This window comes from Alkalibacillus salilacus (assembly GCF_030812915.1).
Lineage (GTDB): Bacteria > Bacillota > Bacilli > Bacillales > Alkalibacillaceae > Alkalibacillus > Alkalibacillus salilacus.
In genome coordinates this window covers 1-57,671 of sequence record NZ_JAUSTQ010000003.1, presented here as the reverse complement: position 1 = coordinate 57,671, position 57,671 = coordinate 1, and the positions used below count along the sequence as shown (strand labels likewise).

Annotated in this window: 57 protein-coding genes, 1 tRNA gene and 1 pseudogene (1 of these 59 running past the window's edge); 43 read left to right on the top strand and 16 right to left on the bottom strand. The window is 37.5% G+C overall.

Annotated elements, in window-relative coordinates:
* Positions 1-1,181, top strand: the 3' portion of a protein-coding gene (locus J2S77_RS04455) for a DNA polymerase IV (protein ID WP_306975044.1). The gene continues 76 nt to the left of window position 1, outside the view; only the last 1,181 of its 1,257 coding nucleotides appear in the window; its start codon lies off the left edge, out of view; it ends in the stop codon at positions 1,179-1,181.
* Positions 1,182-1,213: 32 nt separating this feature from the next.
* Here the strand turns inward: J2S77_RS04455 and lexA are convergent, their stop codons facing one another.
* Positions 1,214-1,834, bottom strand: a complete 621-nt coding sequence (gene lexA, locus J2S77_RS04450) for a transcriptional repressor LexA (RefSeq protein ID WP_306975043.1) — start codon at positions 1,832-1,834, stop codon at positions 1,214-1,216.
* 201 nt (positions 1,835-2,035) lie between these two features.
* Between lexA and J2S77_RS04445 the strand changes: the two genes are divergently transcribed.
* The 7 genes from J2S77_RS04445 to J2S77_RS04415 all read left to right on the top strand — a co-directional run bounded on the left by J2S77_RS04445 (position 2,036) and on the right by J2S77_RS04415 (position 7,111).
* Positions 2,036-2,269, top strand: coding sequence for a DUF896 domain-containing protein (locus J2S77_RS04445; RefSeq protein WP_306975042.1), 234 nt, complete (start codon positions 2,036-2,038; stop codon positions 2,267-2,269).
* Between the two features lie 89 nt (positions 2,270-2,358).
* Entirely contained in the window at positions 2,359-4,368 is a 2,010-nt protein-coding gene (gene tkt / locus J2S77_RS04440; protein ID WP_306975040.1) for a transketolase, read from the top strand.
* Between the two features lie 96 nt (positions 4,369-4,464).
* Complete coding sequence (gene sirA, locus J2S77_RS04435) at positions 4,465-4,896, top strand: sporulation inhibitor of replication protein SirA (RefSeq protein ID WP_306975037.1); 432 nt, start codon at positions 4,465-4,467, stop codon at positions 4,894-4,896.
* A gap of 119 nt (positions 4,897-5,015) precedes the next feature.
* Entirely contained in the window at positions 5,016-5,264 is a 249-nt protein-coding gene (locus tag J2S77_RS04430) for a YneF family protein (RefSeq protein ID WP_306975036.1), read from the top strand.
* 139 nt (positions 5,265-5,403) lie between these two features.
* Positions 5,404-6,108 (top strand): cytochrome c biogenesis CcdA family protein, encoded by a 705-nt coding sequence (locus J2S77_RS04425; RefSeq protein ID WP_306975034.1) that lies wholly within the window; start codon positions 5,404-5,406, stop codon positions 6,106-6,108.
* Between the two features lie 71 nt (positions 6,109-6,179).
* Positions 6,180-6,623: a Na(+)/H(+) antiporter subunit B gene (locus tag J2S77_RS04420; protein WP_306975032.1), complete on the top strand. Its 444-nt coding sequence runs from the start codon at positions 6,180-6,182 to the stop codon at positions 6,621-6,623.
* A 2-nt stretch (positions 6,624-6,625) separates the two neighbouring features.
* Entirely contained in the window at positions 6,626-7,111 is a 486-nt protein-coding gene (locus tag J2S77_RS04415; protein ID WP_306975030.1) for a CcdC family protein, read from the top strand.
* 18 nt (positions 7,112-7,129) lie between these two features.
* Here J2S77_RS04415 and J2S77_RS04410 read toward each other — a convergent pair whose 3' ends face one another.
* Positions 7,130-7,585 (bottom strand): DUF2621 family protein, encoded by a 456-nt coding sequence (locus J2S77_RS04410; RefSeq protein ID WP_306975028.1) that lies wholly within the window; start codon positions 7,583-7,585, stop codon positions 7,130-7,132.
* A 27-nt stretch (positions 7,586-7,612) separates the two neighbouring features.
* Positions 7,613-7,709 (bottom strand) — tRNA-Sec (locus J2S77_RS04405).
* 230 nt (positions 7,710-7,939) lie between these two features.
* On the opposite strand from J2S77_RS04405, the gene J2S77_RS04400 reads away from it, so the two are divergent.
* Together J2S77_RS04400 and selB are read left to right on the top strand one after the other, a co-directional pair.
* Positions 7,940-9,025 carry an ATP-binding protein gene (locus tag J2S77_RS04400; protein WP_306975026.1) on the top strand — a complete coding sequence of 362 codons (1,086 nt, stop codon included), beginning with the start codon at positions 7,940-7,942 and terminating at the stop codon, positions 9,023-9,025.
* A gap of 23 nt (positions 9,026-9,048) precedes the next feature.
* Positions 9,049-10,923, top strand: coding sequence for a selenocysteine-specific translation elongation factor (gene selB, locus J2S77_RS04395; protein ID WP_306975024.1), 1,875 nt, complete (start codon positions 9,049-9,051; stop codon positions 10,921-10,923).
* 62 nt (positions 10,924-10,985) lie between these two features.
* Here the strand turns inward: selB and selD are convergent, their stop codons facing one another.
* Positions 10,986-12,047, bottom strand: coding sequence for a selenide, water dikinase SelD (gene selD / locus J2S77_RS04390; protein WP_370871781.1), 1,062 nt, complete (start codon positions 12,045-12,047; stop codon positions 10,986-10,988).
* 176 nt (positions 12,048-12,223) lie between these two features.
* On the opposite strand from selD, the pseudogene J2S77_RS04385 reads away from it, so the two are divergent.
* The 5 genes and pseudogenes from J2S77_RS04385 to J2S77_RS04365 all read left to right on the top strand — a co-directional run.
* Positions 12,224-12,406 (top strand): annotated as a pseudogene (locus J2S77_RS04385) (Rdx family protein); the annotation flags it as partial.
* Between the two features lie 74 nt (positions 12,407-12,480).
* Positions 12,481-13,878, top strand: coding sequence for an L-seryl-tRNA(Sec) selenium transferase (gene selA / locus J2S77_RS04380; protein ID WP_306975022.1), 1,398 nt, complete (start codon positions 12,481-12,483; stop codon positions 13,876-13,878).
* 147 nt (positions 13,879-14,025) lie between these two features.
* Complete coding sequence (gene acnA, locus J2S77_RS04375; RefSeq protein WP_306975021.1) at positions 14,026-16,734, top strand: aconitate hydratase AcnA; 2,709 nt, start codon at positions 14,026-14,028, stop codon at positions 16,732-16,734.
* A 705-nt stretch (positions 16,735-17,439) separates the two neighbouring features.
* Positions 17,440-17,751: a Clp protease N-terminal domain-containing protein gene (locus tag J2S77_RS04370; protein WP_306975019.1), complete on the top strand. Its 312-nt coding sequence runs from the start codon at positions 17,440-17,442 to the stop codon at positions 17,749-17,751.
* Positions 17,752-17,864: 113 nt separating this feature from the next.
* Positions 17,865-18,299 carry a GNAT family N-acetyltransferase gene (locus J2S77_RS04365; RefSeq protein WP_306975017.1) on the top strand — a complete coding sequence of 145 codons (435 nt, stop codon included), beginning with the start codon at positions 17,865-17,867 and terminating at the stop codon, positions 18,297-18,299.
* A gap of 484 nt (positions 18,300-18,783) precedes the next feature.
* Here the strand turns inward: J2S77_RS04365 and J2S77_RS04360 are convergent, their stop codons facing one another.
* The gene (locus J2S77_RS04360) at positions 18,784-20,895 is read right to left on the bottom strand and encodes a catalase (protein ID WP_306975014.1); all 2,112 of its coding nucleotides are present in this window, start codon (positions 20,893-20,895) and stop codon (positions 18,784-18,786) included.
* A 144-nt stretch (positions 20,896-21,039) separates the two neighbouring features.
* On the opposite strand from J2S77_RS04360, the gene J2S77_RS04355 reads away from it, so the two are divergent.
* The 6 genes from J2S77_RS04355 (at position 21,040) to J2S77_RS04330 (ending at position 23,594) form a co-directional block, all read left to right on the top strand.
* Positions 21,040-21,717: a hypothetical protein gene (locus J2S77_RS04355; RefSeq protein WP_306975012.1), complete on the top strand. Its 678-nt coding sequence runs from the start codon at positions 21,040-21,042 to the stop codon at positions 21,715-21,717.
* On the top strand, positions 21,714-22,298 hold the full coding sequence (locus J2S77_RS04350) for a TlpA family protein disulfide reductase (RefSeq protein WP_306975010.1): 585 nt from the start codon (positions 21,714-21,716) through the stop codon (positions 22,296-22,298). Before J2S77_RS04355 ends, J2S77_RS04350 begins: the two co-directional genes overlap by 4 nt.
* Before the next feature lie 56 nt (positions 22,299-22,354).
* Positions 22,355-22,501, top strand: a complete 147-nt coding sequence (locus tag J2S77_RS04345; protein WP_306975008.1) for an FbpB family small basic protein — start codon at positions 22,355-22,357, stop codon at positions 22,499-22,501.
* Positions 22,502-22,555: 54 nt separating this feature from the next.
* The gene (tlp, locus tag J2S77_RS04340) at positions 22,556-22,792 is read left to right on the top strand and encodes a small acid-soluble spore protein Tlp (protein ID WP_306975006.1); all 237 of its coding nucleotides are present in this window, start codon (positions 22,556-22,558) and stop codon (positions 22,790-22,792) included.
* Between the two features lie 78 nt (positions 22,793-22,870).
* Positions 22,871-23,308: an acyl-CoA thioesterase gene (locus J2S77_RS04335; protein WP_306975004.1), complete on the top strand. Its 438-nt coding sequence runs from the start codon at positions 22,871-22,873 to the stop codon at positions 23,306-23,308.
* On the top strand, positions 23,292-23,594 hold the full coding sequence (locus J2S77_RS04330; RefSeq protein ID WP_306975002.1) for a hypothetical protein: 303 nt from the start codon (positions 23,292-23,294) through the stop codon (positions 23,592-23,594). Before J2S77_RS04335 ends, J2S77_RS04330 begins: the two co-directional genes overlap by 17 nt.
* 14 nt (positions 23,595-23,608) lie before the next feature.
* Here J2S77_RS04330 and yidD read toward each other — a convergent pair whose 3' ends face one another.
* From yidD to plsY, 4 genes are all read right to left on the bottom strand, one after another.
* A complete protein-coding gene (yidD, locus tag J2S77_RS04325) occupies positions 23,609-23,845 on the bottom strand; it encodes a membrane protein insertion efficiency factor YidD (RefSeq protein WP_306975001.1) in 237 nt (78 codons plus the stop codon).
* Positions 23,846-23,854: 9 nt separating this feature from the next.
* The gene (folE2, locus tag J2S77_RS04320) at positions 23,855-24,772 is read right to left on the bottom strand and encodes a GTP cyclohydrolase FolE2 (RefSeq protein WP_306975000.1); all 918 of its coding nucleotides are present in this window, start codon (positions 24,770-24,772) and stop codon (positions 23,855-23,857) included.
* Between the two features lie 78 nt (positions 24,773-24,850).
* The gene (locus tag J2S77_RS04315) at positions 24,851-26,020 is read right to left on the bottom strand and encodes a CapA family protein (protein ID WP_306974999.1); all 1,170 of its coding nucleotides are present in this window, start codon (positions 26,018-26,020) and stop codon (positions 24,851-24,853) included.
* Positions 26,021-26,033: 13 nt separating this feature from the next.
* On the bottom strand, positions 26,034-26,615 hold the full coding sequence (plsY, locus tag J2S77_RS04310; protein WP_306974997.1) for a glycerol-3-phosphate 1-O-acyltransferase PlsY: 582 nt from the start codon (positions 26,613-26,615) through the stop codon (positions 26,034-26,036).
* 159 nt (positions 26,616-26,774) lie between these two features.
* Here plsY and J2S77_RS04305 point away from each other — a divergent pair, with 159 nt between their 5' ends.
* The 14 genes from J2S77_RS04305 (at position 26,775) to J2S77_RS04240 (ending at position 42,527) form a co-directional block, all read left to right on the top strand.
* Positions 26,775-27,188, top strand: coding sequence for a CoA-binding protein (locus tag J2S77_RS04305; protein ID WP_306974995.1), 414 nt, complete (start codon positions 26,775-26,777; stop codon positions 27,186-27,188).
* A 102-nt stretch (positions 27,189-27,290) separates the two neighbouring features.
* Positions 27,291-29,243, top strand: coding sequence for a DNA topoisomerase IV subunit B (gene parE, locus J2S77_RS04300; RefSeq protein WP_306974993.1), 1,953 nt, complete (start codon positions 27,291-27,293; stop codon positions 29,241-29,243).
* 11 nt (positions 29,244-29,254) lie between these two features.
* On the top strand, positions 29,255-31,708 hold the full coding sequence (gene parC / locus J2S77_RS04295; RefSeq protein WP_306974991.1) for a DNA topoisomerase IV subunit A: 2,454 nt from the start codon (positions 29,255-29,257) through the stop codon (positions 31,706-31,708).
* A gap of 98 nt (positions 31,709-31,806) precedes the next feature.
* Positions 31,807-32,415, top strand: a complete 609-nt coding sequence (locus J2S77_RS04290; protein ID WP_306974989.1) for a TetR/AcrR family transcriptional regulator — start codon at positions 31,807-31,809, stop codon at positions 32,413-32,415.
* 75 nt (positions 32,416-32,490) lie between these two features.
* Positions 32,491-33,633 carry an acyl-CoA dehydrogenase gene (locus tag J2S77_RS04285; protein WP_306974987.1) on the top strand — a complete coding sequence of 381 codons (1,143 nt, stop codon included), beginning with the start codon at positions 32,491-32,493 and terminating at the stop codon, positions 33,631-33,633.
* A 28-nt stretch (positions 33,634-33,661) separates the two neighbouring features.
* Entirely contained in the window at positions 33,662-35,299 is a 1,638-nt protein-coding gene (locus tag J2S77_RS04280) for an AMP-binding protein (RefSeq protein WP_306974986.1), read from the top strand.
* A gap of 15 nt (positions 35,300-35,314) precedes the next feature.
* A complete protein-coding gene (locus J2S77_RS04275; protein ID WP_306974984.1) occupies positions 35,315-35,626 on the top strand; it encodes an AMP-binding enzyme in 312 nt (103 codons plus the stop codon).
* Between the two features lie 13 nt (positions 35,627-35,639).
* Positions 35,640-36,983: an acetyl-CoA carboxylase biotin carboxylase subunit gene (locus tag J2S77_RS04270; RefSeq protein ID WP_306974982.1), complete on the top strand. Its 1,344-nt coding sequence runs from the start codon at positions 35,640-35,642 to the stop codon at positions 36,981-36,983.
* A gap of 12 nt (positions 36,984-36,995) precedes the next feature.
* The gene (locus tag J2S77_RS04265; RefSeq protein ID WP_306974980.1) at positions 36,996-37,208 is read left to right on the top strand and encodes an acetyl-CoA carboxylase biotin carboxyl carrier protein subunit; all 213 of its coding nucleotides are present in this window, start codon (positions 36,996-36,998) and stop codon (positions 37,206-37,208) included.
* Positions 37,209-37,232: 24 nt separating this feature from the next.
* The gene (locus J2S77_RS04260; protein ID WP_306974977.1) at positions 37,233-38,135 is read left to right on the top strand and encodes a hydroxymethylglutaryl-CoA lyase; all 903 of its coding nucleotides are present in this window, start codon (positions 37,233-37,235) and stop codon (positions 38,133-38,135) included.
* Between the two features lie 4 nt (positions 38,136-38,139).
* Entirely contained in the window at positions 38,140-38,919 is a 780-nt protein-coding gene (locus J2S77_RS04255) for an enoyl-CoA hydratase-related protein (protein ID WP_306974975.1), read from the top strand.
* Between the two features lie 45 nt (positions 38,920-38,964).
* A complete protein-coding gene (locus J2S77_RS04250; protein ID WP_306975496.1) occupies positions 38,965-40,467 on the top strand; it encodes an acyl-CoA carboxylase subunit beta in 1,503 nt (500 codons plus the stop codon).
* A gap of 91 nt (positions 40,468-40,558) precedes the next feature.
* Positions 40,559-42,205: an FAD-binding dehydrogenase gene (locus tag J2S77_RS04245; RefSeq protein WP_306974974.1), complete on the top strand. Its 1,647-nt coding sequence runs from the start codon at positions 40,559-40,561 to the stop codon at positions 42,203-42,205.
* A 67-nt stretch (positions 42,206-42,272) separates the two neighbouring features.
* A complete protein-coding gene (locus J2S77_RS04240; protein WP_306974972.1) occupies positions 42,273-42,527 on the top strand; it encodes a hypothetical protein in 255 nt (84 codons plus the stop codon).
* 59 nt (positions 42,528-42,586) lie between these two features.
* Here the strand turns inward: J2S77_RS04240 and J2S77_RS04235 are convergent, their stop codons facing one another.
* The gene (locus J2S77_RS04235; protein ID WP_306974970.1) at positions 42,587-44,533 is read right to left on the bottom strand and encodes an AMP-binding protein; all 1,947 of its coding nucleotides are present in this window, start codon (positions 44,531-44,533) and stop codon (positions 42,587-42,589) included.
* Positions 44,534-44,738: 205 nt separating this feature from the next.
* Here J2S77_RS04235 and J2S77_RS04230 point away from each other — a divergent pair, with 205 nt between their 5' ends.
* Both J2S77_RS04230 and J2S77_RS04225 read left to right on the top strand, forming a co-directional pair.
* Entirely contained in the window at positions 44,739-45,293 is a 555-nt protein-coding gene (locus J2S77_RS04230; protein WP_306974968.1) for a TetR/AcrR family transcriptional regulator, read from the top strand.
* A 60-nt stretch (positions 45,294-45,353) separates the two neighbouring features.
* Positions 45,354-46,517, top strand: a complete 1,164-nt coding sequence (locus J2S77_RS04225; protein ID WP_306974966.1) for an MFS transporter — start codon at positions 45,354-45,356, stop codon at positions 46,515-46,517.
* Between the two features lie 231 nt (positions 46,518-46,748).
* On the opposite strand, the gene J2S77_RS04220 is transcribed toward J2S77_RS04225, so the two are convergent.
* Together J2S77_RS04220 and J2S77_RS04215 are read right to left on the bottom strand one after the other, a co-directional pair.
* Entirely contained in the window at positions 46,749-47,315 is a 567-nt protein-coding gene (locus J2S77_RS04220; protein ID WP_306974964.1) for an NADPH-dependent FMN reductase, read from the bottom strand.
* A gap of 15 nt (positions 47,316-47,330) precedes the next feature.
* Entirely contained in the window at positions 47,331-48,386 is a 1,056-nt protein-coding gene (locus J2S77_RS04215; RefSeq protein ID WP_306974962.1) for an LLM class flavin-dependent oxidoreductase, read from the bottom strand.
* Positions 48,387-48,545: 159 nt separating this feature from the next.
* Between J2S77_RS04215 and J2S77_RS04210 the strand changes: the two genes are divergently transcribed.
* Both J2S77_RS04210 and J2S77_RS04205 read left to right on the top strand, forming a co-directional pair.
* The gene (locus J2S77_RS04210; protein WP_306974960.1) at positions 48,546-48,761 is read left to right on the top strand and encodes a hypothetical protein; all 216 of its coding nucleotides are present in this window, start codon (positions 48,546-48,548) and stop codon (positions 48,759-48,761) included.
* A 108-nt stretch (positions 48,762-48,869) separates the two neighbouring features.
* A complete protein-coding gene (locus J2S77_RS04205; RefSeq protein WP_306974958.1) occupies positions 48,870-49,745 on the top strand; it encodes a hypothetical protein in 876 nt (291 codons plus the stop codon).
* Here J2S77_RS04205 and J2S77_RS04200 read toward each other — a convergent pair whose 3' ends face one another.
* Positions 49,746-50,750: an LLM class flavin-dependent oxidoreductase gene (locus J2S77_RS04200; RefSeq protein ID WP_306974956.1), complete on the bottom strand. Its 1,005-nt coding sequence runs from the start codon at positions 50,748-50,750 to the stop codon at positions 49,746-49,748.
* Between the two features lie 133 nt (positions 50,751-50,883).
* Positions 50,884-52,653 carry a methyl-accepting chemotaxis protein gene (locus tag J2S77_RS04195; protein ID WP_306974954.1) on the bottom strand — a complete coding sequence of 590 codons (1,770 nt, stop codon included), beginning with the start codon at positions 52,651-52,653 and terminating at the stop codon, positions 50,884-50,886.
* A 270-nt stretch (positions 52,654-52,923) separates the two neighbouring features.
* On the opposite strand from J2S77_RS04195, the gene J2S77_RS04190 reads away from it, so the two are divergent.
* Positions 52,924-53,283: a carboxymuconolactone decarboxylase family protein gene (locus J2S77_RS04190; protein ID WP_306974952.1), complete on the top strand. Its 360-nt coding sequence runs from the start codon at positions 52,924-52,926 to the stop codon at positions 53,281-53,283.
* A gap of 48 nt (positions 53,284-53,331) precedes the next feature.
* Here J2S77_RS04190 and J2S77_RS04185 read toward each other — a convergent pair whose 3' ends face one another.
* Positions 53,332-53,535, bottom strand: coding sequence for a CDGSH iron-sulfur domain-containing protein (locus J2S77_RS04185; protein ID WP_306974950.1), 204 nt, complete (start codon positions 53,533-53,535; stop codon positions 53,332-53,334).
* Between the two features lie 141 nt (positions 53,536-53,676).
* Here J2S77_RS04185 and J2S77_RS04180 point away from each other — a divergent pair, with 141 nt between their 5' ends.
* The gene (locus tag J2S77_RS04180) at positions 53,677-54,597 is read left to right on the top strand and encodes a glycerophosphodiester phosphodiesterase family protein (RefSeq protein ID WP_306974949.1); all 921 of its coding nucleotides are present in this window, start codon (positions 53,677-53,679) and stop codon (positions 54,595-54,597) included.
* 27 nt (positions 54,598-54,624) lie between these two features.
* Here the strand turns inward: J2S77_RS04180 and J2S77_RS04175 are convergent, their stop codons facing one another.
* Positions 54,625-56,661 (bottom strand): penicillin-binding transpeptidase domain-containing protein, encoded by a 2,037-nt coding sequence (locus J2S77_RS04175; RefSeq protein ID WP_306974947.1) that lies wholly within the window; start codon positions 56,659-56,661, stop codon positions 54,625-54,627.
* Positions 56,662-56,779: 118 nt separating this feature from the next.
* Here J2S77_RS04175 and J2S77_RS04170 point away from each other — a divergent pair, with 118 nt between their 5' ends.
* Complete coding sequence (locus tag J2S77_RS04170; RefSeq protein ID WP_167260417.1) at positions 56,780-56,926, top strand: lmo0937 family membrane protein; 147 nt, start codon at positions 56,780-56,782, stop codon at positions 56,924-56,926.
* 98 nt (positions 56,927-57,024) lie between these two features.
* The gene (gene msrA, locus J2S77_RS04165; protein ID WP_306974944.1) at positions 57,025-57,555 is read left to right on the top strand and encodes a peptide-methionine (S)-S-oxide reductase MsrA; all 531 of its coding nucleotides are present in this window, start codon (positions 57,025-57,027) and stop codon (positions 57,553-57,555) included.
* Positions 57,556-57,671 lie beyond the last annotated feature (116 nt).

Sequence of the window (57,671 nt, the reverse complement as noted above, 5' to 3'; positions counted from 1 at the left end):
TGAAAAGAGGACTCAATCCGCAAACAGCACTATTAGCTGTTGTTGGTGATCCGAATCGACGTGGCAGTATTGTGTTGGCTGCATCTCCTGCTTTGAAAAAGAAACACGGTATCAGCAATGTGAGTCGTTATTTTGAGCTGCCTGAAGACTCTAATATCGTGATTGCCCCAGCTCATATGGGTGATTATTTAACAGTATCCTTAGAGATTACAAAATTAATGATGCACTTTGTTCCAAAAGAAGCGATTCATGTCTATTCTGTTGACGAATTATGGTTAACAGTCGATGGTTTAGAACCTTTATATGGATCAACTCACACGATCGCAGAAAAAGTTAAATCGAGTATTCACGAACAATTTGGGATTGATTCGGTCATTGGCATTGGTGATAATAAGTTTCTGGCGAAAGTAGTGATGGACTTACATGCGAAAAAATCACCGAATGGGATCAGTGAATGTCGTTATGAACAGGTCGCAGACAAACTGTGGCCGATTGAAATCGAAAACATTTGGGGAATTGGTTCTAAAATGAAAGGTCATCTTAATCGTATGGGGATCGTGACCTTAGGGGACTTAGCTCAATTTTCGCAATCACATTTAAAAAAACGCTTCGGCATTATGGGCGAACAATTGTACTGGCATGCATGGGGAATTGACTTAAGTCCTGTGATTGGCCAATTCACCAAGACAGAACAAAAAGGGTACGGTCATGGCATCACGCTACTTCGGGATTATACTGAGGATGAAATCAAAGCCTGTCTCCTTGATTTATGTGATGAAGCATGCCGGAGAGCGAGGCGTGATGACCGTGCAGGACGTACAATACATTTGGCGATTCGTTATACAGATGAAATAGGGCAACATTTTAGTCGTTCTCGGTCGATTGATGTTCCGACAAATGACACGATGGAAATGTATGATGTGTGTATGCAATTGTTTGAAGAGTTTCATACTGATGGCGCTCATATTCGTAAAGCATCCGTTACTTTAACCAATTTAACGGATGATATTGGGACACAACTCAGTTTATTTGATAATCGTGCTGATAGGAAACAGCTAAATGAAGCGGTCGATCATATCCGCGAGCGATTTGGTTCGACTGCTATATTGCGAGCTAGCAGTTATACATCGGGAGGAATCGCACTCGATCGTGGTCAAAAGATTGGTGGGCATTACGAATAAACCCGCGTATGTTTTAACATACGCGGGTTTTATTAATGAATATCACGGTAAACGCCAATCACTTTGCCTAAAATAGTGACGTGATCTAAAATGATGGGTTCCATGGATGTATTTTCTGGTTCAAGGCGATATTGATGGCTGTCTTGGAAAAAACGCTTGACCGTAGCTTCATCTTGTTCAGTCATAGCAACAACAATATCACCATTTGCTGCTGTGGCTTGCTTACGTACGATAACTAAGTCATCATTCAGAATACCGGCTTCAATCATACTGTCACCTTGAATTGATAAAATGAACACATCATCATCAACTGTTGCTTGAGTATTAGGTAAAGGAATATATTCCTCGATATTCTCTATAGCTGTAATAGGTTCACCCGCTGTTACTTTACCAATCAGTGGTGCGTACATAGCATGGCGCTCTTGTACGGTTTGTTGATCTTCATGTGTGATTTCGATTGCACGTGGCTTGGTTGGATCACGTCGGATATAACCTTTCTCTTCTAATCGTGATAAATGTCCATGAACTGTTGAACTGGATGCTAAACCAACAGCTTCAGCAATTTCACGAACAGATGGTGGATACCCTTTCGCTCGGACTTCTTCCGAAATAAACTCATAAATTTGTTTTTGTCGTTTTGATAATTTTGTCATTCCGCTCACCTCATCACCATATCCCATGATAGAATAGCTTCCTAATAATAGTTACATTATACCAACTATTCACACAAAAAACAAACGTTCGTTCGTGTTTTGAACACAATTCTTGTTTTTACATGGTGTACGATTTAAAATAAAGTTTGGAATAGAAAATTTAAGGCAATATAAAAGGATAAAGGCAAAAGGAGTATCATAATGTTATCTCAAAATAAACTTGACCGGATTAATGAACTGGCAAACAAAAAGAAGACCAAAGGATTAAATAAGAAAGAAGAGAAGGAACAACAGGAACTACGCCAAGAATACTTAAAAGCATTCCGTTCATCATTTAAAGGCCAATTACAGTCCATGAAAGTCGTGGACCCAGAAGGACAGGATGTAACACCTGATAAATTAAAGCAAGAGCAAGAAAATAATAAAAAACATTAAATTTATGACGATATTTGTTGGTGTTTTTTGTTAGAATAGAAATGTTGATAAATCTAACAGAATCGCAATATTGAAGGGAGAATTTAGTTATGAGTCAAACGACAGAACAATTATCAATTAATACGATTAGAACACTAACTATTGATGCAGTTGAAAATGCAAGTTCAGGTCACCCAGGAATGCCAATGGGTGCTGCACCAATGGCCTATACACTATGGACTAAAATAATGAATCACAATCCGAATCATTCAACATGGTTTGATCGTGATCGCTTTGTTTTATCAGCTGGGCACGGCTCAATGCTTTTATATTCATTGCTTCATTTGTCTGGATATAATGTTACGTTAGATGATTTAAAATCGTTTCGTCAGTGGGGTTCTAAAACACCAGGTCATCCAGAATACGGGCATACGGACGGCGTAGAAGCAACAACTGGCCCACTTGGACAAGGTTTGGCAATGGCTACAGGTAAAGCGATGGCTGAACGCTTCTTGGCTGCAAAATATAATACGGAAGATCATCAAGTTGTTGATCATTACACGTATGCTATATGTGGCGATGGTGACTTAATGGAAGGTGTCTCTCAAGAAACCGCATCATTAGCAGGTCATTTAAAACTTGGAAAACTAATTGTGATGTATGATTCAAATGATATTTCACTTGATGGTGACCTAAACCGTTCATTCTCTGAAAGTATTGAAGACCGCTATAAAGCATACGGTTGGCATGTCATTGTTGTAGAAGACGGTAATGATACTGACGCGATTGAAAAGGCGTTAAAAGAAGCGAAAGCAAATACTGAACAACCAACAATGATCGAAGTAAAAACAGTAATCGGTTATGGTGCACCTAATAAATCAGGTAAAGCAGACGCACATGGCGCTCCACTTGGTGAAGACGAACTGAAATTAGCCAAAGAGCATTATGGTTGGGATTATGAAGAATCATTTTACATCCCAGATGAAGTAAAAGCCGACTTCAAAGAGAAAGTACAAGATCGCGGTGCTCAAGTAGAAGCGAAATGGAATGAGCTTCTAGAATCTTATAAACAAGCACATCCTGAACTAGCAAAAGATTTTGAACGTGCAATTAACGGCGACCTACCGGCAGGATGGAACGCTGACTTACCAGATTATGATGAGAATTCTAAAGCTTTAGCAACACGTGCCGCTTCAGGTGAAGTATTAAATGGATTAGCTGCAAACATTCCTAATTTAATCGGCGGTAGTGCTGATTTAGCTGGATCAAATAAAACAACATTAAAAGGCGAGGACGACTTTAAACCTGCTGACTATAGTGGTCGTAATATTTGGTTTGGTGTCCGTGAATTTGCGATGGCAGCTGCCTTGAACGGTATGGCTTTACACGGTGGTGTAGAAGTTTATGGTGGTACATTCTTTGTCTTTAGTGATTACTTACGCCCAGCTCTACGTCTTTCAGCATTAATGGGCGCACCAGTCACATATGTGTTAACACATGATTCTATTGCGGTTGGTGAAGATGGTCCTACACACGAGCCAGTTGAACAGTTACCATCATTACGCGCAATGCCACATCTCGACGTGATTCGCCCAGCAGATGCTAATGAAACGAAAATGGCATGGGAATTATCAGTTGAATCGACAGATCATCCGACTGCTTTAGTGTTAACACGACAAGGCTTACCAGTGTTACCTGAAACAGATGAGTTAGCACGTGAAGGTGTGCGTAAAGGTGCATACGTATTAAAACACGCAGACAAAGAACAACCAGATCTAATTCTTTTAGCAACAGGTTCAGAAGTGCAGCTTGTTTATAAAGCAAGTGAACAACTGAAAGAAGAAGGAATCGATGCGCAAGTTGTGAGTATGCCATCATGGGCACGCTTTGAAGAACAGTCTGAAGAATACAAAGAAACAGTTCTTCCACCTAATGTAACTAATCGCTTAGCTGTTGAAATGGCTTCACCATTTGGTTGGGAGCGTTATGTAGGTATCAATGGTGATATTCTTGGCATTGATACATTCGGCGCATCAGCACCTGGTGGAGAAGTTGTAGAAAATTATGGCTTTAATGTTGAAAATGTAGTAAAACGTGCAAAAGCAGCATTAAACAAATAATACTAGCTTTCGATCAAGTTTTCATCAGCGTATAGTGTGAAAACGACAAATTTTGATTAGGAATATTGATACGCTTGTCCAAAAGGAGGGCAATTCATGTATCAATATTCCTTATATTTTGTAAAACCAGACTATGTGAATGATTTTTATTATAAAGTTGATGTATTATATCGTTTTTTGAAGCAATGTCATGACAAGATTTTAGATGAACAATTAGTTAGTACTGTTTTAGACCAGCCTTCATTTATGCATTTTATTCAAGCATGGGCTTATTATGATCAAAGTCATCAATACCTAGCTCAATTAGATCAACAAAAAGTTGTGTTACATAAAGGACAGGAACAAATAGTCGTAACAGGAACTAACGAAGCGATTAATGTTTATACTCAGTCATTTTCACAACTCGAATATGTTTTATTTCCTTGGTTAAAACAGTGGAACCCGCGAACGTTTATCGTCAATTACGATACCATAGAGTGTGGTTGGATCCTTCCGTTAACCAATCGCGCCTTTGATATTACGATCTAATTTGACCATGTATAGGTACTATTTCAGGAATTCGACAAGACTTCCTGAAAAGCTATTGTCATAGTAGATAAGTTTTACTATACTGTATAAAGACAACGAGATAGGAGGAAAATGAAGCAATGGATATACTATGGGTTGTATTAATTGCTATTGCCACATTGATTCTTGGCCTTCTTGCAGGCTTTTTTATTGCTCGTAAGACAATGATGAGTTATTTGAAGAAGAACCCACCAATCAATGAGCAAATGTTACGTACGATGATGATGCAGATGGGACAAAAGCCATCGCAGAAGAAAATCAACCAAATGATGAAGTCCATGACACAACAGATGGACAATGACGATAAGAAAAAGAAAAAAGATAAGTAATAAAAAAGAATGGGTGCGATGCCCATTCTTTTTTATTAGTGATTTTCATAAAACCGTCAATGAATAAGCCTACAAACGAGCGTAATGTTTGATACGATGGTAGTATATAAATGTAAGAATAGGATTAGGAGCGTATACCATGACGGATTTAAATATTTTTCTTGCATTTGGAGCAGGAATTCTCACGTTCATATCACCTTGTGTTTTACCTTTATATCCTGTCTTTTTGTCTTACGTGACAGGAATGAGTGTAGAAGAGCTTAAAAATGATAAAGCCATGTTAAGAAAACGAAGTATGTTACATACCTTATTTTTCTTAATCGGCTTTTCTTCTGTGTTTATTATGCTTGGCTTTACTGCATCATTTATAGGCGGAACTCTATATGCTTACAGTGATTTAATTCGACAAATCGGCGCTATATTAATTATTTTCTTTGGTTTAGTAATGATTGGCTTTTTCAACTTTGATTTCCTAATGAAGGAGAGAAAAGTCACGTTTAAAAATCGACCAGTGGGTTATTTAGGTACATTATTAATTGGTGCAGCTTTTTCAATGAGTTGGACACCATGCACCGGTCCTATCCTAGCAGCGATTCTATCGCTTGCTGCCACAAATCCTGAATCAGGTGTCGTGATGATGTCAGCCTATTCACTTGGCTTTTCAATTCCGTTCTTCATCATGTCATTCTTTATTGGCAAGATGAATTGGATTAAAAAATATGCACAAAAAGTCATGACAATTGGAGGTTATGTCTTAATTGTATTAGGTTTTGTTCTATTTTTTGACTGGTTAAAAATCATCACATCATATTTAGCCAATTTATTTGGATTCCAAGGCTTTTAAAGATTGAATGGATGTATCGAATCACCTATAATTAACATACAAGGTCTAGATTAAAGGAGAAACAGACGTATATGGTTAATCAAAATGATATTATCTTAAAAACAATGACACAGCTGATCACATTTATTCTACTCGGTTTCTCAATTTATTTATTTTTTGCTGGTCACAATGCACCTGGAGGAGGCTTTATTGGAGGCCTCATGACAGCTGCTGCAATTATTCTAATGTATATGACTTACGGTTATGAAAAAATAACGAAAATATTGCCGATCAATTTCACAACCCTATTTATTGTCGGTGTTGGTATTGCTGCTTTGTTCGGTGTCGGAAGTTTTATCTTCGGCGAGCCATTTTTATCACAAAATGCGGCGTATTTTCAGTTACCAATCTTAGGCAAGACCCACCTGTCAACAGCTCTAATTTTTGATTTTGGAATATATTTGGCTGTGATTGGCGTAAGCATGACCATCATTTTAACAATTGCGACTGATTCAAAAGAAGAAGAGGTTGAATAATCATGTTTTCATTCTTGGATCATCCACTTGTTGCAACGGCCATAACGATTATGGCTATGATCATGGCTAGTGGTATGATTGTGGTCCGACAGAGGGCTTCGAAAAAACCAGCAAGTATTAAAAAAATCTTATTACCCCCTTTGTTTATGAGCACGGGCGCACTGATGTTTGCATTTCCATATTTTCGAATTGAATGGCTTTTAGTTTTAGAAGCCATAACGGTTGGACTACTATTTTCAATAGTGCTTATTCTTACGTCTAAATTTGAAATATACGATCAGGATATTTATTTAAAACCGTCTAAAGCATTAGGTATTGTTTTAATTGGTTTGCTGGTCATTCGAGTAGCTTGGAAATTAGCAGTAGGCGAATCCATCTCAGTAGGTGAGACCAGCTCTATGTTTTATTTATTAGCATTTGCTATGCTAGTAACTTGGCGGATTGGCATGCTAGTTAAATTCATGAAATTAAAAGCGACATTATCATAAAAAAAGCGGAAGTCAAGGTTATGTTCCTTGGCTTCCGCTTTTATAATTTCGTTCTAGCAAATGTTCATAGGGCGAAAAATCGATTTCTTTTTCTTCTAAACGTTTGATTAAGAATTTATGATCTCGTTTAGGGGTTGCTAGTATATAACCTTCAATAAGCAGGTCTAATGTTATGCTATTTGCCCGGCGCTCAAGTGCCAGTTGGCCAATTTTAGCACCAATTTTCTGTTTCGCCACATCTTGAAATATATCAGGAACTGGCTCAACTAATTCATTAAGTAAAGCTTTTTGGTCTTCACTCCACAGGTCAATTGTCTGATTAACATAGTATTCTTCCCAATCAATAATTGATTTACCATCTTCTTTAGGTAGCTTTTTCAAAAACTTGCGAAACATGAAATAGCCACCGATTACTAGTAAAACAAGCATGATAAACGACCATATCAGTAATAGAATTCCAATCGTAGTTGACATAGACCTCACTCGCTTCATAATTTGCATTGGCGGGACTGTGTGGGAATCGAACCCACCAGAGACGGCACGCGCCTCCCGAACGGTTTTGAAGACCGTGACAAGCACCAGCACTGTAACCAGCCCCATAATATCCAAATAAGATTATACAAGTTGATTAAACTATGCGCAACTTAAACGTTTTTTGAAAATATTGAATTAAATTCATTATTTAGTATAATTGTTCTTAATACAGAATCATTTTGATAAATTTTAGACAATTGACAAAAATTTCGGTAAAATAATATTTGTTGTAATATTTTGATATCATCATTCATAGTTTGTAATAAATTCGCCTGATTGAGGAGGACATTTGCAATGTTGCACGAACCGTTAACCTTTTTAGATATGAATGCCATACAGAATGATGTTCCTAACAGTAGCTTAATAGAAGCTTCACATTATTGGTGTGATGAGCATTCTATGGCAGTTAAAATTATATATGATGAATCTCTCGAAATAGCGTTCGTTAGTAAATCAGTCTACCATGTGTTTGGTTATGAACGAGATGAATTAATGAAACAATCGATTTTACAATATATTCACCCTGAGCACCGTGATTCGTTACGAGACTTAGTTAAAACGTTACCAATTGATGATAAAAAGAGCCATGAATTTCGTCTATTAAATTCAGATGGTGAGTATATTGATTGTCTTGCAAACTCTGGACAGATTGTGGATCCTGATACAAACAAACCATTTTATGTATCAGTTATTCAAGATATTATGGAGCATAAACAAGCTCAACAAATGTTAATTAGTTCAGAAAAGCTTTCAACAGCTGGACAATTAGCAGCTAGTATTGCTCATGAGATTCGAAATCCAATAACATCTTTAAAAGGTTTCCTCCAACTTCTCGAAACAGGCATCGAAGGTAAGGAAGAGTATCTAGCCATTATGAAAGATGAAATTGAAAAAATAGAAGCTATTTCAACAGAAATGTTGTATATTGCAAAACCTTCTCCGAACGAGTTTGAACAAGCAAATATCATTTCAATACTTGAAGATATTTGTATGCTTATGCGTTCGCAAGCTAGAATGAATGATATCGATCTCGTGTTAGAAACTGACGTTGAAATACATGAAATCTACTGTGATCCGATGCAACTGAAGCAGGTATTCATTAATCTAATAAAAAATGCAATCGAAGCAATGGAAAACCCAGGCATTATAACAATACGGATTAATACGAATGAAATATTAACTATAGAAGTAATAGATGAAGGTCCTGGTGTGCCTGATTCATTAAAGGAGAAATTAGGGCAACCGTTTTTTACGACAAAAGATAAAGGTACCGGACTAGGCTTAATGGTTACGTTAGATATATTGCAGAATCATCATGCTGAATTAAGTATTTTAGACCGCGAACCTCAAGGGAGTATCTTCAAGATCGATTTTAAATAAGTTTAGATGGTGACATAATAGACATGAAACAATACACAATAGGTATGGCCGGCCATATAGACCACGGAAAAACCAAATTAACTGAAGCTTTAACAGGAATTAACACAGATAGATTACAAGAAGAGCAGGAGCGAAACATTTCAATTGAATTAGGTTATGCTCCATTGTATGAAGATGACGGGATGACTTTATCAATTATTGATGTACCAGGACATGAACGGTTTATAAGACAAATGATTGCAGGAGTCTCAGGTGTTGATAAAACAGTGTTAGTTGTGGCTGCAGATGATGGGGTAATGCCACAAACTGTTGAACATCTCGAAATTTTAAATTATTTAAAGATCCAAAATACGATGATTGTAATTACGAAAATAGAGTTAGTGGATGATGAATGGTTACAACTCGTATTAGAAGAATTAAATCGATACACTCATGATACAGTATTTGAACAAGCTCCAATTCATTTAGTCGATTCGCAATCAGAGAAAGGAATTGCCGATTTAAAGCATGCTTTATTGCAGCTTCTTGAAGTTTCGCCATACCGTAATTCGATGGGTTACTTTCGTATGCCCATTGACCAAGCCTTTCAAATTCACGGGATTGGTACGGTCGTTCGTGGCACGGTGTTAGATGGAGTGGTGTATAACCGTGACCAATTATATGTTCAGCCTAGCAATCGTTCGGTGAGTGTAAAAAGTATTGAACAGTTTGGTCGAACGGTAGAATCAGCATCACTTGGTAGCCGGGCTGCCTTAGCGATTAAAGGGCTTGAATCTGATACTATTAAACGAGGAGATGTGTTAACTAATCACCCTAATCAAGTAGAAGCATATCGTCTAGATGTTGAAATTCAGACTTCTCGGTATTTACAACAAACCATTAAACAGCGAAGCCCGATTAAATTACATATTGGAACGAGTGAAGTGTACGGACGAATAATTTTATTTGATCGCAATGAAATTCATGAAGCTGAAGAAACAGTTTACGCGCAACTTGAACTTGAGGAATCAGTGTATGCATTTAGGCATGATTTATTTGTATTAAGACGTGCTAGCCCTAAAGAAACAATTGGTGGGGGTAAAGTGGTGCACGCTCCTGCTAGGAAACACAAATTTGGAAAACAAACAGTGGATACAATTAAAAGGTCATCGGTACAATCACCAAGTGAACAATTAATAGATTATTTGCATCAAGAAGAACCACTTTTAACTGAAGGCGAAATTGCAAACGTCTTAAACTTACAAGAAGCCGAAGTTACTGCATTATTAGAACAATTACTAAAGACGCAATCACTTATTCAAATCGATCAATCATTTGCATCGAAAGCGTGGTTAGAAAGTCAATATCATCAGGTTTTTAATCAATTGCAGAACTTCCATAATCAATATCCTATGGAAACTGGTCTAGATAAATCGATTGTCATGCAAACCATTGATGCACCTGATAAAACCCAAAAGAAAATCCTAAATGAATGGGTAAACAGTCATTGTATGATTCAAGAGCAACACTTAGTTAAACTCCCTGAATTTGAACCTTATATTCCTAGTGAAATCAGAGAAACTGTTAACAGAGGTTTAAATCACTTATATGAAGATGGATTAACAGTAAAAGAATGGAGGACGTATTTCCCTGAGTTAGAGGCAGCAACAGTTGAATCATTAAAAGATTATTGTTTATCTAAGCAACTCATTATTCAATTAACTGAAGAATTAGTTGTTCATTATGATTGTTTTTATCATGCTGTTCAATCACTTTACCATGCGTGTCCTAAGCAGTTTTCTTTAAAGGAAGCCAAGGAGCAATTACAAATTTCAAGGAAATATATAATTCCTTTCTTAGAAACTTGTGACCAATTAGAGAAGACAAGACGAGAGGAGCAATATCGATATTGGACTTAAAATAAATCCGGACGGGAATTGCTCCGTCCGGATTTGTCTAGTTTTACAATCAAAAACTCGTGCTAATATGACACCATTATATGTGGCGTTTGATGATTAACCACTTCACCAATTGTTACCGCTAAATGGTCAGGTGATTCATTCATCTCTTGTATGAATTGTTCTGCGTCCTGAGGATTCAATGATATCAGCAACCCACCAGATGTTACAGCATCCGTTAATAACAATTGGTCATCACGGTTTAAATTAGAATCGAATGTAACATAGTCTTTAAGCCATGATAAGTTGGCTTTAGATCCACCAGGTACAGCACCTTGTTTAAGATAATTATCAACACCTTCAATTACAGGAACCGAATCATAATTAATTGAAAGAAGAACGTGGCTGTTTTCAGCAATCTCATAAGCATGCCCTAGTAAACCAAACCCTGTAACATCAGTCACAGCATTAGGTCGGTATTGTTGTAAAATCGACTTCGCTCGTTTATTTAACTGACCCATCCAATTAATGGTTGTTGTTTGAAGGGATTCATCAGCTAAACCTTTTTTAATGGCAGTCGTTGCAATACCTGTTCCGATTGGTTTGGTTAGAATCAATTGATCACCAGGCTTAGCATTTCCGTTTGTCCATATATGATTGGGATGAGCGAATCCAGTGACAGCTAAACCGAATTTAGGTTCATCATCATCAATGGAGTGACCTCCAATAATGGCACCACCTGTTTCAGCCATCTTATCCTCAGCACCTTGTAAAATAGAAGCTAATATATCTGATCCATATTTTTCAACAGAGAAACCGACGATATTTAGAGCTGTTTTAACATCGCCTCCCATCGCGTAGATATCACTTACTGCATTGGCAACGGCAATTTGGCCAAATTGATAAGGATCATCCACAATAGGTGTGAAATAATCAACTGATTGTACCATAGCAAGTTGATCATCAATATAGTAAACACCAGCATCATCAGCACTATTTTGACTATATAAAACGTTTTGATTATTTGTTTTTGATTCTACTTGACCCAACACTTGAGTCAGCTCGCTTGGTGCGAGTTTGCATCCTCAACCAGCTTTTGTTGATAAAGATGTTAACCGAACAATTTCTTCTCGATCACGACTCATAGGTTCACCCCCTGATACCAGCTTATTACATGTTTCAAAAAAAGACTATCATTCCAATCTAGATTGTTGCAAAAAGTCTGTATTTTTACTAATCTAATAGTCAAACACTAGAGGAGGGACAAGTTATGAGTTATCGAGTATCAATTGAATTTTGTATGCAGTGAAACTATGCTCCTAAAGCTGCGAGTTTCGCAGATCAATTATTTACAGAATTTCGCCATGAGATTGTAGAAATGAAACTAATTCCATCTTCAGGCGGCGCATTTGAAATATCAGTAAATGATCAGAAAATCTATTCAAAACTAGATACAGGTGAGTTTCCAGACATTAATGCTATCATTAATGATATGAAATCATGATGAACCTCCATTAGCTAGTGCTAATGGAGGTTACGACTGTTATCCGAGTATATAAAGTAAATGAGGCGATTAACATGACATTGCTAAGATCAATTCCGGCCATAGATCAATTATTAAATGATGATCAAAGTCAAACGATGATCAATCAAGAAGGGGTTCCCTTCGATTCGTTGAAATCTGTCTTTCAAGAAGTCACTAGCGACATTCGTTCAACTATATTAAATAATCAGGCCCCTTCATCTTGGAATGAGGGTAATTTATATGAAGTTACTTTATCGTATGCGTTTAAACTATTAGAGGCAAGGCAAAGAAAAGCATTGCAATCTGTTATTAATGCTACTGGGACGATCATTCACACCAACCTGGGCCGATCTCGATTAGCCGATACTGCCGCAAACCGCGTCACAGAAGTAGCCAAGAGCTATTCTACATTAGAGTATGACTTAACAACAGGGAGAAGAGGATCTCGTCACGATTTAGTTGAAGAACGTATTAAAACATTGATAGGTGCTGAAGCAGCAATCGTTGTTAACAATAACGCTGCTGCTGTGTTTTTAGTATTGAGTGCTTTGGCCCAAGGGGAAGAAGTTATCGTATCACGTGGTGAGTTAGTCGAAATCGGTGGTAGTTTCAGAGTTTCTGAAATCATGGAAGAAAGTGGGGCGATTCTTCATGAAGTAGGAACCACGAACAAAACACACTTAAGTGATTATCAAAAGGCGATCTGCGAAGAGACAAAGATGATTATGAAGGTCCATCAGAGTAATTTTTATATGGAAGGTTTTACAGCAAGTGTTAATCGACAAGAACTTAAACCATTAACGACACAGCATGGTGTGGTGTTATATGAGGATTTAGGAAGTGGGTTATTATATAATTTGAGCGAAAATGGAATCAGTGATGAACCAACTGTCCAAGAAGTCATTGCCTATGGAGTCGACCTTGTGTCATTTAGTGTTGATAAACTACTAGGAGGCCCGCAAGCAGGTATCATTGCAGGTAAGAAAGACTATATAGAACAGATAAGATCTCATTCACTTAATCGTGTTTTACGAGTTGATAAGATGACCTATGCAGCTCTTGACGAAACACTTCGACTGTTTGAAGCGGGTTCTTATGAAGAGATCCCAACTTTAGAAGCTGTTTTAAAAAAGGATGAACAAATCAAGCAATCAGTACAGTCTTTTATCAACAGGTTACCAGTCTTAGAAAATATTAATGTATCGATTGAGCAGACAACGGCACAAGTCGGTGGTGGAACATTGCCTGAAGTTACGTTGCCATCACACAGTCTTGTCATGACTTTTGATGAGGCAAAAGCTGAACATGTAACAGAATTATTGCGACTCAATCAACCTGCGATTATTGCTAGAGTTGAAAACGAAAAGGTCTATTTTGATTTTCGAACAATCGATTCAAACGAACATGATTCTATTATTTTGGCGATTTCAAAGATTGATCAATTAATCTAGCAATGAAACTATAAAATTTGTTTTTATCGTTTTACTTCTATACCGTTTTAATATAAAATGAATACGTGCAGAAATAATGTGTTTTCTGTAGAATACGCTTATAAACTGATGAAATGAGACATTACATATGTTAAGGGGGTAAGTAACATGGTAGAAAGTCATGCTGCCAAAGCGAAAAAGCAGTTTGAACTGAATGGTAAAACGTATAACTATTACCATCTCAAAGCACTTGAAGAACAAGGTTATGGAAAAATTTCAAAACTACCTTATTCAATTCGTGTGCTTCTAGAATCAATTCTTCGTCAACAAGACGGACATGTTATTCAAAATGAACACGTGGAAAAATTAGCACAGTGGGCAGAAGGGGCAAAGGTAGATGTTCCATTCAAACCTTCTCGTGTTATTCTACAGGACTTTACAGGTGTTCCAGCTGTCGTTGACTTAGCGTCACTACGTAAAGCAATGGTTGATATGGGTGGAAGTCCAGACCAAATCAATCCTGAAGTACCAGTGGACCTTGTTATCGACCACTCCGTACAAGTTGACCGTTACGGTACTCCAGATGCCTTACGTGTCAATATGGAAATGGAGTTCGATCGTAACAAAGAACGTTACGAATTCTTACACTGGGCACAAAAAGCATTTAATAACTATCGTGCTGTTCCACCGGCAACAGGAATTGTACACCAAGTTAACCTTGAGTACATTGCAAATGTTGTCCATGAACAAGAACAAGATGATGGTTCTTATGATGCATTCCCAGATACATTATTTGGTACAGACTCACATACAACAATGATTAACGGCCTAGGCGTTCTAGGTTGGGGTGTTGGTGGTATCGAAGCCGAAGCAGGTATGCTTGGTCAACCATCGTATGTTCCAACACCTGATGTTATTGGAGTTAAATTAGTAGGAAGCTTCCCAGAAGCAACAACTGCGACGGACTTAGCATTAAAAGTTACACAAGTGTTACGTGAGAAGAATGTTGTTGGTAAATTTGTTGAGTTCTTCGGTCCTGGTCTAACAGAAATGCCACTTGCAGACCGTGCAACAATCTCAAACATGGCTCCTGAATATGGTGCAACATGTGGTTTCTTCCCAGTAGATAATGAAACACTTGATTATATGCGCTTAACTGGTCGTACGGAAGACCATGTACAAATGGTTAAAGAATATCTTCAGAATAACGATTTATTCTATACACCTGATCAAGAGGATCCTGAGTTTTCAGAGCTTGTAGAAATTGATCTATCAGAACTAGAACCAAACTTATCAGGTCCTAAACGACCTCAAGACTTAATTCCTCTTTCTCAAATGAAAGAGTCATTTAACGAAGCCTTAACAGCCCCAGCTGGTAATCATGGCTTTGGACTTGATGCGAAAGACAAAGATAAAGAAGCTGTCGTTAAATTTAACAACGGTAGTGAAACGACAATGAAGACAGGTGCTCTAGCGATTGCCGCCATCACGTCTTGTACAAACACATCTAACCCACACGTTATGTTAGGTGCGGGTCTTCTTGCTAAGAACGCAGTAGAAAAAGGACTAGAGGTGCCAGATTACGTTAAGACATCATTAGCACCAGGTTCAAAAGTTGTTACAAACTATCTAGAAAACTCTGGATTAATGGAATACCTTGATCACCTAGGCTTTAACCTAGTTGGTTATGGTTGTACAACTTGTATTGGTAATTCGGGCCCATTACTTCCTGAAATCGAAGAAGCGATTGCGAATGAAGATTTAACGGTATCATCTGTTCTATCTGGTAACCGTAACTTCGAAGGTCGTATTCACCCATTAGTGCGCGCAAACTATTTAGCATCACCACCACTAGTAGTTGCTTACGCATTAGCTGGTACTGTAGATATTGATATCTTAAATGAACCAATTGGCCAAGACCATAATGGTGAAGATGTTTACTTCAAAGATCTTTGGCCTTCATCAGATGAGATCAAAGCTCAGATTGCTGAAGTTGTTACACCTGAAATCTTCCGTAAAGAATACGAAGAAGTGTTCAACTCAAATGAAGAATGGAACAAGATCCAAACTACAGATGAACCATTATATGAGTTCGATGAAAACTCAACTTATATTCAAAACCCACCATTCTTCGAAGAAATGTCAAAAGATCCGAAAGAAGTCAAACCACTTGAAGATCTTCGTGTGATTGGTAAGTTCGGTGATTCAGTTACAACGGACCACATTTCACCAGCTGGTGCCATTCCAAAAGATATGCCAGCAGGTCGCTATTTAATCGACAATGGCGTTTCACCGCGTAACTTCAACTCTTATGGTTCACGTCGTGGTAACCATGAAGTGATGATGCGTGGTACATTTGCTAACATTCGAATTCGTAATGAAATCGGTGGTGGCAAAGAAGGTGGTTTCACAACGTATTGGCCAACAGGAGATGTTATGCCAATTTATGATGCTGCAATGAAATATAAAGAAGATGGCACTGGCCTATGTGTCATTGCTGGTCATGACTACGGAATGGGTAGTTCTCGTGACTGGGCAGCGAAAGGTACAGACTTACTAGGTATTGAAACAGTGATAGCTCAAAGCTTTGAGCGTATTCACCGTTCAAACTTAGTTATGATGGGTGTCCTACCACTGCAATTCCAAGAAGGGGACAGCATCGAATCCTTAGGCTTAACAGGTGAGGAACACTTTGATGTTCATGTGACAGAAGACGTTAAACCACATGATCTCGTCAAAGTAACAGCGACAAGTCCTAATGGAGATAAGAAAGAATTTGAAGTAACAGCTCGTTTCGACAGTGATGTAGAGGTTGATTACTACCGTCACGGTGGAATTCTACAAATGGTTCTACGTCAAAAATTAGAAACAGTATAAAATAGTGAAAAACCAGCCAATTCTATATTGGCTGGTTTTTTCGTTTCTGGCACTAAAATATTTGTTGGGGTAGATACACAATTTATCGTGAATGTTTGATGGTGGCCGTTGGCATCATGTGATCCGCTTACGGTGGATGCTTGCCGCGGGCACGGCTCGAGCCAGGCAACTACATCGAATAAGCTTCTTTGCTACTTGCACCGAGGAAGCCTACTTCGAAGCGTTGACTTGCAGACGCAGGTGCATCCCTCGGCCGAAAAGCATGGCCTGCGGGGTCTCGAGTCGCGTGCTGTTCCCGCAGGCGTCACCACCTACGCTCCTCACCTGACGCCAACTTAGAAGTTTGATGAAACAAAAAAGCATGCAAGATCCTTGTTTGTCATTCTTGTTTTATACTATTAAAACAAAAGAAGTTAATCTAAACATACCATTGAAAAGTTTTATTGTTCCATCTATATGTATATATAAGACGAAAAGCGATGAAAAAGAAGTGCTTCTAAGAGTTCTCTAAAGTATTTAAGATACAATTACGGTTTGAAGATGAATTGATCTTTTATGTTAAAATATTTAGAAAGATTGTGTAAATACCTTAAAATGATCTAGCGAATTAGTTGAATAGAACCTATAAAAATTTTCCTTGTTATAATAAGAATTCTCATCCGTTTTATACAGTTATTAAACGATTGGAAAAAGGGAGCGATGTTCTTGAAATTTACTGAGCGTACTTTAAGAGTTCTTAAGAATGCAGAAAAGGAAGCTGAAAGAGCTAATAAGATTGTTTATCCAGTTCATTTACTATTAGGTATCTTGCTCGAAAGAACTTCTGTGTGCGCTGAGCTAAATATTAGTTACCCAAAACTTTGGAATACTTTAAATGAACGAGTTAATAAAATATATTTTGATAAGGCTGAAAATGGGATTAATTATAAACCTTTTAAAATAAATATTTCCTTGTCCACTGAACAGGTACTAGAAATTGCAAATAATAGAAAGGAACGATTCAATCAGATTTTTTAAATGAAGGACACTTAGTCGATACAATTTTTAGAATCAATGACTATTCAACAAGTTTAATATTTGATGGAATAAATACGTCAAGTATTCTTGAAATAGTGTCTCACCCGAGAGATATGGCTGTTTCTTTAAAGGATTATTCGTTCCCAGATATACTGATATCCAATATAACTTTTAGAAAAGTAGAGAAATATGATGCGAAAGCGTTAAAAAACTTTGTCGAAAAAGAATTTGGAAATGGTTGGCTAGATTCTATTGAAAGCGGACTTCTAAATAAAAATGTGCCTATTTTTATTGCTTTAGATGATGAGGAAATTGTTGGATTTGCTTGCTTTGATGTTGTGCGAAATAAAAAAAGATTATTTGGACCGATGGGAACTAGTTTTTCAAAAAGAGGGCAAGGTATAGGCTATACACTGCTACATTTATGTTTAAATGAAATGGATGGAATAGGTTATGAATATGCTGTGATTGGAGAAGCAGGACCAATTGAATATTATGAAAAGGCGTGTAATGCAGTTGTAATTCCAACGCCTTTAAATACTAAGTGATATTTGTGAATTATTACACTTAAATTAACAAAGACGAATGTTTGAAGTAAGAATGGGTGAACAGTAATAAAGCGGAATCAAAACACGTAGACGCCTGCGGGAACAGCACGTGTCCTCGAGAGCCCGGAAGCCCCATTTTGGGGCTGAGGGATGCACCTGCGTCTGCTAGTCAATGCTTCGAAGTAGGCTTCCTCGGTGCAAGTAGCAAAGAAGCTTATTCGATGTAGCTGCCTGGCTCGAGCCGTGCCCCGGTAAAGGAAACACACCGATTGCCTTAGCAGAGCTGATGTTGAGCTTATGTCACGTAGAACCAAGCGAAGTGTTTTGATGGAGCGTCATTTAATTAGAAGACCCGAACGATTTATTTTTCATAAAAATCGTCCGGGTTTTACTTTGCATTATAAGGTTTAGTTTCATACTTTTAACTCTGATATTTTGTTGTTCTACAACTTTGTTTCCATTGTTTTTGTTTTGCATTAGAATTTTATGCTTGTTTCTCATCCATGTATTCGCGTTCCCAATGGCGATGTTGGGATAAAGCTTGGATAAACAGTTCGTTGAAGCGAGTGAGATCGTCAGACCATGTTGAGAGTATGCCGTGATCATTAAAGACTTCACTCGATGATTTTGGTGAAATATTTTGAATTGATGAAGGTAATACCTGAGTCAATAAATCAACTGCTTCTTGACTCACTCCAATTGTTTTAGCATGGGTGAACATTTCTTTAACAAAACTTTTGCCCTCATGATGTTTAAGTAGTTCTTGTATGTGTTGGGCACCACCAGGAATAAATAAGCCATCATATAAAACTGGATAGGTCGTTGAGTAATTTTGATTAACTTGAATGGGTTCTTGATTCATGCTTTTAACCTGACCCAAATTACGGTTTACTATTTCGACATGGACACCTTGTTGTTCCATCATCGACATAAATGATTTAACATCCTCTGATTTAAAACCTTCTGCTAGTAAAATCGCTATTTTACGCGTTTTCGGCGTGAATACCGTTTGAGCTTGACTTAAGGCGTTTGATTTTTGTTGAGTCATTTCTTCATTGAGTGGCTGTGGAGCTTTGACACCAACACCATCAGCGATTTTCTTGGCTAGCTCATGACTCACATGGTTAAACATTTCAACGACATGCTGCTTAATCGCAGGGTCCTTAACATTTCCGACTTCAAAATGAAATGCTTTGAACAAGTGACGTTTTTCATGCTCAGATAGACTATTGTAAAAAAGTGTTGCTTGGGAAAAATGATCATTAAAACTAGCACTACGTTTCCGAACTTTTTTTCCTTCAACTTTTTCTTCATAATGTTCGAAACCTTGTTGCTCTTTAGACACAGGTTGCGGATTATTATGAGCTATGCCATTCGGGCTATAAGCGACTTTCCCTTGATTAATTGTCATGCGATGAAAACCGTCTCGTTGATTATTGTGAACAGGTGTTATCGGCCGATTGATTGGAATTTCATGAAAATTAGGGCCACCTAAACGTAATAACTGTGTGTCTAAATATGAAAACAAGCGACCTTGTAATAACGGATCATTAGTAAAATCAATTCCTGGCACAATATTTCCGATGTGAAATGCGGCCTGCTCAGTTTCAGCAAAGAAATTATCTTGGTTTCGGTTCAGTGTCATTTTTCCAACCTTTTGAACTGGTACTTGCTCTTCTGGCCAAATTTTGGTTGGATCTAAAATATCAAAATCGAATTGATGTTCTTGCCCTTCTTCAATAACCTGAATGCCTAGTTCAAATTCTGGGTATTCACCGTTATTGATGGCATCCCAGAGGTCTTGGCGGTGAAAATCCGGATTCTTACCAGCAATTTTCTGTGCTTCATCCCAAGTCAAAGAGTGCACACCAAGCAACGGCTTCCAATGAAATTTCACGAAATGTGCTTGGCCTTGTTGATTAACAAGTCTAAATGAATGGACGCCAAAACCTTCCATCATACGAAAACTTCGAGGGATTCCGCGATCTGACAGCAACCACATAATCATATGTGCTGATTCTTGGTTATGAACAACCCAATCCCAAAATGTATCGTGAGCTGCTGAAGCTTGTGGGATTTCATTATCAGGTTCTGGTTTGATGGCATGGACAACATCCGGAAATTTAATAGCGTCTTGGATAAAAAAGACCGGCATATTGTTTCCCACTAAATCAAAGTTACCATCTTCAGTGAAAAACTTAGTCGCAAACCCCCGTACATCACGTACAGTATCAGCTGAACCACGCGAACCTACAACTGTTGAAAACCTCACAAATACAGGTGTTTCTACATTCGGATCTTGTAAAAACGAAGCACTTGTTAAAGAGGATAATGATTCGTAGGGTTTAAATACGCCATGTACTCCAAACCCCCTTGCGTGTACGACACGTTCAGGTATTCGTTCATGATCAAAGTGAGTCATTTTTTCGCGAAAATGAAAGTCTTCCATTAAAGTAGGCCCACGTTCACCAGCAGTAAGAGATTCCGATGTATTGGGTAATTTCGTCCCTTGGTCAGTTGATAATGACTGGCTTTCATTAGAATTTTTGAAAGCTTTCAACTGTTCTTGTTTTGCATCACGTTGTTTACGATTCATAAATATAACCTCCTCAGACAATCATTAGTTTGTTAAATAAATCCAAGTTTATTCATATGATTCATAATTGTCATGGAATCGTAAATCGTGTCTAGATGATAATTTGTTCCTGTTTGATAGAATAGGTGATAGGAGTGAAAGACTATGAATGACATCATCCAAATTGGACCACTCAATTTATATTTACCTTTATTATTTTACATTGGTGGTATAATTTTATCTGGCATATTAGGTTATTTCATGTTTAAGCGAAAAAGTACACAACCAATTGACAAAAAGCCAGCCGATGTCATCTTCGAATATTGGTTTGTTTTCATCGTTATTTGGAAATTAAGCTATTTTTTGAAAAAACCTGCAGATTTAATTGAGAATCCAATTACCATCATATACTTTGATGGAGGTAATCTCGGGTTATTATTCGGTATTATAGCTTTGTTATTATATAGTATTAGGCAAAAACGTTATTTTCGTTTATCTTATCAATGGCAAATCGCATGGTGGTTACTAGCTATAATTATATTGTTGGGCATAGAACAAATCATTTCACTGATTTATGGTTATTCCATTCTAGCGCTTTTAGAAATCATTGTTTATATGGTAATTGTGGCTATATATTGCTTCAATTCAAATCCATTAGATTGGTCCCAAATATTAGGGACAATTCGTTGGGTTGGGATCAATTGGGTGCTATTTAGAGTGTTGGACAACTCTTTGGATATATTGATCTTTGAGGTCATGACAGTTCTTGCTATTGCTGTTGTAACTTATATCACTGAGTGGATTATAGATGTACGTCATAAGAGGGGAGCGTTGCGTAAGTGAAATTAACAAAACGCATCATTGGATTAACTCTGATTGGTATATTAGTTGGGGTTGTGGTCTATAATACTTGGTTTTCTAATTCTGATGAAAATAATGAGACATCAGGTGAAGGGATTTTTGTACAACCAGAAGGTGTTGATATAGAGACAGATGAAATTGAAGTAGGAGAGCAGGCGCCAAATTTTAAACTTGAGACATTAGACGGGGAAGAAGTTGAATTAGCTGACTATCGTGGTCAGAAAGTATTTATAAACTTTTGGGCTACATGGTGTCCACCTTGTAGAGCTGAGATGCCTCATATGCAAGAAATATCTGATGAATATGGCGAAGATGTTGTGATTTTAGGGGTTAATGCAACATCACAGGAAACCAACACAGATAAGGTGTCATCATTTGTGAATGAGCTTGATTTATCATTTCCAATTTTAATGGACAAGACTGGAGAAGTGAATGTACGTTATCAAGTCTTAAGCTTACCAACAACGTATTTCATCAATACTGAGGGTGAAGTCCAAATACCTCGGCATGTTGGACCACTTTCGTATGACGATATGGAACAAAAAATAAAAGAACTAGATTAAGTATATTCTTCTAGCATAATGGCTATCCTAAAGAGCAAAAAGGAGAATCAGCCATTATGCGAAAGAAAGACCATTTAACGTTTCAACGGCTCATTCAATCTGAAAAAGAAAAAATTTTGAACAACCCACAAGAACTAGACAAAATTTATGATAAGTTAGATTCCAGATTAGGAATAACGCCTTCTAAACAGTCTCGTGTATAGCTAAAAGTAATTTGCTTATACTAACGACTGTAACAATTTTAAGGAGGCGTAACGATGAGTCAACATCAAAAGAAACCAAATCCTGATGAACGTCGAGATAATTTGAAAAAGATTCAGGAAAACCTGAATAATACTTTAGAAAATATGCAAGAAGCTGAAGATTCAATGGAAACAGCGTCTGAATTTCAAGAGGAAGAAATTAAGAAAAAGAATGCAAGAAGAAGAGAAGCTGTCGACGGTATGCGCGATGAATTACGGGATGAACATGCTCATCAAAAACGGCAAAAATAATAATCGAAAGGCTAGCCACAGCTAGCCTTTTTATTTTAAAATAATATTTAAGTTGATGTAAGAGGGAGAGAAGACAAAATGGTCATAAATGTAACCGATATAAAAGTACGTTACCAGGAAACGGATCAAATGGGCGTTGTTTATCACGCTAATTATTTAGTTTGGTTTGAAATTGGTCGAACTCATTTAATTGAGCAACTAGGATTTAATTATGCCGATATGGAACGTGATGGTATTGTGTCTCCAGTAGTCGATATTAATGCACAATACAAGGACCCTTTAACATATGGGGAAACCGCTTCTGTTAAAACATATATCAGTTCGTATGATGGATTTCGAATCATCTATGGTTATGAAGTATACACTGGAAATGGTGATTTAGCTGTAACAGGTTCGTCTTCGCACGTTTGTGTTAAAAAACAAAACTTTAAACCGATCTCCATCCGTAAACATTATCCAAATTGGCACAATGCTTATTTGGAAGCAATAGGTGAAACTAATGGCGTTCGGGATTAAACGAGAAGAGTTAAGACGTTGGAAGCGTCAGGTTGAAGCTGGAGAAATCGCATTTTTAACGCATTACTGGGCAGATGATCGTTTTCCTGGTCATAAAACAGTAACTAAAGTAGGTTGTCAAAATATTGAACATTTAAAAGCATGGGGACGTCGCTATGGATTAAAACCTGAATGGATCCATGCTGATGAAGTATACCCGCATTTTGACTTAATCGGTCAATTTGAAGAGGATATATTACGAGCGGAAGGAAAACTTGAACAATTAAGACGCTTTCGTTCTATTTAAAAAGCCGTAGTTAATTAACCACGGCTTTTTTGATCCTGTTTTTCTGGTACCGGATCAAAACCACCAGCATTAAATGGGTGACACTTTAAAATGCGTTTTATCGATAAATAAAACCCCTTAAAGAAACCAAACCGTTCAAACGCTGTTAGGCTATAGGACGAACATGTCGGATGAAACCGACATGTAGGCCCTAACAAGGGTGAAATAAATTGTTGATAACCTTTTATAAGCCATATAAAAAGATGTTTCATCCTATCACACTACTCTTCGCGTTTATCATAACTAATGGATGCAATCGCATCATGTAAGTGGATTGATTCCTCGTTCACACACTTAACCGAAAATTGCTCGACTGTTTCATATTCATACAAGTCGCTCGCAACAAGTCGAACCATATCTTCTACAAAACGCGGATTTTCATAAGCTTGTTCGGTGACCATTTTTTCATCTGGTCGTTTAAGAACTGGATGAATTCGAGCGCTTGCGTTAGATTCAGCTGCTTCTAATAGCATGTGTTTCCAATCGTAAAGTGTATCATCAAACTCAGGCTGTAAAGTAACTTCCATTTCAATATTACCTCGTTGGTTATGGGCACTATATTCGCTGATCTCTTTTGAACAAGGGCAAAGCGTTGTAATCGTACCTGTTAAACCGACTTTAAGGTCATATCCAAATTCTTCGTGATAACGGACACGCATCCAAGCATCTGCATGATTTAAACCTGCTTGCTCAGAATAAGGGGCTTTACGTTCAAAAAACCAAGGGAAAGATACCGTTAACTCCGCATCTTTTTGTTCAAGACGTTGTTGAAGATCAAATACAAATGATTTAAGTGTCGCAAAATCCAAAGTGAAGCCATTTTGATAATAAGAATGAAGTTGCTCTGTAAACCGACTCATATTCGTACCCTTAGAATCTTGGGAAATAGAAGAGGCAAAGTGAAATTGTGCGACGGTTGTTTGTGTCTTGGGTTCTAATTGACTTTTTAGCGTAACTGGATGTTTAACATTACTCACACCAACAGCATCTAATTCAAACAGAAAATCTTTTTTTGTATTCTGTAAATCTTTCATTTTATTCTTTTCCATTGGTTTTGTTTTAGGACCTGGCTCAACAGATCCAAATAATTTATGTCGCTCAGATTTCGTAGGTAACTGTTTTTTAACTGCTTCGTTCATATCGAGGACTCCTTTCAGTTCTTGAGAAGAGCATAAGCACAATATATATTATACATGATTGAAATTGTTGGATTCAATTTATTGAACTTGCTCAAGGTGTGGCACGACTTGTATTTGCTCTGAGTAATGTTTCATGTGGTTTTCAACATCGTTATAATTTGTATCAAGATCAGTTATAGAACTGTCAATGAGCGGAACAACTTCTACATCATGCATGATGTCACCTTGATCATCAAATTCTACATATGTAGGCATAAATCGTATATTTGAAACAGATGTCTCACTTGTTTGATTGAATAATCCTTTATCTAGTTGAAGCTGCAGGATTCCACCTATTCGTCGGTCAAATTCACGTTGACCTGACAAAAAATTACCCAAAGAATAGATAACAACTGATTGATGATTTTCAGTTTTTACCTGTTCGAATGGTTGAAGAACATGAGGATGATGCCCGAGAATGATATCTGCTCCCGCTTCAGTTAACTCTCGAACCAACTCTTTTTGATCCTCAGTTGGTAACGGTTCATATTGGTTACCAAAATGAAGGCTAACGACGGTGAAATCTGCTTGATCCTCAATTTCATTAATATCTTCCTTGATGTTTCCATCATTTATATATTGAACTAAATAGTCTTTATCTTCTGGGCGAGGAATGCCATTAGTTCCATAAGTATAAGCAGTAAAACCGACTGATATACCGTTCTTTTCTAAAATTCGAGCTTCTTGTTGATCAGATTCACTATGGTAAGATCCAATATAATCGATTGATAAATCATTTAGATGATTAGTTGTTTTTTCTATAGCCTCTTGTCCATAATCTAATGTATGGTTGTTTGCCAACGATACAATATCAGTAGATACGTATTTTAAAGCATCTGCGACGGATTTAGGCGCATTAAATTGAGGATATCCTGATAAACCCAGTTCCTCACCAGCTAACATTGTTTCTTGGTTAGCAAATAGAAGGTCAGCTGATTCAAGTTGTGGCTTAATCATGGATAACATCGGTTTAAAATCATAGGTTTGTCCTTCCTTAGCGCCACTATAGACACGATCATGAATTAAAATATCCCCAACAGCATTTAATGTGATTGACTTTCGTGATTCTTTATTAGAAAGATCGTGTGTCATACTCGTTAGTTTATCCGCCGTATAAGTCGACTGATTCGATTGTTCCTGTAAGATAAAGGTTATGCCCATTACAACTATGATGAAACCTGTTATGACTAATCCAATTTGTTTTTTCACTTAATCACCTTATTTAAAACCACGTTATTTTAGGCTCAGTTTTATTTTTAATACGTTTTAAATTATCTGTGTGACGATAAATAACAAAGAACGCTAGAAAACAAGTCACAATGATTAAAGGAATATCTTGCATGATAATTGATGTCACTACAGCCGTAAGCCCTACAAGAATAGACGCTAATGATACATACTTGAATAATTTTAAGAAAACAAAAAATGACCCAATAAGAATAGCGAATAACACAGGGCTCACCCCGAGTACAACACCGCCCGAAGTAGCTACTGCCTTACCACCTTTGAACTTAGCGAAAATCGGAAATATGTGGCCAATCACTGCGAAACCACCAACAATAAGTGGTTGCAATTCAGGGGCTAGTATAACCACCATGACAACTGGTACCGTACCTTTCAATATATCAAGGATTGTAACAATTAAACCTACTTTGACTCCTAAAACTCTAAAGGCGTTTGTTGCACCAAGATTGCCGCTACCGTGTTCTCTTATATCAATTTGATAAAATAATTTACCGATTATAAGTGCAGATGGAAAAGAACCAAATAGATAAGCAATCACACTAAATAAAAGATAAAACATTTAATCCCTCCTTTATTGGCTTCTTATAATACACTTTATTTTATCAAATGTATGGAGAAGAAAGAAGATGTTAAATTTTAAGAATGAGTAAAACGAAAGTTGAGAAATATTGCTAAACACGCTATCCTAGTATTATCACATTTTTTTAGGAGCGATATTATGGAAAACCCAACACAAGAAAAAATGCGCGAAATATTAATCAATGCCAATACGATTGCGGTCGTAGGATTATCGGACAAGCCTGATCGCACTTCACATCAAATTGCAAAAATCATGCAAGATCGTGGTTATAAGATTATCCCAATCAATCCTAATGCCACTGAAGTTCTTGGCGAAAAAAGTTATTCATCACTTAGTGAAGTAGAAGAATCAATTGATATTATTAACGTTTTTCGTAGACCTGAACACCTTGTTGATGTAGCACATGACGCATTGACTACTGATTGTCGTGTGTTTTGGGCACAACTAGGTATCGTGAATGAAGAAGCTCATGAACTTCTTCAAGAAAATGATTTTACTGTGATTATGGATGCTTGCATAAAAGTCGTTCATGCTGTCACAATTGGCAGTTAATATGGATTGAGGAATCTCTGCTAAATAGCAGGGATTTCTCATGTTTTCCCGAATAAATAAAGACAGCACTTGTTTAGCGAATTAGAAAGGGGACAATTATAAGTGACGCATTCATTTGAACAATACAACGATGACTCAATTCAAGTTCTAGAAGGTTTAGACGCCGTCCGAAAACGTCCAGGTATGTACATTGGTAGTACAGACCACCGTGGGCTTCACCATCTCGTTTTTGAAATAGTAGATAATGCGGTTGATGAAGCGCTTGCGGGTTATGGTGATACGATCACCGTCACCATACATAAAGACGAATCAATCTCTGTGACTGACTTTGGACGTGGTATGCCAACCGGCATGCATAAAATGGGTAAACCAACTCCAGAAATAATTTTTACCATACTTCACGCTGGAGGAAAATTTGGTCAAGGCGGCTATAAAACAAGTGGCGGTCTACATGGTGTTGGTGCGTCTGTCGTGAATGCTTTATCTGAATGGATGAAGGTAACGATTTGCCGTGATGGTAAACGCCATGACATTGTATTTGCTAATGGCGGAAAGGTGAAACAACCTTTAACAGAAGTGGGCAATACTCGAAAGTCAGGCACTACCATTCACTTCAAACCAGATGAATCAATGTTTTCGACAACGCATTATCAGTTTGAAACACTCTCTGAACGATTACGAGAGGCTGCTTTCTTATTAAAAGGGATCAAACTCGTCTTAAAAGATGAACGTGAAGGCGCTGAAGAATCTTATGTGTATCCAGATGGCTTACAATCATTTGTGCATTATTTAAACGAAGAAAAAGATGCTTTACATGAAGTTGTTTCACTTGAAGGTGAAGTGAAGGAAATTGAAGTAGACTTTGCGATGCAGTTTAATGACGGATATTCAGAAAGCATCTTATCGTTTGTTAATAATGTTCGAACAAAAGATGGCGGAACGCACGAATCAGGAGCAAAAACAGCCTTAACACGCGCATTTAATGAGTATGCTCGAAAAATGCAGCTATTAAGAGAAAAAGATAAAAATTTAGATGGTAATGATATTCGAGAAGGCTTAACAGCGATTATTTCTGTAAGAATCCCTGAACAATTACTGCAGTTTGAAGGCCAAACGAAAAGCAAACTAGGGACGCCAGAAGCGAGAAGCGCTGTTGATAGCGTGATTGCAGAGAAATTAGCTTACTTCTTAGAAGAAAATCCAAACACCTCTAAAATGCTGATTAAAAAAGCAATCAAAGCACGTGATGCTCGTGAAGCTGCTCGTAAAGCACGTGAAGAGGCTCGTAACGGCAAAAAACGTAAACGTCGTGATTCTATTTTAAGCGGTAAATTAACCCCTGCTCAGTCAAAAAATGCAGCTAAAAATGAATTGTTTTTAGTTGAGGGTGATTCAGCAGGAGGTTCTGCCAAACAAGGTCGTGACCGTCGTTTCCAAGCGGTATTACCCCTTCGAGGAAAAGTCGTTAATACCGAAAAAGCCAAGATTGATGACATTTTCAAAAACGAAGAAATATCAACGATCGTTCATACCATTAATGCAGGTGTAGGCCCGGATTTCAATATTGATGATGCACAATACGATAAAGTCATTATCATGACAGATGCTGATACCGATGGAGCGCACATTCAAGTGTTATTACTGACATTCTTTTACCGTTATATGAAACCACTCATCGAACAAGGTAAAGTTTACATTGCTTTACCACCACTGTTCAAAGTCTCAAAAGGTAAAGGAAAGCAATATAAGGAATCCTATGCTTGGGACGATGATGAGATGGAGAAACTATTAAAAGAATATAAGAATGGTTACACCGTTCAGCGTTATAAAGGTTTAGGTGAAATGGATGCTGAACAATTATGGGAAACAACGATGAATCCAGAAACCCGTACATTAATTCGAGTGACGATTGATGATGTGGCACGTGCGGAACGACGAGTGACTACGCTTATGGGCGATAAAGTAGAGCCTCGACGTAAGTGGATTGAATCTAATGTTGCATTTGGAATGGAAGAAGACGATACAATTTTAGACAACGATCGATTGCTTAACTAGGAGTGAAAAATTTGGCTGAAGAAGCAAAGTATTTAGATTTACCATTAGAAGAAGTAATAGGTGACCGTTTTGGTCGTTATAGTAAATACATTATTCAAGACCGTGCTCTTCCGGATGTAAGAGACGGCTTAAAACCCGTGCAACGCCGTATCTTATATGCTATGCACCAAGAGAAAAATACACATGATAAGCCGTTTCGTAAATCGGCCAAAACAGTCGGAACCGTGATTGGTAACTACCACCCTCATGGGGACTCGTCTGTTTACGAAGCACTTGTTAGAATGAGTCAATCCTGGAAAGTTAAAAAAGAATTAGTTGAGATGCACGGAAATAACGGAAGTGTTGACGGAGATCCCCCTGCAGCTATGCGTTACACTGAAGCAAGACTTTCAGGAATTGCTTCAGAATTAATGCAGGATATCGACAAAGAAACAGTCGATTTTATCCCTAATTTTGATGACACTGATTATGAACCCATTGTTTTACCTGCGAAATATCCCAATCTTCTCGTTAACGGTTCAACAGGGATTTCTTCTGGTTATGCAACAGACATACCACCACATAACCTAGCTGAAGTTATTGATGCAGTAATTTACAAGATTGAACACCCTGATGCATCAATTGATCAATTGATGAAGAAGTTACCTGGTCCTGATTTTCCAACTGGCGGGATCATTCAAGGCAAGGATGGTATCCGAAAGGCTTATGAAACAGGTAAAGGTAAAATAGTCGTACGTGGTCAAGCCGAAATCGAAACACTTAAAGGTGGTCGTGAACAGATTGCCATTAATGAGTTGCCTTTCGATGTCAATAAAGCGACACTTGTCAAAAAAATGGACGAGCTTCGTTTAGAACGTAAAGTTGAAGGCATTTCTGAAGTTCGGGATGAAAGTGATCGTACTGGACTTAGAATTGTCATTGAAATGAAAAAGGACATCGACAGTCAAAGTGTCTTAAACTATCTATACAAGAATACTGATCTGCAAGTATCGTTTAACTTTAATATGGTAGCCATTTCCGATAAAACACCGACAGTTATGACCCTTCACGGTATCCTTGATGCTTATATAAGCCATCAACGAGAAGTTATAAAACGTCAGTCAGAACACGATTTAAGAAAAGCACAAGATCGCGCTCATATTGTTGAAGGTTTAATTTATGCCGTTTCGATATTAGACGACGTCATTGCAACAATTAGGCAAGCCAATGATAAAAAAGATGCAAAAATTCAATTACAAAATCAATATCAATTCTCTGAGAAACAGGCAGAAGCAATTGTTATGTTACAACTTTATCGTTTAACCAACACAGATGTGACACAGTTAGAGGAAGAAGCTAAAGAATTAAATGAACGAATCGCTTACTTACAAACGATCTTATCCGATGAAAATAAACTTCTAGACGTGATTAAGACTGATTTAAAACGCGTTAAAAAATCATATAAAGAAAAACGACAGACACAAATCCAAGATGAAGTAGAAGATTTACAAATAAACTTAGAAGTTATGGTACCTTCAGAAGATATTGTTGTTTCCTTAACACGTGAAGGCTATATTAAGCGGACAAGTTTACGTTCATTTGGAGCTTCTAATATCGATGACCTCCAGAAAAAAGATGAAGATTATTTAACCCATCTCTTTGAAGTGAATACAACTGATACATTACTGCTGTTTACAAATAAAGGTCATTATTTATATATGCCTGTTCATGAATTGCCTGATATTAAGTGGAAAGATATGGGGCAACATATTGCCAATTTAATACCTATTGATTCATCAGAGCGTGTTATTAAGGCCATTCCTGTTAGAGAATTTGATGAACATCATTATATTCTTTCGATCTCGCGTGAAGGCATGATTAAAAAATCTCTATTGTCTGATTTTAAAGTACAGCGCTATAATCGACCAATTGTTGGTATGAAACTGAAGGGTGATGATGAAGTCGTTAATGTTCATTTAACTAATGGTCATCAAGAAATTTTCGTGACCTCACAGACTGGATATGGATTATGGTATCATGAAGCAGATGTGAAAGCTGTTGGTGTTAAGGCAGCAGGCGTCAAAGCTATGAATCTAAAAGAACAAGAATGGATCGTTAATGGGGAAGTGTTCGATGAATTAACCAATCCGCAACTTTTTGTCGTCACGCAGCGTGGTGCATGTAAGCGTATGTCCATTGACCAATTCGAACAAGGATCTCGAGCACAACGTGGTTTAGTTATGCTTAAAGAACTTAAACAGAAACCACATCATATCGTCGGCTTCCATGTTGTTAAAGATGATCATTCAGTTGTCATCCATACAGAAAACAATGAAGTTCACACCGTATTACCAATCGAAGTTAAAGAACAAACGAGACAAAACAATGGTTCCTTTATGATTGATACTGACCAAAAAGGTGAAGTTATTAACACCTATGTCCAACCTGAATATACGAAATGGTTCAATCATGAAGGTGAAGAGTAATTAAACAAGAGGTAGTCATTAATAAGACTACCTCTTTAAATTTACCCATTGATACTTGTCAAAATTGTGTTAAAATATTGACAAAAGGTAGGAAGATTATGACACAGTTAAAAGAAAGAATTATTCAATCGTCTTTGAACTTGTTTTCAGAGAACGGATTTCACGGTGTATCAGTTAAAGACATAGTGGAAGACTGCCAAACATCTAAAGGTGGTTTTTATCACTATTTTCAATCAAAAGATGAATTGCTTTATGTCATTCACGACTTATTTATCTCGTATGTCTTGAACGAAGCGCACCGAGCGAAACTGCAACATGAACGACCAGTCCAACAACTACATGGCATTTTATATTCGTTTGTACGTGTTTTTGATTTATACCAGGAACATATTGTTGTTTTCTATCAAGAAAACAAATACCTAAAACCTGAATATGAAGAGCTAATTAAACAAAAGCGTGATCAATTCAAACGGATCGTTATAGAAGTCATCGAAGAAGGTCAGAGAAGAGGAGAGTTTCGTGACAATTTACCAACCACGATTACAAGCATGTCCATTCTCGGTATGGTTAACTGGACTTATATGTGGTATCAACGCGATGGAGAATTGAACATAGATGACATCGCAGAAATTTACATTGACATTTTATTTCGAGGGGTATTAACGGATCAAGTGTTAAAAGAATATCTGCAAATGAGTAGTTTATAAAGGCTTAAATAAATAAGCTTTTTATTTATACTAATAACAGACCAACTAGTCGGTCTGATAAAAGGGGAAATTTAAATGGACTTCACATTAACCGAAGAGCAAGAAATGACCCGCAAAATGGTTCGTGATTTTGCAGAAGCCAAAATCCAACCTCGAGCAATTGATATCGATGTCAACGCAGAATTTCCAGAAGATTTATTTAAAGAAATGGGTGAATTAGGCCTCCTCGGGATTCCGTATCCTGATGAGTACGGAGGATCTGGTGGCGATACGATCACTTACGCACTTTCAGTTGAAGAAATCGGGCGTGTTTGTGGTAGTACAGGATTAAGCTATGCCGCTTCTGTTTCGCTTGGTTCATCACCAATATATCAATTCGGAACCGAAGAACAGAAACAGAAATTTTTAGTTCCATTAGCTAAAGGCGAGGCATTAGGATCTTTTGGTTTAACTGAGCCAAACGCAGGTTCAGATGCAGGGGGTACCAAAACAACAGCCAAGGTTGATGGTGATGATTTTATTATTAATGGTGAGAAATGCTATATCACCAATGCATCGTATGCTAAACAGATAATTGTAACCGCTGTCACAGGAAAAGATGAACGAGGTAAAAACATTATTTCTGCGATCGTCGTGCCTACTGATACTGATGGTCTTACGATTACGGACAATTACGACAAAATGGGTGTTCGTGGTTCCAATACGGCCGAAATTGTCTTAGAAGATGTGCGTGTACCACGTGAAAATCTACTAGGTGACCCTGAAAAAGGCTTCAAACAGTTTTTACAGACTTTAGATGGTGGGCGAATCTCGATTGGAGCTTTAGGCCTTGGCATTGCTCAAGCATCATTAGACCGTGCGCTAGCCTATGCGCAAGAACGCCAACAATTTGGCCAGCCTATTTCTTCTTTTCAGGCGATTCAATTTAAGTTAGCTGATATGGCAACAGAAATCGAACTTGCACGTAACATTGTGTTAAAAGCTGCTTGGTTAAAAGACCAAGGCAAGCCGTTCTCTAAAGAAGCTGCTATGGCTAAATTAACTGCAACTGAAACCGCTTTTAGAGCTGCTAATCAGGCTATTCAAATTCATGGTGGATATGGTTATATGCGTGAATATGAAGTTGAACGTTACTTACGTGATGCTAAATTACTCGAAATTGGTGAAGGAACTTCTGAGATTCAACGTCTCGTTATTGCACGTCAATTAGGTTGCTAAATATTTAAATTATATAGGGGGATGCCTCATGCCACTTACAAATCTAACGATTGGTGAATTAATTGAACAGCAGGCAAACAACTTCCCAGACTACGAAGCAGCTGTCTATCCTGAAAAAGGAATTCGGTGGACGTATAAGCAATTTAACGAAGAAGTTAATCGCGTTGCAAAAGGGTTTATGGCTTTTGGAATTGATAAAGGCGATCACGTTGCGATTTGGGCTGATAATAAACCCGAATGGCTAACTTCACAATTCGCAACAGGAAAAATGGGTGCAGTACTAGTTACCGTTAACACAAGCTATCAAGCGCAAGAATTAGAATATCTATTAAAACAATCTGAGTCTTCTACACTTATACTTGCGGAATCTTTTAAAGGTACGTCTTATATTGATATTGTTAAAGAATTGATTCCAGATTTAGCTAATCAAGAAAAAGGAAACATACAATCTGATAAATTTCCACATTTAAAAAATATCATCGTACTTAGCGACAAATCCTATGTAGGCTGCTATACATGGCATGATGTGGTTCAGGCAAGCGATCATATATCAGATGAGGAACTGACTCAAAGGTTATCGTCACTTAATGAACATGATGTGATTAATATGCAATACACCTCAGGTACAACAGGGTTCCCTAAAGGGGTTATGCTTTCTCATTACAATATTGTCAATAACGGAAAACAAATTGCGGAATGCATGAGCTTTACGGAACAAGATCGTCTGTGTATCCCTGTTCCATTTTTCCATTGTTTTGGTTGTGTCTTAGGTACACTAGCTGCCGTTTCGAAAGCAGCGACAATGGTGGTAGTTGAACAGTTTGATCCTGAGAAAGTGTTAGCTGCTGTGTCTGAAGAACAATGCACAGCCCTTCATGGTGTGCCTACCATGTTTATTGCTGAGCTTAATCATCCTAACTTCAATGACTATGAATTTCCTCATTTAAGAACTGGAATTATGGCAGGTTCAAATTGTCCGATTGATGTGATGAAAGATGTGATGGAGAATATGGGAGCATCTGAAATTACGATTACGTATGGACAGACAGAGTCATCACCTGCTATCACTCAGACAACGACTGATGACCCGATCGAAAGAAAAGTCAGTACGGTAGGAAAACAACATCCTAATGTCGAAGTTAAGATAGTAGAGCCTGGTACAAACCAAGAAGTAAAAACCAATGAACCTGGAGAATTATGCACTAGAGGTTATCATGTGATGCAAGGTTATTACAATAATGAGGAAGAGACACGTAACGCAATCGACAGTGATGGTTGGTTACACACGGGTGATATAGCAGAAATAGATGATGAAGGCTATGTGAAAATTACCGGTCGTATGAAAGACATGGTCATTCGCGGGGGAGAAAATATTTATCCACGTGAAATTGAAGAATTTTTAATCCAGCACGATGATGTCTTAGATGTTCAAGTTGTGGGAGTTCCAGATGCCAAATATGGAGAAGAATTGATGGCTTGGACCATCCTTAAAGAAGATTCAACGTTAACAGAAGATGGATTAAAAGACTATTGTCGAGGTCATATTGCTTATCATAAAGTACCGAGATATATTCAATTCACCGATGAGTATCCAATGACAGCGAGTGGCAAGGTTCAGAAGTTCAAACTTCGTCAACAGGCTGAAGATTTAATAGCAAAAGATTAAAGTGAAGGTGATAAGATGCAACATGAACAAATTCCTGAATCATATCAATTAGAACAATTTATCGCATCGCATGAACAAGTTGAGGATGCGAAGGTTGTTTTCATACCTGATGCTAAGCAGGGTGAACTGGTTATTGCTTGGGTGATTCCAAATGATAATTTGATTACAGAACAATCAATAAGAGCTTATTGTGAACTAAGAGAAGATCATGACAAACCCGATTATGTTTTATTTACTGACGAATTCCCAACCACACCAAGCGGTAAAATCCAAAAAATTCGACTTAAAGAAGTAGCTCAAGAACAATTAGGAATACAATTTGAATAAAGGGAGCGATATCATGTTTAACAAAATCTTAATCGCCAATCGCGGAGAAATTGCTTTACGTATTATTAAGACTTGTCAGCAATTAAATGTGAAAACAGTCGCTGTTTACTCAGAAGCAGACGCTGATGCCCCTTTTGTTACGGAAGCAGATGAAGCTTATTTGCTTGGTGGGCCGAAAGTAAATGAGAGTTATTTGAATATCGAAAAAATCATCGATATAGCTAAGCAAACAAAAGTTGAAGCCATTCATCCTGGATATGGCTTATTAAGTGAAAATACTGATTTTGCCAAACAAATTGAAGATGCCGGCATTACATTTATTGGGCCATCGTCTGAGTCGATCAATCGCATGGGAAGTAAATTAACAGCTAGACAAACAATGGAAAACGCAGATGTTCCTATCATTCCAGGAACAAATGACCCAATTGAATCTGTCGATGATGCCCGGTCGTTCGCGGCTGAAATCGGCTATCCTGTGATGGTTAAGGCTGCTCATGGTGGAGGAGGCATTGGTATGCAGATTGTTTATGATGAACAAGAACTGGCCAAAGCCTTTGAAAGTAATGCGCGCCGAGCTGAACAATTTTTCGGTAATGGCACCATGTTTATCGAAAAAGTCATTGAAGATGCTCACCATGTTGAAATTCAAGTATTAGCTGACCAGCAAGGCTACACGATTCATTTAAATGATCGTGAGTGTTCCATTCAACGTCGTCACCAAAAAGTGATTGAAGAAGCACCTTCGCCATTAATCAGCAATAGGACGCGTGACAAAATGGGGCAAGCAGCTGTTAGGGCAGCAGAAGCGATTAATTATGTAAATGCAGGAACCATTGAATTTTTAGTTGATGAAAATGAAAACTTTTATTTTCTCGAGATGAATACGAGATTACAAGTTGAACATCCCATCACGGAACTTGTAACAGGTATTGATTTAGTAGAACAACAGTTGAAGATTGCTTATGGTGAATCGCTAGATATCCAGCAATCAGATGTTAAGTTAAAAGGACATGCGATTGAAGCACGTATTTATGCAGAAGATCCGAAAACATTTTTCCCATCTCCAGGACAATTAACGGCTTTTGAACCACCTGAAGGAGAAGGAATTCGAAATGATGTCGGTGTTCATGGACAATACCAAGTCACACCTTATTACGATCCAATGCTAGCAAAATTAATCGTATATGGTGAAACAAGAGATGAAGCGATCGAAAAGCTTGAACAAGCTTTATCTCAATACAAAGTAGAAGGTATCAAAACAAACATCCCGTTCTTAATTGATGTAGCAAAAGCTCCAGCCTTTAAACGAGCTGAAACGCGAACATCATTTATTAATGAATTTATGGTCAAACAATAGGAGGTAACACTTATGGCAGAAGTAAAAGCAAGTATGGCAGGTAACGTTTGGAAAGTGATGATTTCAGAAGGAGATTCGGTCGATTCTAGTCAGGATGTCGTCATCTTAGAATCTATGAAAATGGAGATTCCGATTGCGGCAGAAGTCACTGGTACTGTTAAAGAATTGAAAGTAAAAGAAGAAGATTTCGTTAACGAAGGGGACGTTATCGCAATTATTGAATAATCCACCCTAAAAGGAGTTTCAGTTATGGTTAGTCTACCACAAGATGTGACGATTAAAGAAGTGGGACCACGTGATGGTCTACAAAATGAAAAAACACTTATTGATACTGAGGCTAAAATTAGTTTAATTAATCAATTATCTGAAAGCGGCTTATCTTATATCGAGTTAACATCGTTTGTTCATCCTAAATGGATTCCACAATTAAAAGATGCGGTCGAGGTTGCTAAAGGGATTGATCGAAAGAATGATTTGACTTATGCGGCGCTTGTTCCTAATTTAAAAGGATTAGAACGAGCTATTGAAGCTGATGTTGATGAGGTGTCGATCTTCATGTCAGCGAGTGAGACGCATAATCAAAAGAACATCAATAAATCGATTGATGAAACTTATCCTGTCCTACAAGAAGTCGTTGATGGTGCTAAACAGGAAGGAAAATCAGTTCGAGGTTATATTTCCACTGTTTTTGGTTGCCCATATGAAGGGAAAATTGACGTTAATCAAGTGATGTCAGTATGTGACAATCTGTTTTCAATGGGCATTGATGAATTATCTATTGGTGACACAATTGGTGTCGCTAATCCCGTCCAAGTTCACAACGTTTTATCATCGATGAAAGAGCGTTTTGATCAAAATCATTTAGCCTTACATTTTCATGACACACGTGGGATGGCACTTGCTAATACGTATGTCGCGTTAGAACACGGCTTCCGTACATTTGATGGCTCTTTAGGTGGCTTAGGTGGTTGCCCGTACGCTAAAGGCGCTTCAGGCAACGTCGCAACAGATGATTTAGTTCATATGCTCACTGAAATGGGGATCGAGACAGGTGTGAATTTGGATAAGTTAACGAATACAGGATTAGCAATCGAGAAGCATTTAGATAAGCCTTTACCCAGTAAACAAATGGAACTAGCTAGAAGGATGTGATGCGATGAGTACAGTAATATGGCAGATGCAAACGGACCATGTCGGTATTTTATACTTAAATCGTCCATATGCAGCGAATGCTTTTTCAACACAGCTTATAGAGGATTTTCATCATGCACTAGATAAAATCGAATCTCATGAAGATTTACGAGCCTTAATAATAACTGGAAAAGGTGAGAAGGCATTTTGTGCAGGTGCTGATTTAAAAGAACGTCAAACGATGACAGAAGAAGAAGTTGTTAAAACAGTTCGTTCTATTGGTGGCCTTGTACGTCGTGTCGAACAGTTATCAGTACCAACGATCGCAGCCATTAATGGTGCCGCTTTCGGTGGTGGTTTAGAGTTATCACTAGCTTGTGATATTCGTATAGCAAGTGATAAAGCGAAAATGGGTCTTACTGAGACATCATTAGCCATTATACCAGGAGCTGGAGGAACCCAACGTTTAGCTAAGTTAATCGGGCTTGCTAAGGCAAAGTATTATATATTAACAGCGAAACGCTTCGGTAGTGAAGAAGCGCAATCAATCGGTTTAATTGAAGAAAGTGTAAGTCCAGATGAATTATTGAACCAAGCTATAACTTTAGCTAATCAAATTTCAGCCAATGGACCAATTGGTGTTCGTGCTGCTAAACAAGCGATTGAACGCGGTTATGAACGTGATATAGCAACAGGTCTTGAAATCGAACGTCATTATTATTTAACGACGATCCCAACTGAAGATCGTTTGGAAGCCTTACAAGCGTTTAAAGACAAAAGACAACCACAATTTAAAGGGAAATAGACAGAAAGGGTGATTAAGGTGGCATTTGAAGAACAGCACCAAGCGATGCGCGAACGAATCGAAAAAGGTGGAGCAGAAAAATACCACGAAAAAAACGCTGAAAAAGGTAAAATGTTTGTCCGTGACAGACTTAACATGCTTTTAGACGATGATTTAAATGTAGAAGATGCCTTTTTTGCTAATTGCGTTGATGAATCTCTTCCAGCAGATGGTGTCGTGACAGGCTTAGGCAAGTTAAACGGCGAAACAGTCGCTGTGATGGCGAATGATTCAACAGTTAAAGCGGGTTCTTGGGGAGCGCGCACAGTAGAGAAAATCATTCGTATACAAGAAACCGCCATGAAATTAGAAGTTCCTATGTTATATTTAGTGGACTCTGCTGGTGCAAGAATTACTGATCAGATTGAAATGTTCCCGAATCGGCGCGGCGCAGGTCGTATCTTTCATAATCAAGTAAAAATGTCCGGACGAGTCCCGCAAGTATGCTTATTATTTGGACCATCTGCGGCCGGCGGAGCGTACATACCTGCCTTTTGTGACATTGTCGTCATGGTTGAGGGCAATGCTTCGATGTATTTAGGCTCACCACGAATGGCTGAAAAAGTCATTGGAGAACAGGTATCACTTGAAGAAATGGGCGGAGCCAAAATGCACTGTTCTGTTTCTGGTGTTGGTGACGTGCTAGTCGAAAGCGAACAAGAAGCAATTGATTATGTGCAAAAGTATTTAACTTATTTTCCGCAAAACTTTAGAACACAGCCGAATGAACACGATCCAGTTGAACCAGGACAATTCGACAAAACCATTAGCGATTTAATCCCAGAAAATCAGAACGCTCCATTCGATATGTACGAGTTAATCAATCGTTTAATTGATAACGACAGTTTCTGCGAAATTAAGCGCGAATTCGCTAAAGAGTTAATTACGGGATTAGCTCGAATCGACGGTAAATCAGTCGGTATTATTGCTAATCAACCACGTCAAAAAGGTGGCGTGTTGTTCCATGATTCAGCTGATAAAGCCGCTAAATTTATTCAATTATGTGATGCCTTTAATATTCCACTTGTTTTCTTAGCCGATATCCCTGGGTTCATGATTGGAACGAAGGTAGAAAGAGCAGGCATTATTCGCCATGGGGCTAAAATGATCTCAGCTATGAGTGAGGTTACCGTACCTAAAATTTGTGTTGTTGTACGAAAAGCATATGGAGCTGGCTTATATGCCATGGCAGGACCAGCGTTTGATCCAGACGTCACCATTGCACTTCCAACTGCACAAATTGCTGTCATGGGACCAGAGGCAGCTGTTAATGCAGTGTATGCGAATAAAATAGCCGTATTACCAGAAGAAGAGAGACAAGAATTTATTAAAGAGAAACATGAAGAATACAAAGAAAATATCGACATTTATCGTTTGGCATCCGAAATGATTGTTGATGACATTGTTGAACCAAATAATTTACGAGGTGCTTTAACGCAACGACTTGATGTTTATCAATCGAAGAACGTACAATTCACAGAACGTAAGCACGGTGTTTATCCAGTATAATGATTTTAAGCAGCATGGCATAGACCTAATATAGGTTTAGCTATGCTGTTTTTTATTGATTAGATGATCAAACTTATGAGGGTGTGATTAAATGAAGTACGATGCGATTGTAATCGGTGCTGGTTTATCCGGCCTTGTTGCAACTTCAGGAATTGCTGCTTATGGTAAACATGTTTTATTACTTGATCAAGAACCAGAATCATCGTTTGGAGGCCAAGCCTGGTGGTCATTTGGAGGTTTATTTTTAATTGATAGTCCAGAACAACGTAGAATGGGGATTCGAGATTCATATGATTTAGCTAGACAAGATTGGTTTGGCTCGGCGGCATTTGATCAAGGTGAACATGATGATTGGGGAAAACAATGGGCTGAAGCTTATTTGGACTTTGCAGCAAATGAGAAACGACAATGGCTCAAGAATTTAGGCATTAGTTTCTTCCCTGTCATTGGCTGGGCTGAACGTGGAGGATATTTAGCTGATGGCCACGGCAATTCAGTTCCTCGATTTCATATTGTATGGGGAACAGGCCCTGGGATACTAGATCCTTTTAAAAAGCTTGTATCAAAATACATTGACGGCGGCTTAGTGACTTATCTACCGCGTCATCAAGTTAATTCACTACTTAAAGAAAATAATGCTGTTGTAGGTGTAGAAGGATCTGTGTTAGTCGATGACGAAAGCGAGCGCGGTGAAAAAAGCAGTCGAGAAGTAAAAGATTCATTTCACTATAAGGCTGACCATGTCGTGATTGCAACAGGAGGAATCGGAGCTAATTTTAAACTAATAAGAGAAAATTGGCCTGAACGTCTAGGGCCACCTCCGAAACAGATGATTTCAGGTGTCCCAGATCATGTCGATGGCAAGATGATTCAAAAAGCAGAAGAAAGTGGTGCTAACGTCGTTAATAAAGATCGTATGTGGCATTACACAGAAGGAATTAAAAATTATAATCCTGTATGGTCCGATCACGGAATTCGGATATTACCAGGACCGTCATCTTTATGGCTTGATGCTGAAGGTAATCGTTTACCGTCTCCTAATTTTCCAGGCTTTGATACTCTCGGAACATTAGAGAGCATTATGAAAACGGGATATGATTACTCCTGGTTTATTTTGACACAGAGCATTATCGAAAAGGAATTTGCATTGTCCGGTTCTGAACAAAATCCTGATTTAACCGGAAAGAGTATTAAGAAAGTGTTAAAGCGTGCTTTACCCGGAGCTCCAGGACCAGTGGAAGCTTTTAAAGAACAAGGTGAGGACTTTGTTGTCGCTGATAATCTAACAGAATTAGTAACTGAAATGAATCAACTGAGTGGCGAAAATTTGCTAGACGAACAGCATATCTTATCACAAATAGAAGCACGAGATCGTGAAATGGATAATCAATTTACGAAAGACTTACAAATTACAGCTTTACGTGGATCGCGGTTTTACAAAGGGGATAAACTCATTCGTACGGCCAAACCACATAAACTCCTAGACTCTAAACATGGCCCGTTAATTGCGGTTCGGTTGAATATTTTAAGTCGAAAGACACTTGGAGGCTTACAAACCAATTTGTCTGGACAGGTGTTAAACCAACAACGAAAACCAATCACAGGACTTTATGCAGCTGGTGAAGCATCAGGCTTCGGTGGCGGAGGTATACATGGTTATCGAGCTTTAGAAGGCACATTCTTAGGAGGATGTTTATTTACAGGACGCATCGTCGGAAAAACAATCGGCAATAGTTAACTATAACGATATTATGTAAACTATAATCTGGGTTTGTATGAATTTTATAATAGAAGGGAGGAGCTTGGTGAGAAAACACGTGTTTGGAGTTTTATCGATCACCATGGTAATTATCAGTATTGTCTTTTTTTTACTCACCAGAGGACCAAACGTGAATATTCAGTTAGGAATTAGTGTATTTACAGGACTATCGATCATTGGTATCATTCTAGCAATTGCTTCGAAGAGGATATGGTATATTATAATAGGTTCTGTTCTTAATGGCTTCGTTTTGTATTTTGTTATTTTATTAATATTTGCTTACGGAATTAGTGAAAACTAAATGATAATACCAATTATTAAAACCGCTCAGATTATAGTCTGAGCGGTTTTGTTTGGTGATTAAGTTTTTTGCTTACCTATTTCGCGAATTTGATCGACGACATGAGGGTTTTCTAATGCCGATAAGTCACCAGCGTCTTTATTTAAATAAGCTGATTTAATCGCACGGCGCATCACTTTTGCATTTCGAGTTTTTGGTAGATCATCGACTATATGACATGTTCTTGGTGCAATTGCTTTACCTAAACGGTCAATCGCATGATTGATTAGCTCATCTTTTAACTTTCCTTCATCATAATCTTCGCCTTTAGGTACAACAAAGGCAATTGGTTTCTCACCTTTAACATCATCTGGGATACCGATCACGCCAGCTTCTACGACGTCATCATGTTCAACAAATATCGATTCTAATTCTGCAGGACCTAATCGTTTCCCTGCCACATTTAACGTATCGTCTGAGCGTCCAGTGATGGTATAAAATCCTTCGTCATCATGAATCACCCAGTCACCATGAACCCACGTATCTTTAAATCGATTCCAGTATGTGTTTTCATAGCGCTCATTTTCTTTGTAAAAACCATTTGTCATACCAACCCAAGGCTGCTTAATGACAAGTTCACCAACCTCGTTTTCGACACGCTCACCATCTTGATCATAAACGTCAACATCCATACCTGGCAAGGCAGCATTGAACCCAACTGGTGCTATCGGTTTTACCAGTACATTTCCAAAAATACCGCCTGAAATTTCCGTACCACCCGAATAATTAAAAATCGGAATTCGACCTCCGCATACTTTATCGAATAGCCACATCCATGGTTCTTCATTCCATGGCTCACCTGTTGAACCAATTAATTTAAGTGAAGATAGGTCATGTTTCGTTACATAAGATTCGTCTAACGTCATGAGTGTTCGAATCAGTGTTGGTGCAATACCAAGATGGGTGACATTATGTCGTTCGACAATATCCCAGATCCGATCAGGTTCAGGGTAGGTAGGAGTCCCTTCGAACATTAAAATCGTAGCACCGTTTAATAAACCGCCGTAAACCAAGAATGGGCCCATCATCCAACCCATATCAGTAAACCAGAAAAGCGTGTCACCAGCTGAGACATCCATCGCAATTCCGGCATCAAACGCTGATTTGATCGGAAAACCATTATGCGTATGTAGCGCACCTTTCGGTTTACCAGTGGTACCAGACGTATAAATAATCATATAAGGGTCATTGCCGTTCGTATGGACTGATTTAAATGAATCATTGGAAGAACGAACATCTTGCCAACGAATATCAACTTCATTATTCCAACTCACATCATTTTGTGCATGTTCAACAACAAAGACTTTTTCTATGGATGAAGTTGCTTGAACAGCCTCCGAAGCATCATCTTTTAAATTAACGGTTTTACCACCACGATGAAAGCCATCGACTGTTATTAAATATTTGGCTTCAGCAGCATTAATTCGTGTGGCGACAGCTTCTGCTTTATAACCAGAAAAGGCGGGTGAGAAGATCGCGCCAATTTTGGAGATGGCGAGCATAGCAATCGTCGTTTCAGGGATCATTGGCATATAAATCGTAAAAATATCACCTTTTTGTGCACCTTGATCTAGTAAACCATTAGCCACACGATTCACTTCTTCATCTAACTCTTTAAACGTGAATTTGCGTGTATCTCCAGCATCACTCTCCCAAATCAAAGCATGTTGTTTTTGATAATCTGGATTATGTGCCCATTTTTCCACTGCATTATAGGCAACATTCATTTTTCCATTAACATACCACTCAGGATACATCACACCATTTGTTAAATCTAATGCCTGGTCATATGGTTCAAACCAATTAATTCCAAGTTCTTGTTCTGCTTCGTGCCAAAAAGTCGCAATATCTTGAACAGAGTATTGATGAAATCGATCATAATCTTCGAAACCAAGACAATTCATCATCTGATAAAGACGGGTATTCGTTAAATCGCTTTCACTTGGATGCCATACTGCTCTTGTCATAACAACTATTCACTCCGTTTCTGTTAAGTTATTAATCTGACACTTATTATAACTTAGATTATGAATTGTGAGAAGGTTATGAATAAAAGCGGTTACATTTGAATTTTTCTGCATAAGTCTTTGGAATTGACACCAATTTAGATAGGTTGCTAGAGTAAGGGTAGAATGACCGTTCTATCTAATATATAATGAAGGTGGCATTTTAATGAGCTATTCTGTTAAACGAGAACAATTACTCCGTGTAGCTGAAGATTTATTTTATCAATATGGGTTTCGTGGTGTTGGCTTAAAACAAATTATTCAAGAAGCAAATGTGGCAACGATGACGTTGTATAATCATTTTAATTCTAAAGATAATCTCGTTGAAGAAGTATTAAGACAACGCGAAAGCAGGTATTGGACGTATCTTGATTCATATATTGAGTCGGATGCTGATTCACCATTTATTCTTGCGGTAGAAGCGCACGGAAAATGGCTGAAAGAAGAGTCTTATCAAGGCGATATGTTCCTTAGAGCAATTGAAGATTATTCTGGTGAAGATAACGAAATCGAAGCCATCGCGAGGGGCCATAAAGCAAAACTATTGCAGTATTTCAAGAAACTTGCCCAAGCAAAAGGGAAGGATCAAGATCATGACCTAGCACATCAGATGACTCTATTATTAGAAGGGACAACCTCTATGACAACATTAATTGGAGCTGAACAAGCAACTGAGCATTCTGTTGCAATGGCACGCATTCTAGTAGGGCATGCGTCATAATTTCTATACTCATTAATAGAAAGGACGTTCTATCTAAACTAAGAAAGAGAGGGAGTTGAATTGAGATTTTCTCAACTCGTTTTACCAGGAGTTACGATGATTGCTGTCACATATGGCTTAGCTCGTTTTAGTTTCGGATTATTACTTCCGGACATCAACAGCACTTTAAATATGTCTGAGTTTACATCAGGGTTGATTTCATCATTATTTTATTTAGCTTATTGTTTTACTATTATTTATTCAACTGTTTTAACTACACGAGATGGGCCAAGAAAGATGATCCTATTAGCAGGTGCCGCAGCCGTAGTAGGACTAATGATTATTACTATGACTCCGAATGCTTGGGTTTTAGGCTTCGGCGTATTACTTGCGGGCAGTAGTACAGGGTTAATCTCACCACCATACGGAGCTGCTATTTCATTATGGATTAATCGTGCTGAGCAAGGTAAAGCAAACACCTGGATTAATTCAGGTACAAGTCTAGGGATTATACTATCAGGATTAGGTGCGATTGTTTTATCACCAAATTGGCGTATAACTTATCTAATCTATGCTATTTTAACGTTGTTAGTCCTGATTTGGAATTATCGTGTGATTCCAAAAACAGAGCGAACATCTTTCTTCCAAATAGGTGAACTTTCAATCAAAGGTGTGAAAGGTGCTATACCACTCATCATTGCATCACTTATTCTAGGTGTATCTACAGCAGCATTTTGGACTTTCTCTCGTACATTTATAGAAATAGCGGGTAATTATCCTGATTGGCAATTATCACTTTTTTGGGTGATGATTGGAATTTTTGGAATTCTAGGAGGATTTTCAGGTTCAATGATTGAAACAATAGGTTTACCGACAGCATATAAGGTAGGGGGAGTCGTTTTAGCAAGCGGGTCCATTATTTTAGCGTTATTCCCGACGAACGGTGTAATGGCGATTGCCTCAGCGGGGATTTTCGGTGCTGCTTATATATTTATTTCAGGTGTATTACTTGTATGGGGAATTAAAGTATTCATAACCAATGCATCACTAGGGATTGGGATTCCGTTTTTATTACTAGCGCTAGGCCAAGTGTTCGGTTCAACGTTAGCAGGGACGTGGATTAGTTTATGGAGTTATAGCGTAACGTTTATAATCTCTGGCATGATTGGATTAATTGCTATATTGATTGGACCAAAACAAACAGTTACTCATGAGCAAATCAGGGAAGATCAACAACAAGTATAATAATTGTGCAACTTTTATATAAGTTTCGTATAATAATTGTATAACTAGTATGAACAGGCGTAAAACACTCGGTTTGACGGTGTTAAGCGCCTGTTAAACTATATCATTAACTTGGTATAATCAATGTTATGTAAACCTAAAAATGAATTTAATTAGTCCGAATCCAAACCTACATCGTTAAATATAAGAAATCCTGATGCTAAATTATTGATTTAACATCAGGATTTCTCGTTAAAAATCGTATTGATCCTCTTTCGCTTGCTTAATTTGTTGATACGTCTCACTTAGTATAATTGTATCTTCAACTAAGCGATCAATTCGCGCTAATACGTCATCGTTTACAATCTGTTTCTGATCAAAATCTATCTCTTCAATAAATACATATGACTGCACAATTTGCGCTTTCATATAACCTAAGATAGATTTAAGTTGTTGTTCTAATATTAAATAATGCTTAGCTGATCCGGCTGTTGCTAACATGCCAACAACTTTATCGCGAAATGCATCAACTGGTAATAAATCGAAAATGTTCTTTAATGTTGCTGGAATCGATGCCTGAAAAATTGGTGTTCCGATGATGATCGCATCAGCTTCCATAATGGTTTGTGTGACATAGTTTGTGTCACCAGGATAATCTAAATAATTTCTACCATCGCTAAATTGGATGTCATAATCTTTTAAATCAATTAAGGTGGTTTCGATTTCAGGGTATTGTTTTTCTAAAGATGCCATTGTATAATCCATTGCTGTTCGTGTTTTCGAACCAACAATAGAGCCTGACAAAACAACAACTTTCATACTCTTCCCCCTCCTCTACTGTTTTGTGTATTTCCTAATTACTGGTAAAATCTCTGAGCCGATTAAATCAATATTACGTTTTAGTTTATCAAACGGCATCCCGCCAAAATCCATTTGAGCAATATAACGCTGATGGCCATATAGTTCATGTTGATATAAAATCTTTTCAATAATTTGTTGTGGGCTACCGATATTCATAACATTGTGAGGATCAGCGCCTTGAGCAAAGTTTTGCTTCGGAAAGCCTTGACCGTTCGTTTTCTTCATTCCTTCATTAATATGCGGATATAAGTCTTGTAATGCTTTTTGAGATGACTCAGCTGCATAGAAAAAGCCAGCTGTTGCAACGGGTAACTCATCTGGATTATGTCCTGCCTGTTTTGCTGCATCGCGATAAGCATCAACGGTTCGCTTAAATACTGATGCTGGCCCTCCTAAATGAGCCATAAACATGGGTACACCAGCATAGCCCGCCTTCACAGCACTTGATGGTGATCCACCAACTGCTCGCCAAATCGGTAATGAGCCATGTTTAGGTCGAGGAATCACACGCGCCTGATTAAGTGGCGCGCGGTGCTTCCCTTGCCAAGTGACTTCTTCTTGTTGATTGATTAAATTAAGCAGTTCAAATTTCTCTTCATACAACTCTTCATAATCGCGTAAAGGATAGCCAAGTAATTCAAAGTTACCAACGCGTGATGCACGACCTGCGACAATTTCAGTACGCCCATCAGATATTAGATCCACCGTTGCAAAATCTTCAAAAACGCGTACAGGATCGAGTGTACTAATAATCGTCGATGAACTGGCTATCTTTATTTTTTCAGTTGCTTGGGCGATTGCACTAAGTACGACAGAATGTGCTTGTGTTGTGAAATATTCTTGATGACTTTCTCCAACGCTAAAAAAGTCCAATCCTGCTTGTTCAGCAAGCTGTGATAATTCAATGATTTCATTTAAACGGGTTTGAGCAGAAATTCTTTCACCAGTATGAGGATCTGGCAAATGATCGCCTAATGTATATAAACCAAATTCTAATCCTTTACTCGGGTCAATCCGATATTGTTCCATTTATGATCACCTTTCATCTATTTCGTCTATAGACTATTAAACCTCTTATAAACTACTCATTTTTTATTAATTTGGTTATTAGAACAAGTAGTTTAGCTTGAACCACCATAAGATATAGTATCCTGATCAGGAAAATCTATTTAACGGGGGGTGTTAACTATGAGTCAAAATAGCCAATCTGCTGTATGTCAATTACTCGAAACACTTAACCCAGGTACACCTGTTAATGAAGTCTTTGTAAACGGTGAATCTGAACCAGCACAATATTTCGCATCACTTGATTCCGATTCAAATTTAGCCTATTTCGTTCAAGATGACGACGATTTATTAGTTGCTGACTGTAACCGAATCGACATGATTGAAATTGACACTTAAATAAATCAGTTCTAGAAGGGAGTCATTCATATTGGCTCCCTTCTTTTATTAACCATTTGGGCTTTATTACATATGATAATATAACTAAGATTATAGGGGTCGTAGTGTATGGTCGCAAAGCTTTATTTAAACCAAAATTTTAATCCTTCACAACAGCATTCTTTTGTAAAAACAGATACTCAAAAAGAACACAGTCATACAAATCAACTTAAAATAAATCGATTACTATTACTTATGCAATCAGTATTTCAGCAGCTTTTCGCACTAAATGAACATGCAATTCGATCCGATGCTAACCAAGATCAACTGCAACAAAATATACTCCAGTTAATAGAAAAAACAAAACAAATTGACCTCAAATCCAGTAATCATTTCGGCCATATTAGTCACCAATTAATGCGTCATGACGCGAAGTTAGATAAATTAAGTGGGTTAACTAATCAGCTCATTAAACAAGAAAATCAGATCAATAATCAACTTGAAACTCTGATGGCAAAGCAAAATGAAGCTATTCACAAGCTTGATAGTGTAACTAATACACTCATTGATCAAGATAATCTAATCAATAACCAACTTGATGAAGTTTTACACAAAATCGATTGCGCAGCTAATCAACTAAACAAAACTTCGCAAGTTCAAATTGAGATGGATAACCATATTAAAGATCTTGAGTACTTGCAACGAATATTATTAGATGAACAAGATCAAACAAATTACACCATCAAGACTTACTATCATCAAGTCATCGAACAGTTAAATCGTTTAATTGATTCCAATCAAACGTCACTCATTTATTTACTACAAAAATTGAATCCAGGTACACCGTTAACAACGGTTACTGTTAACGGTGATTCGATTTCCGTTCGGCTTTTCGTGCATATAAATCAAGACACAAACCTCGCTACCTTCGTTGATGCTGACCGCCAACTCCTTATTGCTGATGCAAGTGATATTAATGCTATTCAGCTTAAAGCAGTTAGTTGATTAAACGTTACCATCTACGACATCTTTTAATATCTGATAGGAACGTTTTTGTTTATCGCGATCATAAATATAGGTCACGGCCATTAATTCATCAATGTCATATCGTGATTGAAACTGCGTTAATTGTTCTTTAATCGTTTCAGGACTTCCAACCAGTGAGGTTTTAGACATATTATGAACCATTTGCCATTCTGCATCTCTAAATTGATTGATGACATCTTCATCTGGAGGGCTTAGTGGATTGCTTGTTCCTCGCACTACATTTAAAAAGAACTGATCTAACGTCGTCTTTTCAAATTTAGCTTCCTCATCCGTCTCAGCTGCAATGACGTTTAAGCAAATCATCATATAAGGTTCACTTAAATACTCAGATGGTTGGAAGTTTCGACGATATAGATCAATAGCAGCATCCATTTGATGTGGAGCGAAATGAGCTGCAAAAGCATATGGCAGGCCAAGATTAGCAGCCAATCGTGCTGAATCAGTCGACGAACCTAATATATATAAGGGAACGTCTTTGCCGACACCTGGGAATGCTTTAACATAACCCTGTTTATTCTCTGGTCCAAAGTATTGCAATAAATCTTTAATGTCAGAAGGAAAATCATGAACAGCATCATGGTTTGACCGTCTAATGGCACTAGCAGTTAATTGATCAGTACCAGGTGCTCTCCCTAGACCTAGATCAACACGGTTTGGATATAATGTTTCCATCGTGCCAAATTGTTCAGCTACGATTAGCGGAGAATGATTCGGTAACATCACGCCACCAGAACCAACTCGAATAGAGTTTGTATTTTCCAATGTATGCTTGATTAACATTGATGTAGCTGAACTGACTAGGGTTGGTGTATTGTGATGTTCAGCGATCCAATAACGTTCATAACCCATTTCTTCAGTCGCTTGAGCTAAATCGACAAGATCATCAATTGCTTGCTTTTGATCGCCACCTTCGCGAACAGGTGCTAAATTTAGTACGGATAATGGTATATTTAAATTTGTCATAAAGATTTTCCTTTCAATTGTTTATGTCACTTCATATCCTATCAATATCTGTGATGGAATGAAATTAATTTGCTTTATTAACATAACAATTTTCTATAAAAAAAAGCTGCCACAAATGTGACAGCTTTTTTGATTATTTCACTTTAAATTGATTAGCAGCTTTTTGTAGTTCTTCGGCCATATGGGATAGCGCATCAGTTGCTGAAGTCACTTCTTCAACACTTGCTGATTGTTCTTCAGCTGCACTCGCAACTTCTTCAGCTAGTCCAGAGGATTTTTCAGTTTGTTCAGAAACAGCTTCCATCGATTGAACTAATTTACCACTCCGTTCATCAATCTGCTGTATGGAATCAGATACTTCTTTCATTCGATCTGAAACCGAATTAACAGCTTGAGCGATATCCTCAAAGGATTCACCAGCTTTATGAACAAGCTCTTTCCCTTGATCTACGTTTTCAACACCATTTTCCATAGAGTCGACTGCTTCTTTTGTTTGCTCTTGAATCTCATTGATAATTGAAGAAATTTGACTTGTTGATTCTGTTGATTGCTCGGCTAATTTTCTTACTTCATCCGCAACAACAGCAAAGCCTTTACCATGTTCTCCTGCACGAGCAGCTTCTATAGCTGCATTTAATGCCAGTAAATTCGTTTGTTCTGATATATCATTAATAATGGTTAAAATCTTCTCGACTTCTTTTGAACGTTCATTTAAGTTCTGAATAATGTCTCGTGTTGAAGATGTATTATCGCTAATTTCATCCATTTGTTGGACGGCTTGCTGGACAACCTGTTCTCCATCCGCAGCTTGTTTAGACGTCTCTTCTGATGATTCATTAACGCGTTCAGCACGAGAAGAAATTTCTTGAATATCGTTGGAAATTTCTGATACATATTCAGTTGATTCATGCACTTGACGTGATTGATGTTCATGCCCTTCTGATACTTGTTGAATTGAATGAGCAATTTGTTCGGCAGCTTTAGAAGTTTCATCTGCATTTGCATTGAGTTGTTGAGAAGATGCAGCAACTTGTTCAGATGATTCGACAACTTTTTTAATTAAAGCGTGCATTTGATCAATCATTTGGTTATATTCTTCTGCCAAACGACCAAATTCATCTTCTGAAGTTACGTCAATTGGCTGAGTCAAATCTCCGTTCGCGACATTTTTAAGGCCTGTTTCTAATTGAGTCATTTGTCTATTCATGTAACGAATAAATAAATAAACAGCCACGCCACCGAATATGACAGCAATTAAGCCAATGATAAATATAGTTTGAGCATTCTCATTACGTACTAATGTGGCTAATTTAGACATCTCGAAATCGATTGCTGCCACCGAAATTACTTCCCCTTGGTCATTTGTTACGGTTTTAGCTAATGTAATAATCGATTGATTTGTTGCTGCATCAATATAAGGTTCTGTCCAAACAACTTCGCCTTGTTGCTCAGAAGCTAATTGATACCATTCACGCTCTGTCGCGTCATACCCAGTTAAATCTGCATCTGGGATGTTATCTAAATACAAGCTCCCATCAGGTGTACCCATATATAAATTCAAGATATATTCGTGGCCACCACTTCGTTCTTCAAAAAATGACTGATAATAGTCGGTTAAGTCTTCGTCATTTGTTGTAGGCATATTATCATAGTTTGTGCTCGCACTCGGAATATCTGTGTTGTTATAGTTGATCTCATTTTCCTCAGTTATTGACGTCAGTAATTCTTCGTACTCATTAAAGACTTCTGTTGCCTCACTCGTTTCTGATTCAATCACGTTTTTAGGAATGATTGTGTTTTCCAAAAATGACGTTTGACTATAAGAAATATAGCCAATAATCACTAGTGGAATGATTAATAGTGCTAACATAATGGCTGTTAGCTTAAATTTAATTGATTTCATATGTATTCCCCCTCGACATTTCTCGACTTAATGATATGTCTTAAATTGTACCAATTTTACAACAACTTTGTAAATATAAATCTAAAGAATTATTTCCCGGGCAAGCGCAAATACTATATAAATCAAACAATTCAGGTCAAAATGTTTATAATTTTGACAAGTTATTTAATCGATATTTGTCATGATCGGTTCAAAATTAGAGCAACTCCGGAAATAAAATGAATAACCTAACGTTATTAAATCACATTAATAAAGAAAGGTGTGATAACTATGAATCATGAGAATCATGATAATTTCAATGATGTACTGCTTTATGTAAAAGAAAAAACAAGCGAAGTAGAGAAAAACTTACCGGAATTGACTGAACAGTATTTTCGGTTTACCGATTCAGCCTTTAAAGAGGGATCCTTAGACAAGAAAACAAAACAATTAATCGCCTTAAGCATTGCTGTCTATACGAAAGACCACTATTGCATGGTGTATCATGCCAAAGGGGCTGCTGAACATCAGGCGGAAGAACAAGAAGTATTAGAAGCAATTGGTGTAGCGATTGCTTTAGGTGGAGGCGCAGCTTGGAGTCAAGGTGTGACATTCGCTCATGACGCATTCCTTCATTTTCAAGAAAAATAGTAAAATCCCCTTTGTGTAAAATGAACACAAAGGGGATTTAATATGTAATTATGCCCGTGAAACATCTTGAAAATTAATCTGTTTATGTGACCCATCACAAAACGGTTTATTTTGAGAAGCGCCACAACGGCAAAGCGAAAATGCTGGTTTTGTTTGATATTCATTACCTTCAGCATCCAATAATGTAACATCACCTTTTACTAAGATAGATCCATTATCTCTTATTTGAACAATAGGCTTTTCATCATTCATACTACCCCTCCCTTCTTTCATATATTATACCATTATCAATATAATTCTCAAAGTATGTTTACATAATATTATTATGGTTATCTAATATTTCACTTAACTAAAAAGGTTATGAAAAACGCAATTATATCTTTGACTGAGGTGATGATTTTCAATTTTAAGCTAAGTAAAGTAACCATAGTTAGTTTAGTAACAGTGGTGCTATTGTATATTGTTTTTAATGAGATTGTGTTTCATTCTGTTGAATCAAAGCCTTTTTTTGAACAAGACAAGCCTATGGTGATTGCTCATCAAGGAGGTGAAGAATTAAGACCTTCTTCAACAATGGCAGCTTTCAAATATGCTGATCAATTAGGGGTGGATGCTTTAGAGACTGATTTACATATAAGTGAAGATGGTTATTTAATGAACATACATGATGCAACAGTTGATCGTACAACTGATGGAACAGGACATGTGGCTGATTTCACACTTGAAGAATTAAAACAATTAGACGCGGGTTATTATTTCAAAGATCGTGACGGTCATTATGCTTATCGTGGGAAAGGTCTAGAATTGATCACCTTACAGGAACTGTTTCAAGCGTTTCCAAATCAAAAATTTATTTTAGAAATAAAAGTGACAAACCCGGACCATCGTATTGATGAAATGATTACTAGATTAATTAATTTAATTGATCAATATAATATGCAAGACAGAGTTTTAATCGGATCATTTGATCATAATATTATTAAACAGTTTCAACGTAGAGACCCCTTTAATGTCGCGACTTCTGGAGGTCGTCAAGAAATTCGCAATTTTGTGCTTACTCATAAACTATTGATGAGAAATTTGTATAATCCGAGTATTGATGCTACATTAATACCTACCTCAGAAAGCGGTTTTGATTTGACATCCACTTCCCTGATAGACGGTGCTGAACGATTAGGTCTTAACGTTTTTTATTGGACAATCAATGATGAAGAAACCATGCGTCAACTATTAAATTCTGGTGCAGACGGTATTATTACTGACAGACCGGATTTATTAATAGATGTTATGCAAGATATTGAAAATAAAAAATGAGTGGTCAAAAATCTGACCACTCATTTTTTATTCATAAGTTTCAAAGAATTGTTTGCTCAAATCGACAGCAGCGCCACTTCCACCTCGATCTTGTACCCCTTCAACTAACAAACTTAATAATAAATCAGGATTATTTTGGTCATAACTGACAAAGAGTCCGTTTTGTTTACCGTCGTTCTCTTCATGACTTGATTTTAGTTCTGCTGTTCCTGTTTTACCTGCCATTGCTTTGCCATCAAGATCAATTTGTGTAGCTGATCCATCTGTTACAACACTTCTTAATGCATCTTGTAAAATTTGATTTTCCTCGTTTGTTACAACATCCTCTAACCAAACCTCATCTTGCTCATTTAACAACAACTTAGGTTTCATATATTCGCCATCATTTGCTACACCGCTATAAATAGAGGCCAAATGTGTGTTGTTAATGAGAACTTCACCTTGACCAAACGATGTATCAGCTAACATACCTTCTGATGTAATTTCACCTGAATTCGATACTTGAGACGCTGGTAAAGGGTAAGTGAACGGTAAAGGTTCACCAAAACCTAATGATTGCAATCCGCTTGCTAAAGGATCTGCACCTATATCCAACCCTAGTCGAGCGAAATAAATGTTGTCAGAATGAGTCATAGCAGTATCAAAATCGACTTCTGAATAATTCGAACTCACTCGAGTCACGTAATAGTCTCCCCAGCTAGAATCTTTTTGCCAACGTAAGCCTTCGATTTGTTCGACTTCTTCAGGGCTTAATTCATCTTGTTTAAACCCAACAAGGCTAGTTAACAACTTCATCGTAGATCCTGGTGAATAGTTAGATGCAAATCGGTTAAGTGTTGGGTTGTTTTCATTTGATGTAACTTCGTCGTATTCAGCATTTGACATACCCATGACAAATTGATTCGGATCAAAAGTTGGAAAACTTAATAAACTTAACACTTCACCAGTTTGTGGGTGCATGACTGTAGCTGTACCCGCTTCTTCTTTTACAATATCATATAATGTCTCTTGTACATTCATATCTATAGTTGTTTCTACTGTTTCACCGTCCACAGGTTCTTTCTCAACTACAGTCGTATTAGATCCATTATTTTTTTCAATAACGATTGCTACACCATCTTCAGCGCGTAGTTGATCCTCAAACAATTGTTCTAGACCACGTTTACCAATAACATCATTTGAACTATAACTTTCTGATTCTCTTTCTTCAAGTTCACTTGCTGTAATCGGCCCAATATACCCAGTTAGATGAGCAGCAGCTTTTCCATAAGGATAAACCCGATCTGTTTTAACTCTTGTTGTGACACCCGAAACGCTTGTCGCATCTTCTACTACATCCTCTTCGTTAATCCCAATATTTCGAATTGGAACAAAATAATTCGGTTCAACCCAACTTTGGTTTAATTTATTTTGGATGTACTCATTAGATACTGTTAATGATTCACTTAGTTCATCTAAATTAGACTCATCAAATTGCTCAGGTGTAATGCCAACTTCATACACCTCACCCAATGTTGCAAGAGCATTACCATTTCGGTCTAAGATATCTCCTCTTCTTCCCTCATTCCGCTCTAGAGAAACTTTTTCATTCTTTTCTAATCCAGGTAAAATTAATTCTGGCTTCCAATTAATTAACCAACGATCTTCTTCTAAATCCTCATGATCGTCAGCTGCCTGTTTAGTCATATTAACGTCAACTTCATATTCAACATCGCCCGCTAATGTAGAGAATGAAATTTTAAGAGGCATTTCATATTCGTCACGATCTTCAATATTTTCTCGAAGCTCTGTTAAATGTTCTTCATTATTATTAGTCATTTCTACTGACAGGTTACTTATTTCTAAATCGTTATACAAATCATTATAACGCTCAACAAAATTTTCTTCTCCAAATGACTCTGTAGCATCTGAAGTTAAATATTGATCATACATCTCTTGAAATGAATTCTCTTCCCATAGGGCAATGTAATCTCCCATGCTATCATGAGGAATCACGACTTCTTCATCCGAACAAGCTACTAAGACGAATATAAGAATGGGAATTAAAACAAATGTTTTTTTCATTATGTACCTCCATTAATCTAAACAGTCTAACAACATTTTAGCAAAAAATATTGAAAAATAGTGATAATTTGATTGAAAGATTTGAAATTAGGGTAATCCTATAATTGAGGTGATTAAAATGCTTTGGACTATTATTATTATCATTTTAGCATTATGGCTGATTGGTTTTGTATTAGAAATAGCGGGTGGACTCATCCATCTCCTACTCGTTGTAGCAGGCATTGTATTTATTTATCAACTAATTACAGGAAAACGAAGTTTGTAGCTGCTAATCACATGATTGGCAGCTTTTTTTAAGGCGGTTGTCTTTCGTCTTATGAAAAAAATTGCTATAATCAATAGACGATTTAAGGAGTGATTAATATGAGCAAACAAAAAGCATACGCAACATTTGCTGGTGGTTGTTTTTGGTGTATGGTAAAACCCTTCGATCAATGGGATGGAGTTGACAGTGTCATCTCTGGTTATACTGGTGGCCACATCGAAAATCCAACTTATAAGCAGGTAAAATCTGGTCAAAGCGGTCACTTTGAATCCGTACAAATTACATATGACCCTGACAAAATAGATTATAACACAATTTTAGACTTATATTGGAAACAAATCGACCCTACTGACCCAGACGGACAATTTCACGACAGAGGTCCTCAGTATCGTACGGCTATTTTTTATCATACTAATGAACAAAAAGAAATAGCAGAAGCTAGTCGACAACAACTTGAAGCATCAGGAAAATTTAATAAACCAATTGTAACTGAAATTAAGCCAGCTGAAACCTTCTATCCAGCTGAAGAATATCACCAACATTTTCATGAAAAAAATCCAGAAGAATATGAAGCCGATCGCGTGAAATCAGGTCGGGATGAATTCATCCAAGAATATTGGTCAAATTAAAAAGCCATTTCCTCTTATTAATGAACTGTACCCTTAAAAGTGGACAATTTAATAAAAAACTAGGCGGCTAAAAGGTGACCTCGATATTGATTCGGGGTCATCTTTTTTAGTGTCCA

What these genes read in the sequence shown, in the direction of transcription:
- J2S77_RS04275 (WP_306974984.1), top strand. Translation starts at nt 35,315, where the DNA reads ATGCAACATGAACAAATTCCTGAATCATATCAATTAGAACAATTTATC.
- J2S77_RS04330 (WP_306975002.1), top strand. Translation starts at nt 23,292, where the DNA reads ATGGCGTTCGGGATTAAACGAGAAGAGTTAAGACGTTGGAAGCGTCAG.
- J2S77_RS04430 (WP_306975036.1), top strand. Translation starts at nt 5,016, where the DNA reads ATGGATATACTATGGGTTGTATTAATTGCTATTGCCACATTGATTCTT.
- J2S77_RS04365 (WP_306975017.1), top strand. Translation starts at nt 17,865, where the DNA reads ATGGCTGTTTCTTTAAAGGATTATTCGTTCCCAGATATACTGATATCC.
- J2S77_RS04210 (WP_306974960.1), top strand. Translation starts at nt 48,546, where the DNA reads ATGAGTCAAAATAGCCAATCTGCTGTATGTCAATTACTCGAAACACTT.
- J2S77_RS04185 (WP_306974950.1), bottom strand. Translation starts at nt 53,535, where the DNA reads ATGAATGATGAAAAGCCTATTGTTCAAATAAGAGATAATGGATCTATC.
- J2S77_RS04230 (WP_306974968.1), top strand. Translation starts at nt 44,739, where the DNA reads ATGAGCTATTCTGTTAAACGAGAACAATTACTCCGTGTAGCTGAAGAT.
- J2S77_RS04400 (WP_306975026.1), top strand. Translation starts at nt 7,940, where the DNA reads ATGTTGCACGAACCGTTAACCTTTTTAGATATGAATGCCATACAGAAT.
- J2S77_RS04305 (WP_306974995.1), top strand. Translation starts at nt 26,775, where the DNA reads ATGGAAAACCCAACACAAGAAAAAATGCGCGAAATATTAATCAATGCC.
- msrA (WP_306974944.1), top strand. Translation starts at nt 57,025, where the DNA reads ATGAGCAAACAAAAAGCATACGCAACATTTGCTGGTGGTTGTTTTTGG.
- J2S77_RS04360 (WP_306975014.1), bottom strand. Translation starts at nt 20,895, where the DNA reads ATGAATCGTAAACAACGTGATGCAAAACAAGAACAGTTGAAAGCTTTC.
- J2S77_RS04355 (WP_306975012.1), top strand. Translation starts at nt 21,040, where the DNA reads ATGAATGACATCATCCAAATTGGACCACTCAATTTATATTTACCTTTA.
- J2S77_RS04180 (WP_306974949.1), top strand. Translation starts at nt 53,677, where the DNA reads ATGATTTTCAATTTTAAGCTAAGTAAAGTAACCATAGTTAGTTTAGTA.
- J2S77_RS04200 (WP_306974956.1), bottom strand. Translation starts at nt 50,750, where the DNA reads ATGACAAATTTAAATATACCATTATCCGTACTAAATTTAGCACCTGTT.
- J2S77_RS04260 (WP_306974977.1), top strand. Translation starts at nt 37,233, where the DNA reads ATGGTTAGTCTACCACAAGATGTGACGATTAAAGAAGTGGGACCACGT.
- J2S77_RS04235 (WP_306974970.1), bottom strand. Translation starts at nt 44,533, where the DNA reads ATGACAAGAGCAGTATGGCATCCAAGTGAAAGCGATTTAACGAATACC.
- J2S77_RS04285 (WP_306974987.1), top strand. Translation starts at nt 32,491, where the DNA reads ATGGACTTCACATTAACCGAAGAGCAAGAAATGACCCGCAAAATGGTT.
- J2S77_RS04290 (WP_306974989.1), top strand. Translation starts at nt 31,807, where the DNA reads ATGACACAGTTAAAAGAAAGAATTATTCAATCGTCTTTGAACTTGTTT.
- lexA (WP_306975043.1), bottom strand. Translation starts at nt 1,834, where the DNA reads ATGACAAAATTATCAAAACGACAAAAACAAATTTATGAGTTTATTTCG.
- J2S77_RS04410 (WP_306975028.1), bottom strand. Translation starts at nt 7,585, where the DNA reads ATGTCAACTACGATTGGAATTCTATTACTGATATGGTCGTTTATCATG.
- J2S77_RS04170 (WP_167260417.1), top strand. Translation starts at nt 56,780, where the DNA reads ATGCTTTGGACTATTATTATTATCATTTTAGCATTATGGCTGATTGGT.
- J2S77_RS04220 (WP_306974964.1), bottom strand. Translation starts at nt 47,315, where the DNA reads ATGAAAGTTGTTGTTTTGTCAGGCTCTATTGTTGGTTCGAAAACACGA.
- J2S77_RS04190 (WP_306974952.1), top strand. Translation starts at nt 52,924, where the DNA reads ATGAATCATGAGAATCATGATAATTTCAATGATGTACTGCTTTATGTA.
- folE2 (WP_306975000.1), bottom strand. Translation starts at nt 24,772, where the DNA reads ATGAACGAAGCAGTTAAAAAACAGTTACCTACGAAATCTGAGCGACAT.
- sirA (WP_306975037.1), top strand. Translation starts at nt 4,465, where the DNA reads ATGTATCAATATTCCTTATATTTTGTAAAACCAGACTATGTGAATGAT.
- J2S77_RS04345 (WP_306975008.1), top strand. Translation starts at nt 22,355, where the DNA reads ATGCGAAAGAAAGACCATTTAACGTTTCAACGGCTCATTCAATCTGAA.
- tlp (WP_306975006.1), top strand. Translation starts at nt 22,556, where the DNA reads ATGAGTCAACATCAAAAGAAACCAAATCCTGATGAACGTCGAGATAAT.
- J2S77_RS04445 (WP_306975042.1), top strand. Translation starts at nt 2,036, where the DNA reads ATGTTATCTCAAAATAAACTTGACCGGATTAATGAACTGGCAAACAAA.
- J2S77_RS04205 (WP_306974958.1), top strand. Translation starts at nt 48,870, where the DNA reads ATGGTCGCAAAGCTTTATTTAAACCAAAATTTTAATCCTTCACAACAG.
- yidD (WP_306975001.1), bottom strand. Translation starts at nt 23,845, where the DNA reads ATGAAACATCTTTTTATATGGCTTATAAAAGGTTATCAACAATTTATT.
- J2S77_RS04195 (WP_306974954.1), bottom strand. Translation starts at nt 52,653, where the DNA reads ATGAAATCAATTAAATTTAAGCTAACAGCCATTATGTTAGCACTATTA.
- J2S77_RS04245 (WP_306974974.1), top strand. Translation starts at nt 40,559, where the DNA reads ATGAAGTACGATGCGATTGTAATCGGTGCTGGTTTATCCGGCCTTGTT.
- J2S77_RS04250 (WP_306975496.1), top strand. Translation starts at nt 38,965, where the DNA reads ATGCGCGAACGAATCGAAAAAGGTGGAGCAGAAAAATACCACGAAAAA.
- J2S77_RS04265 (WP_306974980.1), top strand. Translation starts at nt 36,996, where the DNA reads ATGGCAGAAGTAAAAGCAAGTATGGCAGGTAACGTTTGGAAAGTGATG.
- selB (WP_306975024.1), top strand. Translation starts at nt 9,049, where the DNA reads ATGAAACAATACACAATAGGTATGGCCGGCCATATAGACCACGGAAAA.
- acnA (WP_306975021.1), top strand. Translation starts at nt 14,026, where the DNA reads ATGGTAGAAAGTCATGCTGCCAAAGCGAAAAAGCAGTTTGAACTGAAT.
- selA (WP_306975022.1), top strand. Translation starts at nt 12,481, where the DNA reads ATGACATTGCTAAGATCAATTCCGGCCATAGATCAATTATTAAATGAT.
- J2S77_RS04215 (WP_306974962.1), bottom strand. Translation starts at nt 48,386, where the DNA reads ATGGAACAATATCGGATTGACCCGAGTAAAGGATTAGAATTTGGTTTA.
- J2S77_RS04335 (WP_306975004.1), top strand. Translation starts at nt 22,871, where the DNA reads ATGGTCATAAATGTAACCGATATAAAAGTACGTTACCAGGAAACGGAT.
- plsY (WP_306974997.1), bottom strand. Translation starts at nt 26,615, where the DNA reads ATGTTTTATCTTTTATTTAGTGTGATTGCTTATCTATTTGGTTCTTTT.
- J2S77_RS04415 (WP_306975030.1), top strand. Translation starts at nt 6,626, where the DNA reads ATGTTTTCATTCTTGGATCATCCACTTGTTGCAACGGCCATAACGATT.
- J2S77_RS04280 (WP_306974986.1), top strand. Translation starts at nt 33,662, where the DNA reads ATGCCACTTACAAATCTAACGATTGGTGAATTAATTGAACAGCAGGCA.
- J2S77_RS04425 (WP_306975034.1), top strand. Translation starts at nt 5,404, where the DNA reads ATGACGGATTTAAATATTTTTCTTGCATTTGGAGCAGGAATTCTCACG.
- J2S77_RS04420 (WP_306975032.1), top strand. Translation starts at nt 6,180, where the DNA reads ATGGTTAATCAAAATGATATTATCTTAAAAACAATGACACAGCTGATC.
- J2S77_RS04175 (WP_306974947.1), bottom strand. Translation starts at nt 56,661, where the DNA reads ATGAAAAAAACATTTGTTTTAATTCCCATTCTTATATTCGTCTTAGTA.
- tkt (WP_306975040.1), top strand. Translation starts at nt 2,359, where the DNA reads ATGAGTCAAACGACAGAACAATTATCAATTAATACGATTAGAACACTA.
- J2S77_RS04270 (WP_306974982.1), top strand. Translation starts at nt 35,640, where the DNA reads ATGTTTAACAAAATCTTAATCGCCAATCGCGGAGAAATTGCTTTACGT.
- J2S77_RS04255 (WP_306974975.1), top strand. Translation starts at nt 38,140, where the DNA reads ATGAGTACAGTAATATGGCAGATGCAAACGGACCATGTCGGTATTTTA.